This is a genomic window from Stenotrophomonas sp. LARHCG68, assembly GCF_052871705.1.
Genome location: NZ_JBIXJV010000007.1, coordinates 55,864 through 111,424 on the forward strand (window position 1 = coordinate 55,864; position 55,561 = coordinate 111,424).

A 55,561-nucleotide genomic window follows, 5' to 3' on the forward strand; every position below is an offset into this window, starting at 1 on the left:
CCCCGCCTCGCGGCGGGCGTGGGGGTGAACCGCAGCGTGTTGATGCCAGCCAGCATCACGCAAGCAAGCCCGACAGCCCGCTGCGGTTCACCCCTACTTTTCCGGCGCGTTGCCCAGGCAACCGCGTCCTCCCCCCGTTTTGCCTCGTTCAAGGAGTTGCGCCGTGCTTGACGACACCCTCAAGACCCAGTTGCAGCAGTACATGGGCCTGCTGCGCCAACCGTTGCGCCTGATCGCCTCGCTCGATGACAGCGCCGCCGCCCAGGAAATGCGTGGCCTGCTGGACGACATCGTCGCCGCCGGCAACGGCAAGATCACCCTGGACGCCTCCGGCACCGACGCCCGTCGCCCCTCGTTCGTGGTTGCCCGCGAAGGCCAGGACCATGGCGTGCGTTTCGCCGGCCTGCCGCTGGGCCACGAATTCGAATCGCTGGTGCTGACCCTGCTGTGGACCGGTGGCCATCCGCCGAAGGTCGCCGAGGAGGTGCTGGACAGCATCAAGGCGATCCATGGCACGTTCGACTTCGACGTCTACATGTCGCTGACCTGCCACAACTGCCCGGACGTGGTGCAGGCGCTGGCGCTGATGGCCATCGTCAACCCGAACATCCGCACCACCGTGATCGAAGGCGGCGCCTTCCAGCAGGAAGTGGAGCAGCGCCAGGTGATGGCCGTGCCGATGGTGTTCCAGGGTGGCCAGATGTTCGACTCCGGGCGCATGAGCCTGGAGCAGATCATCGCCAAGCTCGACACCGGCGCCGCCACCCGCGATGCCGAGAAGATCAACGCCAAGGACGCGTTCGACGTACTGGTGGTTGGCGGTGGCCCGGCCGGTTCGGCCGCGGCGATCTATGCCGCCCGCAAGGGCATCCGCACCGGCGTGGCCGCCGAGCGTTTCGGTGGCCAGGTGCTGGACACCATGGCCATCGAGAACTTCATCTCGGTGCAGCACACCGAGGGCCCGAAGCTGGCCAGCGCGCTGGAAGCCCACGTGCGTGAGTACGAGGTGGACATCATGAACCTCCAGCGCGCCACCGAACTGGTGCCGGCCGGTGCCGATGGCTTGGTCGAAGTGAAGCTGGAGAACGGTGCCTCGCTGAAGTCCAGGACGGTGATCCTGTCCACCGGCGCACGCTGGCGGCAGATGAACGTCCCGGGCGAGGACGCGTACCGCAACAAGGGCGTGGCCTACTGCCCGCACTGCGACGGCCCGCTGTTCAAGGGCAAGCGCGTGGCGGTGATCGGCGGCGGCAACTCCGGCGTCGAGGCGGCCATCGACCTGGCCGGCATCGTCAGCCACGTCACCGTGTTCGAGTTCGACAGCAAGCTGCGCGCTGACCAGGTGCTGCAGGCCAAGCTCAACAGCCTGCCCAACGTGAAGGTGGTGCTCAACGCACAGACCACCGAGGTGCTGGGCGACGGCCAGAAGGTCAACGGGCTGGTCTACACCGACCGCGTCGGTGGCGATTCGCACCGCGTCGAGCTGGAAGGCATCTTCGTGCAGATCGGCCTGCTGCCGAACACCGAGTGGCTGCGTGGCACGGTGGAACTGAGCAACCGCGGCGAGATCGTCATCGACGACCGCGGCCAGACCAACGTGCCGGGCGTGTTCGCTGCCGGTGACTGCACCACGGTGCCGTACAAGCAGATCATCATCGCCATGGGCGCCGGCTCGACCGCCGCGCTGAGCGCGTTCGACCACCTGATCCGTACCCCGGCCCCGGCGGTTGCCAAGGCCGAAGTGGCTGAAACCGCCTGATTTTCAGGCGTCTGCCCGAACAGGAGCGAGGGGAACACTGCCCTTCGCTCCTGTTGCCGTTGCGTCCATTGACCGGAGTCCGCCATGAACCTGCGTGACCTGAAGTACCTGGTGGCACTGGCCGAGCACAAGCACTTCGGCCGCGCGGCGGCGGCGTGTTTCGTCAGCCAGCCGACGCTGTCCACCCAGATCAAGAAGCTGGAAGAGGAGCTGGGCGTGCCGCTGGTCGAGCGTGCGCCGCGCAAGGTGATGCTGACCCCGGCCGGGCGCGAGGCCGCGATGCGCGCACGCGGCATCGTCGCCGAGGTCGAGCAGATGAAGGAGGCCGCGCGCCGCAGCCGCGACCCGGAAGCCGGCACGGTGCGGCTGGGCATCTTCCCCACGCTCGGCCCCTACCTGCTGCCGCACGTGGTGCCGGCGATCCGCCAGCGTTTCCCGCAGCTGGAGATGCTGCTGGTCGAGGAAAAGAGCGACGTGCTGATGGCACAGCTGCGCAATGGCCAGCTCGACGCCGCGCTGCTGGCGTTGCCGGTCAACGATGAGCAGCTGCACACCGAGTTCCTGTTCGAGGAACCGTTCGTGCTGGCCGCGCCGGAAGGCCACCCGCTGGCCGCGCACGACACGCTGCGGCTGGACGACCTGTCCGACCAGCGCCTGCTGCTGCTGCAGGACGGCCATTGCCTGCGCGACCAGGCGCTGGATGTCTGCCACCTGGCCGGCGCCCTGGAGAAGTCCGAATTCCAAGCCACCAGCCTGGAAACCCTGCGGCAGATGGTGGCCGCCAACGTCGGCGTCACGCTGTTGCCGATGCTCGCGGTCAAGCCGCCGGTGGCGCGCTCGGAGAACATCCAGCTGGTGCCCTTCCAGGGCGACCCCCAGCCCAACCGGCGCATCGCCATGGTCTGGCGGCGCAGCTCGGCGATGGGCGCCTTCCTGGAGCAGTTCGCGCAGTTGTTCAAGCAACTGCCGGCGGGGTTGTTGCGGTTGCACTGAGGGCTGGGGCTTTACCCCTCGCCCCCCCTCCCCTGCGCGATGCGCGAGGGAGGGGGCGGAAGCGGCGTTGGCTGCAATCTGAAGGACCCCGCGGAACCGCTCCCTCCCTTTGGCGCAGCCAAGGGGAGAGTTGGGGAGGGGTACAGCCCCAACCCGCAATCTGAACAGTCCCCCGCCCCACATTGCATCCCGGCCGTGGCGGCCCCATCATCCTGAAAGGGTCGCAAGCGACCCCTGACATCTGCACAATAGTGCCCGGGCGGCGCCGGCAAGGCGTCGCCTTTTGCTTGCATTTTTTCTTCATTAGATAAGGAACATCCCATGACCAGCCACAGCGGTCTCCCGCCATCGATCATCGTTTCCACCCGCGACATGGCCCGCCTCGAGGCCCTGCTCGACTCCCCGGCCCTGAGCCGGCACCCGGCCGCCGTCGCCCTCTCGCAGGAGCTTGAACGCGCCCAGGTGTTGCCGCCGGAGGAAATCCCGGCCGGTATCGTCACCATGCACTCCCGCGTGGACTGCGAAGACGAACTGCACGACGAAAAGCATTCCCTGACCCTGGTCTATCCGCACGAGGCGGATTTCGACAAGGGCCGCGTGTCCGTGCTGGCACCGGTTGGCAGCGCCCTGCTGGGCCTGTCGGTCGGCCAGACCATCGACTGGACCGCCCCCGGTGGCCGCCAGCTGCGCCTGCGCGTGATCGCCGTCCACTACCAGCCCGAAGCTGCGGGCGATTTCCACCGCTGAGCGCCTCGCGCCGGCCTGTACCAGGAACCTGCAATGACCCAGCCCCGCTCCAAGCTCGCCCAGCTGCGTGAACTGTCCGTCGTCGTCGCCGATACCGGTGACTACGAGGCCATCAAGCGCCTGCGTCCGGTGGACTGCACCACCAACCCGACCCTGGTGAAGAAAGCCCTCGACCTGCCGGTCTATGCCGCGTTGATCGAGCGCGAGCTGCAGTGGGGCCGCAACCAGCCCGGCGACGTGCAGGACGTGGCCAAGGCCGTGGTCGACCGCCTGACCGTGGGCGTGGGCACGATGCTGGCCGAGCTGGTGCCCGGCCGCGTCTCCACCGAAGTGGACGCCGACCAGGCGCATGACACCGCCGCCACCATCGCCAAGGCGCGCGAGTTCATCGCCATGTACGAAGCGGCCGGCGTGCCGCGTAGCAAGGTGCTGATCAAGATCGCCGCCACCTGGGCCGGCGTGGAGGCGGCGCGCGTGCTGCAGGCCGAAGGCATCGACTGCAACCTGACCCTGATCTTCAACCCGACCCAGGCGCTGGCCTGCTCGGAAGCCGGTGCGTTCCTGATCTCGCCGTTCGTCGGCCGCATCCTGGACTGGTACGTGGCCAACGGCCAGGCGCCGGCCAGCATCGACGAAGACCCGGGCGTGCAGTTCGTGCGCGGCGTGTACGCCGAGTTCAAGCGCCGTGGCTCGCCGACGGTGGTGATGGGTGCCTCGTTCCGCTCGACCGCGCAGATCGAAGCGCTGGCCGGCTGCGACCGCCTGACCATCTCGCCGGACCTGCTGGAGAAGCTGGACGCCGACAGCGGCGAGCTGCCGCGCAAGCTGGTGGCCGGTGCGGCCGAAGCCGTCAACGTGGCCGCCATCGACGAAGCCAAGTTCGACGCCGACCTGGCTGCCGACCCGATGGCCACCGAGAAGCTGGCCACCGGCATCGACGCGTTCGCCAAGGACCTGCAGACGCTGCGCCAGCGCATTGCCGACGAACTGGCGAAGTAAGCAGACCCACACGTAGTACCAGCAAACCTCCCTTCTCCCCTGCAGGGGAGAAGGTGCCCCGAAGGGGCGGATGAGGGCGTTCTTGCGTTGCCGTAACGCTGGCGTGCTTCAAAGCGCCCTCACCCCAACCCCTCTCCCGTATACGGGAGAGGGGCTTGAGCAGAAAGCCAGGGCACGCAATGCCCGAGAACCGCCCTTCTCCCGCCTGCGGGAGAAGGTGCCCCGAAGGGGCGGATGAGGGCGTTTTTGCGTTGCCGTAGCGTTTACGTGCTTTCAAAGCGCCCTCACCCCAACCCCTCTCCCGCCATGCGGGAGAGGGGCTTGAGCAAAGAAGCTAGAACACGCCCAGCTCCAGGCCCGCCGCCAGCAACGCACCGAGCTCGCGGCCACGCGCCAGCGCAGAGGCCGGCACCTGCTTGGCCGCCAGAATCGCCTCCGCCGTCTGTGCCTGCGTACACACCAGCACCGGCTCGGCCACTTCCTTCAGGCGCAGCCCCAGCGCTATCCGCCGCAACTGCGCGATCGTTGGCTGCCCGTCCGAACCGGCACACACCAGCAGCGCATACGGCTTGCCTTCGCAGCGCCCCAGCAACGGGTAATAGCTGCGGTCGAAGAAGTCCTTCATCGCCCCGCTCATCGAGGCCAGCGTCTCCGGCGTGGCGAACACCACCGCATCGGCCGCCAGCACATCCGCCGCGCCGGCTTCGGCCGCACGCACCGCACTCACGTCCACGGCATCATCCGTCGCCGCGCGTGCGCCTTCCAGCAACGCACCGACCATGGCCTCGGTCGCACCGGTGAAGCTGTGCCACACCACCAGCAGACGCCGCGGCGTGGCCCCCATCGCTCAGACGTCCAGCCCGATCGGGCAGCTCACGCCGGTGCCACCGATGCCGCAATAGCCGTTCGGGTTCTTGGCCAGGTATTGCTGGTGGTAGTCCTCGGCGTAGAAGAACGCCGGTGCCGGATAGGCGATCTCGGTGGTGATCGGCCCGTAGCCGGCCGCTTCCAGCTGCTGCTGGTAGGCCGCGCGGCTGGCGATGGCCGCGTCGTACTGCGCCTGCGTGTGGCAGTAGATCGCCGAGCGGTACTGGGTGCCGGTGTCGTTGCCCTGGCGCATGCCCTGGGTAGGGTCGTGGTTCTCCCAGAACGTGCGCAGCACGGTCTCCAGGGGCACCTGTGCGGGGTCGAACACGACACGCACGACCTCGGTGTGGCCCGTGAGCCCGGAGCAGACCTCCTCGTAGGTCGGGTTGGGGGTGAGCCCGCCCTGGTAGCCCACTGCGGTGGTCACCACGCCCGGCAGCTGCCAGAACTTGCGCTCGGCACCCCAGAAGCAGCCCAGGCCCACGTCCAGCACCTGCAACCCGGCCAGATCGCCCTGCAACGGCTGGCCGTTGACGAAATGCACGTTGTGCAGCGGCAGCGGGGCCTCACGCCCCGGCAACGCCTCTTCCGGGCGCGGCAGGCGCTGCTTGAATGCACCGATACCCAGCAAACCTTGGCCGATTCCCAACATGGTCAGTTCCTCAGGCCGGGAGCAGTCCCGGCGCCTCATCTGCATCGGAAATGGGGTCGCCCGGGCCCTCGTCCAAGGCCAGTGCGGCCACGATGTCCTCGGCCTGCGGCTGGGCCGAATCCGGCACGCAGACGCGCAGCAGGCCGAACAGCGGCAGTTCGCCGCCGGCGCCCAGCAGCGACTCGCCGAACACGAACGCCGGGATGCCGGCGTCCTCCAGCGCGTGCTTGACCAGATGGGCGTCGAACAGGTTGTTGGTCTGGTAGATCTGCTGCATCAGTGTTCTCCCTTCACAGCGGCACGCGCAGTGCATCGGTGGCGGCCAGTCGCTCGGTTTCCGCCGCGCCGGCCTGGCGCCATTCGCGCAGCGCAGGCAAGGCCAGCAACGCGCGATGGTACGGTTCCGCACCGCCATCCACGGGCACCCCGTAGCCATCGAAACGTACCGCCACCGGTGCAAACATCGCATCAACGATGCCGAACTGCCCGGACAGGAAGTCACCGCCGGTACCGTAGGTCCCACGCAGTTCGGCCCACAGCGCGCAGATCCGGCCGATGTCGGCCTGGGCCGCGGCATCCCAGCGGTAGCCGTCCGGCTGCCGCCGGCTGTTCATTGGCAACTGGGTGCGCAAGGCGGTGAAACCTGAATGCATCTCGGCCGCCGCCGCCCGCGCCACGGCCCGCTGGGCCCGGTCGGACGGCCAACCACGCCCGTCCAGCCAACGCTCGTTGGCGTACTCGCAGATGGCCAGCGAGTCCCACACGTGCAGGCCGCCGTCACGCAGGGCCGGTACCTTGCCGGTCGGCGAGTGATGCAGGGCCTGGCGGGTGAAATCCGGGCTGTCCAGCGCCAGCCGCACCTCGTCGAAGGCCACGCCGAAATGGCGCAGCAGCAGCCACGGGCGCAGCGACCAGGACGAGTAGTTCTTGTTGCCTATCACCAGAACGGGGCGGTCCATCGTTACGGTCCACGGGGCGGGAACCCCCAGCATAGCCCCGTCCCGGCAGCCGAGGCCGGGCTCGGCTAAACTTGCGGCTTATTTCAATACGTTGCGTCCCCCATGTCCGAGAACACGCCTGCCGCCGGTGCCACGCCGGAGAACGCTCCCGCCGAGAAGCGCGACTTCATCCGCCAGATCGTCCGCGAGGACCTGGCCAGCGGCAAGCACACGGCCATCAAGACCCGCTTCCCGCCCGAGCCCAACGGCTACCTGCACATCGGCCATGCCAAGTCGATCTGCCTGAACTTCGGCATCGCCGGCGAGTTCAGCGGCGTGTGCAACCTGCGCTTCGACGACACCAACCCGGCCAAGGAAGACCCCGAGTACGTCAACGCCATCCAGGACGACGTGCGCTGGCTGGGCTTCGAGTGGAACGAGCTGCGCCATGCCTCGGACTACTTCGATGCCTACTACCTGGCCGCGCAGAAGCTGATCCGCGACGGCAAGGCCTATGTCTGCGACCTGTCGGCCGAGGAAGTGCGCGCCTACCGTGGCAGCCTCACCGAACCGGGCCGCCCGTCGCCGTACCGCGAGCGCAGCGTCGAGGAGAACCTGGACCTGTTCGCGCGCATGCGTGCCGGCGAGTTCCCCGATGGCGCCCGCACCCTGCGCGCCAAGATCGACATGGCCAGCGGCAACATCAACCTGCGCGACCCGGCGATCTACCGCATCAAGCACGTCGAGCACCAGAACACCGGCGATGCCTGGCCGATCTACCCGATGTACGACTTCGCCCATGCGCTGGGCGATTCGCTGGAAGGCATCACCCATTCGCTGTGCACGCTGGAGTTCGAGGACCACCGCCCGCTGTACGACTGGTGCGTGGACAACGTCGACTTCGCCCACGACAACGCGCTGACCCAGCCGCTGGTCGACAAGGGCCTGCCGCGTGAAGCCGCCAAGCCGCGCCAGATCGAGTTCTCGCGCCTGAACATCAACTACACGGTGATGAGCAAGCGCAAGCTGATGGCGCTGGTCACCGAGCAACTGGTCGACGGCTGGGACGACCCGCGCATGCCGACCCTGCAGGGCCTGCGCCGCCGCGGCTACACCCCGGCGGCGATGCGCCTGTTCGCCGAACGCGTGGGCATCTCCAAGCAGAACTCGATGATCGACTTCAGCGTGCTGGAAGGCGCGCTGCGCGAGGACCTGGACAGTGCCGCCGCACGCCGCATGGCGGTGATCGATCCGGTCAAGCTGGTGCTCACCAACCTGCCCGAAGGCCATGAAGAAACCCTGACCTTCAGCAACCATCCGAAGGACGAAAGCTTCGGCACCCGCGAAGTACCGTTCGCACGCGAGCTGTGGATCGAACGCGAGGATTTCGCCGAAGTCCCGCCGAAGGGCTGGAAGCGGCTGGTACCGGGCGGCGAAGTGCGCCTGCGCGGCGCCGGCATCGCCCGCGTCGATGAGGTGGTGAAGAACGACGCCGGTCAGATCGTCGAGCTGCGCGGCTGGCTGGACCCGGAATCGCGTCCGGGCATGGAAGGCGCCAACCGCAAGGTCAAGGGCACCATCCACTGGGTCAGCGCCCGGCACGCGGTGGAAGCGGAAGTGCGCCTGTATGACCGCTTGTTCTCGGTCGCCGACCCGGACGATGAATCCGAAGGCAAGACCTACCGCGATTACCTCAACCCGGAATCGCGCAAGGTCGTCACCGGCTATGTCGAGCCGGCCGCCGCCACTGCCGCACCCGAGCAGGCCTTCCAGTTCGAGCGTACCGGCTACTTCGTCGCCGACCGCCGCGACCACACGGCCGGCAAGCCGGTGTTCAACCGCAGCGTGACCCTGCGCGATACCTGGGCGGGCTGATCCAACGCCGCTGCAATGAAAACGCCGGGCAATGCCCGGCGTTCTTGCTTTCCCCTCCTGGCCGTCGCTGGCTGCACGCTACCGCTGCACGTCGACAGCCTGCGGCTGACCTGCGGGTTCCACGCTGCTGCGCCAGGCATCCAGGAACTGCCGCCGCTTGAGCGCGTCCAGGTACACCAGCAGGCCCGGCCCCAACTGGATCGGCCGGCGGTTGCGGCCGGGCGTGCCATCGCGCCCGGCCGCACCCACGATCGGCATCAGCCGCGCCTCGCGTGAGAGCACCAGCTGTCCGCGCGGGGACAGCAGGTAATCCAGGAAGCTGCGTGCCTCGGCCGGGTTGCGGCTGCTGCGCGGGATCATCGCCGTGCGCAGCACCACCAGCGTGTAGTCCTCCGGCTCGACGATACCCAGCGGCGCACCGGCATCGATGCGTGCCTGCGCATACGACCCCAGCACGTTGTAGGCCAGCGACAATTCGCCGCTGCTGACCTTGTCCAGCAGCACGCCGGTGCGCTCCTCGCGGACCACCGCGTTGTCCCCCAGCGCCCCCAGCAAGGCGCCGGCGATGCTGCCGCGATGCGCGTCCTGGGTGGCCAGCAGGTACCCCACGCTGCTGCGTTCGATGTCATAGGTACCGACCTTGCCGCGCAACGGCGCGCCTTCACCGCGCAGCAGCGCCAGCAGCTGGCGGCGGGTATGCGGGATACGTGCCGGCGGCAGCGCGCGGGTGTTGTAGACGATGGTCACCGGCTCGTAGCTGATGCCATAGGCTTCGTGCCGCCACTGCGCCCAGGCCGGCACCGCGTCGGTCCACACCGACTGGTGCGGCAGCGCATGACCGTCATTGACCAGTTGCGTCTGCAGGTCCATGCCGCTGGAAATCAACAGGTCCGGCCCGTTCGGGCCCTTGCCGGTGCGCAGGAAACGCGCATGCAGGTCCTGGGTGATGATGTCCTCGTAGATCACCTCGGTGCCCGGATGCAGTCGCTGGTAGTCGGCGATCACCCGCGCGAACACCTCGATATCGGTGGTGCCGTGGATGCGCAGCTGTGCGGTGGCCGCGCCCTTGGCCGGGAAGCGTTGCACATCCCCCGGCGCGGCCCGGGCCGGCAGCACCAACAGGCAGCACAACATCATGATCAACAGGGACTTCATGCATTGCTCCTGGGCAGGCGCAGGGTGGCGACCAGGCCGCCTTCCGGCCGGTTGGCCAGATCGATCCTGCCGCCATGGCTGTCGATCACCCGCTTGACGATGGCCAGGCCCAGCCCGGCGCCGCCGGCCGGCGCGTGCTCGCCGCGGCCAAAGCGCTCGAACACCCGCTCGGCGTCGGCGGCCGCGATGCCCGGGCCGTGGTCGGCGATGGTCAGCACCGCATCGGTCGCCTCCACGGTCAACGCAATCTGCAGCGCGCCGGCACCGCCGTACTTCACCGCGTTGTCGATCAGGTTCTTGATGGCCTCGCGCAGCAGCAGGGCGTCACCGTTGACCGACACCGCCGCATTGGTCATCGCCAGCTGCACCCGCGGCACCGGGCCGGCCTGCGGCGAGGCCTCGTGCAGGGCCTGGTGCACGACGTCGGCCAGGTCCACCGTGGCGAAGCTGCGCAGGTGCGAACGGTGGATCACACTGGCATCGCTGAGCAGCTGGTTGAGCAGACGGCTCATGTGGGTGGCGTTGCGCTCGATCGCCTGCAGGCTGCGCCGCATCTCCTGCGGGTCGTCCTCGTCCAGCGCCAGCTGCGCCTGCGCGCGCAAGGCGGCCAAGGGCGTGCGCATCTGGTGCGCGGCGTCGGCCATGAACGCACGCAGGGTCTCGTTGCTGCTGGACAGGCGCTCCATGAAATGATTCAGCGCACCGACCATCTGGTCCATCTCGCGTGGCACCCGCGCGTCCAGCGGCTTCAGGTCCGACGGCTCGCGCCGCGACAACTCGCGCTCCACCCGCACCAGCGGGCGGAACGCACGGTGCACACCGAACGCGACCAGCGCCAGGGCAAGTGCCGACAGCACCCCGATCGCCAGCAGCGCGCGGTTGACCATCTCCTGTGCCAGCGCCTCGCGGGCACGGCGGGTCTGCCCCACCTGCACCTCCACTTCGCCCTGCGCCGAGGCGGCGGCAAAGCTGCGCGCGACCACCACGAAGCGCACCGTCTCGCCGCTGTAGGCGGCATCGAACAGCTGCGGCCGGCCATCGGCGAGCTGCGGCGATGCCGGCAGGTCCGGGTAGCCGGTGATCAGCGCGCCACGGCTATCGGCGATGCGATAGAACACGCGGTCCTCCTCGGCCATCGACAGCAGGTCCAGCGCTGCATACGGCAGGTCCACCTGCCATTGCCCGTCCACCAGCGCCACCGAATCGGCGATGGACAGCGCCGAGGACACCAACAGGTGGTCATAGGAGCGGTTGGCGGCGCGCTGCCCGTACTCGCGCGCGGCGAACAGCAACACCACCGCGAACACCGCCAGCAGGCCGCCGAGGTACAGCAGCAGCGTGCGCCGCAGCGAACCCGGCGCGCGCTCCTCAGTCATCGCCATCCACCGCGCCCTCGCCGGGCTCCAGCAGGTAGCCCACGCCACGCACGGTGGTGATGCGTAACGGCGCGCCGGCCAGCTTGCGGCGCAGGCGACCGATGTACAGCTCGATCGCATTGGGCCCGGCCTCGTCATCAAAACCGAACAGGCCATTGCCGATCTCGTCCTTGCTCACCACCTGCCCGAGCCGCCCGACCAGGATCTCCAGCAGGCGGTACTCGCGGTTCGGCAACTCGATCGGCTCGCCATCGACGCTGACGCGATGGGCCGCATTGTCGAACTGGAAGCTGCCCACCTGCACCACCTCGCTGGCATTGCCGCGGGCACGACGCAACAGCACCCGGCAGCGCGCCTCGAACTCGCGGAAATCAAACGGCTTGCCGAGGTAGTCATCGGCGCCCACGTCCAGGGCCTGCACGCGGTCCTCGATGCCATCGCGCGCGGTCAGCATCAGCACCGGGGTGCTGTCGCCGCGCTCGCGCATGCCGGCCAGCACGCGCAGGCCGTCGAGCTTGGGCAGGCCGATGTCCAGCACCACCAGGTCGAAACTCTGGTAGCGCAGCACGCTGGCCGCGCCCAGGCCGTCGGACTGCCAGTCCACCGCATGCCCGCTGCGGCGCATGCGACGGATGATCGCATCGGCCAGGTCCGGGTTGTCTTCGACCAGCAACAGGCGCATGGGCAGGAGCAGCAGGAAGGTGCGGGCATGCTAACGCGCCGCCCCCCGTCCACGCAGCAGGAATGCCACCGCGCTGCGCCGCACAAGGCGCTGACAGGCGGATGACAGCTTGGCCGCACCAGACTCTGGTCCAACGCACCATCCGGTGCCCACGCCGCGCGCCTGGCGCGCAACCTGGGAGGGTTTGTGGCAAACAACAACACGTGGCGGCAACGCGCCGCCGTGCTGGCGCTGGCTGCCTGCACGGCACCGGCCCTGGCCGCCGACGGCGAGGACGACGGCCCGGTCACCGCCACGCTCGGCGGCCGCCTGCACCTGGACTTCGCCAGCTTCGACAACGACGCGCGCGGCACCCCGAACAAGGACGACACCGAGGTCCGTCGCGCATGGGTCGACGTATCCGGCCGCTTCTTCGCGGTCGACTACAAGCTGGAAGCCGATTTCTCCGGCGACCGCGTCGAGGCCAAGGACGTCTACGTCAGCCGCGGCTTCGGCAATGCTGGCAAGCTCACCGTGGGCCAGTTCAAGCAGTACTACTCGCTGGACGACCGCACCAGTTCCAACTACGGACCGCTGCTGGAGCGTGGCAATGCCGCCACCACGCTGGCGCCGCTGTATCGACTGGGCGCGTCGTGGCAGGCCAACCCGGGCGATTTCACCTGGGCGGCCAGCATCTACAGCCTGGAGAGCATCGACGCCTGGCAGGTGAAGGGCCGTGCGGCCGGTGGCCGCGTCACCTGGGCCCCGGCGCCGCAGGCAGGCGATGTGTTGCACCTGGGCCTGTCGCTGGCGCGCGAAGCCTATGACAATCCCGGTGCCAACGGCGTGCCGGCGCTGCGCATCCGTCCGCGCCCGGCCGGCCACCTGTCCGATGAAAGCCGCTTGACCCTGGTCAGCTTCGCCGACGGCCGCGACACCGACGTCGACAAATGGTCGCTGGAGTATGCGCAGGTGCGCGGCTCCTGGTCGTGGCAGGGCGAATTCAGCGGCGCCACCTTCGATGACGGTGCGCAACGCGGCAACGTGATGGCCGGCTACGGCCTGGTCAGCTGGTTCGTCACCGGCGAGACCCGCGCGTATGACCGCAAGACCGGCCGTTTCGCGCGCATCAAGGACATCCACCACACCGCCGGCGCGTTCGAGCTGGCCCTGCGCTACGACCAGATGCGCGGCGCGCAGCATCTGGACGGCCAGCCCGACCTGCGCCGCGGCAGCACCGAGGCATGGACGCTGGGCGGCAACTGGTACCTGCGCGACAACCTGCGCTTCATGCTCAACCTGATCGAAAGCCGCAACCGCGACCGCCTGGCTGGCGCTACCGTCGACCGCACCCGCGCGGTCACCGGCCGGCTGCAGTTCGACTTCTGATCCCCTTTCCCACGTCCTGACCCTTAGGAGTCTGCAGATGATGCTGACCATCCTCGGCTTCGGCATGGTGCTCACGTTCATGTACCTCATCATGAGCAAGCGCCTGTCGCCGCTGGTAGCCCTGATCACCGTCCCCATCGTATTCGCCCTGATCGGCGGCTTCGGCCACGGGCTGGACGAGATGATGCTCGAGGGCATCAAGAAGATCGCGCCCACCGGCGTGATGCTGATGTTCGCCATCCTGTACTTCGGGGTGATGATCGATGCCGGCCTGTTCGACCCGCTGGTGCGGATCATCCTGCGCGTGGTCAAGGGCGACCCCTTGAAGATCGTGATGGGCACGGCGGTGCTGGCGATGCTGATCTCGCTCGACGGCGACGGCTCGACCACCTACATGATCACCGTCTCGGCGATGCTGCCGCTGTACCGGCGGCTGGGCATGAACGCGCTGAACATGACCTGCGTGACCATCCTCGCCGGCGGCGTGATGAACCTCACCCCCTGGGGCGGGCCGACCGCACGTGCGGCCACCGCCCTGCACGTGGACCCGGCCGACGTGTTCGTGCCGATGATCCCGTCGATGGTGCTGGCCTGCGCCGGCATCCTCGCGCTGGCCTGGTACCTGGGCATCAGCGAGCGTCGCCGCCTGGGCGTGATCAGCCTGCCGGAGGGCGGCAACTGGATGGACACCAGCGTCTCGGACGACGGCGATGCCCTGCCGACCGTGGAGGATGCCGAGGACACCAAGCGCCCGCGCCTGCTGTGGGTCAACTTCGCGCTGACGCTGGCGCTGATGGCCGCGCTGGTGATCGGGCTGTTGCCGATGCCGGTGTTGTTCATGGTCGGCTTCGCCATCGCGCTGGTGATCAACTACCCGAACCTGGCCGAGCAGCGCCGTCGCGTGGTCAACCATGCCGGCAACGTGCTGTCGGTGGTGTCGCTGATCTTCGCCGCGGGCATCTTCACCGGCATCCTCTCCAACACCGGCATGGTCGAGGCGATGTCACGCAGCTTCCTGGCGGTGATCCCCGACGCCTGGGGTCCGTACCTGGCGGTGATCACCGGGCTGGCATCGATGCCGTTCACCTTCTTCATGTCCAACGACGCCTTCTACTTCGGCGTGCTGCCGATCCTGTCCGAAGCGGCCGGCCACTACGGCATCACCCCGGTGGAGATGGCCCGTGCCTCGCTGGCCGGCCAGCCGGTGCACCTGCTCAGCCCGTTGGTGCCGTCCACCTACCTGCTGGTGGGCCTTGCCAAGGTCGATTTCGCCGACCACCAGAAGTTCACCCTGAAGTGGGCGGTGCTGATCTCGTTGGTGCTGATGATCGGCAGCCTGCTGCTGGGCCTGTACCCGCTGGCCGCCTGATCGGCCCCCTGCCCTCGAAACGGAGCTCACCATGACTCTTCGCATCGCCTACGTCACCAGCGGCATGGGCAGTGTCGGCACCGCCATCTGCCAGAGCCTGGCCCGTGCCGGCCATACCGTGGTCGCCGGTTGCGCGCCCAATTCCCCACGCAAGGCCAACTGGTTGCGCGAGCAACGCGAGCAGGGCTTCGACTTCATCGCCTCCGAGGGCAACGCCACCGACTGGGCTTCGACCAGCGCGGCGTTCGCCAAGGTGCGCGCCGAGGTCGGCGAGATCGACGTGCTGGTCAACAACGCCGGCGGCAGCCGCGACGTGCTGTTCCGGCAGATGAGCCCGGAAGACTGGAACGCGGTGATCGCCTCCAACGTCAACGCCCTGTTCAACATCACCAAGCAGGTGGTCGAAGGCATGAGCCAGCGTGGCTGGGGCCGCATCATCAACATCGGCTCGGTCAGCGCGCACAAGGGCCAGATCGGGCAGGTGAACTACGCCACCGCCAAGGCCGCGATGCACGGGTTCACCCGCGCCCTGGCCGCCGAAGTCGCCGCGCGCGGCGTCACCGTCAACACGCTCTCGCCGGGCTACATCGCCAGCCAGGCGATCAGCAGCTTCCCGCCGGACGTGCTCGACCGGCTGGCCGCCTCGGTGCCGGTGCGTCGCCTTGGCCGCCCGGAGGAAGTCGCCGCGCTGTGCACCTGGCTGGCATCGGATGACGCGGCTTACGTGACCGGTGCCGACTATGCGGTCAACGGCGGACTGCACATGGACTGATCCTGCTTCATTTCCCCCGGCACGCCGCGCTGCTCCTCAGCGCGGCTTTTTCCTGCGTGTTCATGGACTGCGGAAGTGGCGCATCGCGCGTTCACCGCGCTGCCGTAAACAAGCTTTCATGTTGGTTTTCCATAGTGGCCGCGCACCTGTTTCACCGCGCCCTCCCCCACGCCACGGACCGACATGCAGACCCGACACCTGAGCCTTGCCATCCTTGCCGCGCTGACTTCCGCGCCGCTGTACGCCGCCACCCCCGAGGACGTGGGCGAACGCACCGACGCCACCGCGGCAACCGCCGCCAGCGCCAGCGCGCAGACCCTGGACGCGGTCTCGGTGATCGGACGCGGCGAAACCCGCCAGGTGCAACGCATCAGCGAAGTCGACAAGCTGGTGCTGCCGCCCGGCAGCAGTGGCCAGAAGATCCTCGACCGCCTGCCCGGCGTCTCGGTGCAGTCCAACGACGCCTTCGGCGCCAACGAGGAATCACAGACCATCAGCCTGCGTGGCTTCGACAAGAACCGCCTGGGCTATACGCTGGACGGCATCCCGCTCGGCGACAACAGCTACGGCAACTACAACGGGCTGAGCATCGCTCGCGCCATCATCGGCGAGAACCTGGCCGGTGCCGAGCTGGCGCAGGGCATCGGCTCGCTGGGCGTTGCCTCCACCAGCAACCTGGGCGGCACCATCCAGTACTTCTCCAGCGACCCCTCCAGCGTGTTCGGTGGCCGCGCCAGCATCACCATGGGCGAGGACAACCAGCGCCGCGGCTACCTGCGCGTGGACACCGGTGAATACAACGGCTTTGCCGCCTACGTGTCCGGCGTGCACCAGGACGCGGACATGTGGGCCGCACCCTACCAGAACCAGACCACCCGACAGTTCAATGCCAAGGCGGTGTGGAATGTCGGCGACCATCGCTTCGGTGCATTCGTCGCCACCTCGCGGGTGAGCCAGGCCAACTACGCCTACCTGTCCAAGAGCATGCTCGAGCGCGGCCTGGGCTGGGACTGGAACATCTATGCCCCGGATTGGGACCGCGCGGTCGCCGCCGCCTACTGCGCCCCGGCCACCTTCAACGCCGACCGTTGTGCGTTCGTCGATGGCGTCAGGAGCATCGACGATGCGTACTACCAGAGCCGCGCCCTGCGCGATGACAACCTGTACGCGATCGACGCCGACCTGCGCGTGGCCGAGCAGGGCCGCCTGAAGCTGCTCGCCTACCACCACGAGAACCGTGGCCAGGGCCATTGGTGGGCACCGGGCCAGCCCTCCTATCCGGGCACCGACAAGATGCTGCCCATCTCCATCCGCAGCACCAACTACACCATCAACCGCCAGGGCGTGACCGCCGCACTGTCCTGGACGCTGGGTATCCACGAGCTGGAAGCCGGGCTGTGGTGGGAACAGAACGACCACAACGTCGAGCGCAACTTCTACTACATCAGCGGCCCGTTCCTGGACGACGTCTACCTCAACCACCCGGACCGCCGCCTGTTCGACCAGGACTACGACATCCGCACGCGCCAGTTCTACGTGCAGGACCGCATGCGCTTCATGGACGACCGCCTGGTCGTGGACCTGGGCATCAAGAGCCCGAACACGCGGATGCGCGCCGTCGCCAGGCCGGGCACCGAGACCAAGCTCGCCTCCGGCACCCTGACCGCCAAGGAATCGGTGCTGCCGCAGCTGGGCGTCGGCTTCAAGCTCACCCCGAACAACGAGCTGTTCGCCTCGTATGCGGAGAACATCGCCGCCTTCGTCGGTGGCGGCAGCGGCGGCCCGCTGCAGGTGTCGCCGGAATCGTTCGCCGCCAGCGCCGGGCTGGAGCCGGAGAAGTCCAGGACGCTGGAAGCCGGCTTCCGCACCTTCGGCGAGAGGTACCAGGCCTCGCTTGCCGCCTACGCGGTGAAGTTCGACAACCGCCTGCTCTCGCTCAACCCGTGTTCGAGCATCGAAGTCGGCACCCGCCCGGAATGCGTCACCCGTTTCATCAACGTCGGCTCGGTGAAGAGCCACGGCGCGGAGCTGACCTTCATCCTAAAGCCCGTCGATGGCCTGCAGTGGTACAACGCGCTGTCGTGGAACAAGTCCACCTACGAGGACGACTACCTCTCCGGCGGCCAGGTGGTGCCGGTGGCCGGCAAGATCACTGTCGATACGCCGCAGCGGATGGCCTCCAGCGAACTGAGCTGGAACCACGATGGCTGGTTCGCCAGCCTGCGCGGCAAGTACACCGGCAAGCGCTACTACACCTACACCAACGACCAGTCGGTGCCGGGCGTGACCACCTTCGACGCCGGCTTCGGCTACACCTTCGGCCCCGGACTCGGCCTGCAGGACCTGAAGGTGTCGATGAACGTGACCAACCTGACCAACAAGCGCTACGCCGGCCAGCTCAGCTCGTTCGCCCCGACCGACCCGACCGGCACCCGCTACGCCATCCACGCCAGCGCGCCGCGCCAGGTGTTCATGACGCTCAGCGCGGGGTTCTAGGCCAAACGACCAGCCGGCAGACGGCCCGGCCTGAACCCCCTCCCTTCTGCGTCGCAGAAGGGAGGGTTGCGGCGGGAACACGCCCGAGCCGCCACGCGGCAGCCCCGCTCCCCTCAGATGAACAGCCCCCGGTCCCGTCGATGAGCCCCCGGCCCCAGTCCTATACACTGGCCGCCGTTTTGCCTCTGGTTGGTCATCGTCATGCTTCACGCGCAGGTTCACCTCACCCTTCCCGTCTGGATCCACGACGCCGTCGATTGCGACCGCGCGTATACCGGCGACGAGGCCAAGGTGGCCCTGGCCGTGGAGCTGTCGCGGCTGAACGTCGAGCACGGCACCGGCGGCCCGTTCGGTGCGGTGGTGTTCGGCCCGGATGACAGGGTCATCGCCGCCGCGGTGAACCGCGTGGTGCCGCACGCCACCTCGCTGGCACACGCCGAGAACATGGCCTACATGCTGGCCCAGCAGAAGCTCAACACGCCGCGCCTGAACGCGCTGCTGGCCCCCATCACCCTGGCCACCTCCTCGCAGCCCTGCTGCCAGTGCTATGGCGCCACCGTGTGGGCCGGCATCGACCGCCTGTTGATCGGCGCCAGCGCCGCCGACGTGGAAGCGCTCACCCCGTTCGATGAAGGCCCGCTGCCGGCCAATTGGGTCGGCGAGCTGAACAAGCGCGGCATCGAGGTCGTGCAGGGCCTGCAGCGTGACGCCGCACGCGCGGTACTGGCCCACTACGGCCAGAACGAAGGCGCACGCTACTGATTCCCGACGCCCCGCTCCCACCGGAAGCGGGGCTGCGATGAACCGCTGACGCGACCTGCCAGCAGCGTCGCCAGTGCCTTCGCCCACCGCTGCACCACCGCCACTCCACCTGCCCTCCACCAAGGACTTCCATGACCGGCCTGCTGTGCTACTGCCGCCAGGGTTTTGAACCCGAACTCGCTGGCGAGTTGAACGAACGCGCCGGCGCGGCGGGCATCGCCGGCTATGCGCGCACGCAGCGCAACGACGGCTATGTGGTGTTCGTCACCGACCAGGCCGCCGAACTGGACCAGCGCCTGGCATGGCGCGAGCTGATCTTCGCGCGCCAGAAACTGCGCGTGCTGGCCGAGTTGCCGCAGCTGGACCCGTCCGACCGCATCACCCCGATCATCGCCGCGCTCGAAGGCCAGGCGCGTTTCGGTGACCTGTGGGTCGAGCACCCCGATTCGGATGCCGGCAAGCCGCTGGCCGGGCTGGCGCGCAGCTTCGGCAACGCGTTGCGCCCGGCGCTGCGCAAGGCCGGCCTGCTCACCGACAAGCCCAATCCCAAGCTGCCACGCCTGCACGTGGTGTTCGTCGATGGCACGCATGCCTTCGTCAGCGTCGCCGACACCCGCGACAGCGCACCGTGGCTGCTCGGCATCCCGCGCCTGAAGCTGCTGCCCGACGCGCCCTCGCGTTCGGCCCTGAAGCTGGAAGAGGCGCTGATGACCCTGCTCACCCCGGAAGAACGGGAGGCGCTGGTCAAGCCGGGCATGCGCGCGGCCGACCTCGGCGCGGCACCGGGCGGCTGGACCTGGGTGCTGACCCGCCAGCACGTCCAGGTGCTGAGCATCGACAACGGCCCGTTGCGCCAGCACGTGCTCGATACCGGGCTGGTCGAACACCTGCGCGCCGACGGCTTCCATTGGCAGCCGGAGACGCCGTTGGACTGGATGGTCTGCGACATGGTCGAACAACCCCGCCGCGTCGCCGAGCGCATGGCCACCTGGCTGCGCCAGGGCTGGTGCCGGCACGCCATCTTCAACCTCAAGCTGCCGATGAAGAAGCGCTGGGACGAAACCCGCCTGTGCCTGGACCTGTTCGCCGAGCAGGCCGGCAAGCCGCTGACCCTGCGCGCCAAGCAGCTGTACCACGACCGCGAGGAAATCACGGTCTTCGTCACGCCCGCCTCGCGCTGAGCGTCGCGGGCCCGGCCCGCCTGCCCCAACAGGCGGGCGAGCGCGCAGCGGCTACCATGACGGCGTGCCCTGAAACGGAGTCCGCCATGTTGCGTTCGTTCCTGTTGCTCGTCGCCCTGCTCGCCGGCAGCGCCTGCAGCGCCCCGGCCACCACCCATCCCCCTGTCGCGGCGCCCACGCCGGCCCCCCAGGCAACGGCGGTGATGATCGACCAGAGCTGCCGCACCGATGCAGACTGCACGGTGAAGGATGTCGGCAATTGCTGCGGCTATTACCCGGCCTGCGTCAACGTCAACAGCCCCACCGACCCGAAGGGCGTGCAGGCCAGCTGCCAGGCACGCGGCATGATGAGCGTCTGCGGCTTCAGGGAGATCAGCGGCTGCAGCTGCGTGCAGGGCAAGTGCGCCGCCCGGGAGGCCGAGGCCGGTTCACTGCGGCGGCCACTGCAGATGGATGGCCAACGCTGAGCGGGAATGCCGCGCGGTTGCCTCCGCAACCACCGCCCGCGTGCACGACGTGCTCTGGCACACTGCCCCGGACCGTGAACCCGAGGATGCCGCCATCGCCCGCCCTGCCCGCCTGTCCCGCGTCGTTGCTTCCCTGAGCCTGCTGCTGGCCGGCAGCGCCTGCGCCGCCGCGCCGTTCCTGGTGCGCGACCATGTGGGCGACGGCGTGTTCACCGCCGGCATCGAGGGCCCGGCCACCGGCCCGGACGGCGCGCTGTACGTGGTCAACATCGGCAAGGACGGCACCGTCGGCCGGGTGAACGCCGACGGCATCGCGGAGACCTTCCTCACCCTGCCCACGGGCAGCGTGGGCAACGGCATCCGCTTCGGCGCCGATGGCCGCATGTTCATCGCCGACTACGCCGGCCACAACGTGCTGCAGGTGGACCCGTCCACGCGCGCGGTCACGGTGTTCGCGCACCTGCCCGATGCCCACCAGCCCAACGACATCGCGCGGGCACCGGATGGCACGCTGTACGCCAGCGACCCGGACTGGGCACGCCCGGACAACGGCCAGCTGTGGCGGATCGACCGCGACGGCACCGTACACCTGCTCGAACGCGGCATGGGCACCACCAACGGCGTGGAAGTCAGCCCGGACGGCGCCCGGCTGTACGTCAACGAGAGCGTGCAACGCAACGTATGGGTCTACGACCGCGCCGCCGACGGCAGCATCGCCAACAAGCGCCTGCTGGTCCGCTTCGCCGACCATGGCATGGACGGCATGCGCTGCGACGTGGACGGCAACCTCTACATCGCCCGCTACGACGCCGGCGTGGTCGCGATCGTGTCCCCGGCCGGCGAGCTGCTGCGCGAGGTGCCACTCACCGGCCGCAAGCCGACCAACGTCGCCTTTGGCGGCACTGACGGCCGCCAGGTCTTCGTGACCCTGCAGGACCGTGGCGCGGTGGAAACCTTCCTTGCCGAGCGACCGGGGCGTGAATACGGCGGGGCACCGCTCCGGTCTCAGCCTGTGCCATCGCGATAAGGCATCCTGTAGTCCTTCCGGGAGGACCACGATGCAAGCAATCGAACTGAAGGATCCGGCGGCGTTCGGCAATGAGTTCCTGCGGCTGACGCTGCTGCAGGGCTTCCAGTCGCTGACCAAGCGTGACCTGGAACTGTTGATCTTCGTGCTGCTCGAACGCGACGGCAGCATCGACCGCAGCGAATCCAATGCCGCGGTGGCGCTGCGCCTGCGGGTCACCCCGGCCAAGGTCAAGGGACTGCGCCGCGACGGCTACGCCCGCTGGCGGGCGCTGGTGCCCGAGGAGGGCGAGGCCGCGCTGCAGCGCATCGTCGCCGGCGTGCTGACCGAAGCCAACCTGCGCTCGGGCGCCAAGCACGTCAGCGAACGCAGCCGCAAGGAAGGCTTCCTGGCCATCCGCATCGAGCACCCGGATGACGCGCAGCAGTTCGAGCAGGCGATCCTCGACGTCGGCGCGATCCCGGTCTACGAGCGCAACCGTGAGGTGGTGGCGGTGCGTTTCGACACGCTGGTGCAGATCGCCGAGCGCTGGAACTACCTGCAGCCCGATCCCCAGGCCACGCTGGCGGCATTGAAGAAGCTGGCGCCGGCCTCCGAAGAGGTCGCCGATCTGCTGAAGAAGGACGTCAAGCAGCTGCGCTGGGACGACGCACGCCGCGCACTCAACAGCCTCGGCGCAAAGGCGGTCAGCTCCACCGTCGAGGGCGGCCTGCGCGGGCTGCTGAAGCTGGTGTTCCCCTTCATTCCGGGCTGAGCGGCCGGCATCGGGTTCACCGGCCCGCACCTGCGGGCTACCATCACCGCGGCGGCGCGCGTCCCGCGCGTGCCGGCTGCCTCCCCTGGATCACGTGAGCCGTTTGATGACCTGCCCGTTTCCCGCCCGCCTTGCCCTGTCGCTGTTGCTGGGCGCTGGCACCTTCGCCGCGTTTGCCCAGCAGCGCCCTGCCCCGGCCGTCAGCACGCCGCTGACCGAGGTGCCGGTCAACGTGCGCGAACAGCCGCTGTCCAGTGGCCGCGTCACCCATGCCGTGCAGGTGCGTACCGAACCCGGCCAGGCCCCGGTGACGATCCGCTCGATCCAGCCGGACACCGTGGCCGGCAACTACCGCATTGATTTCACCGCGCTGGACCTCGATGCCGATGGCTTCATCAGCCGCGCCGAAGCACAGGCCAACCCGGCGCTGGCCGATGAGTTCAATGCGCTGGACACGGCCCGTCGCGGCAAGCTGTCACGCGAGCAGCTCGCCGGCTGGCTGAAGCCGTAGCCGCGCCCCTGAGCGTGAGGCGGGCCATCGGACCGTCCCCGGGGTTCGCGGCCGAGAGGAAATCCCTGCGCACTGCCTGTTGTCTATCGGCTTCGCGGCCGAGGCCGCGCCTACAGGCCCGAGGCGCGCTTCCAGAACAGTGACAACAACGGCGGCATCCTGCCGGCCATGCCCAGCAGGGCACCACGGGCCAACGTCAGGTGCATCTCGTCGTTGGAGAACACCTTGTTGATCGCATCGAAGCTGTAGGCGGCCACGGTGTTCTCGCTGCGCCGCGTGCGCACCCAGCGTTGCAGGCGGTGCGGCGTACTCCACTCCTGGCGACGTTGCCGGGCATCACGCACCAGCTCACGCAGGCCGGCCACGTCGCGCAGGCCCAGGTTCACGCCCTGCCCGGCCAGCGGGTGCACCACGTGCGCGGCATCACCCAACGTCAGCACGCGCCCGGCGACATAGCCCTTGGCCAACTGCCGGCGCAACGGGAACGCGGCGCGCGGTGAGGCCACCTTCATCTGCCCCAGCCGGCCGGCGAAGGCGTTGGTCAACTCCCGCTCGAACGCCGCATCCTCCAGCGCCAGCACCCGTTCTGCCTCGGCATCGGGCAAGGTCCATACGATCGAGCTGCGGTACTTGTCGTAGGGCAGCACCGCGAGCGGGCCGGTATCAAGGAAACGCTGCCAGGCCGTTGCTTCGTTCGGTCGCTCGCTGTCGATGTAGCCCACCACGCCGCGCTGGCCGTAGTCGTGCCGGCTCACGTCCAGCCCGGCCAGCGTGCGCAGGGTGGATTCGGCCCCGTCGGCGGCAATGGCAATGGCCGCCTCGATGCGGCGGCCATCGTCCAGGCGCAGGCGCACGCTGCCGGCGTCCTGTTCCATTTCCACCACCTTGGCCGGGCAGTACACCTGCACGCCGGCGGCCGGCAACGCCGCCCACAGGCGGTCGACCAGCAGGCCGTTCTCGACGATCCAGCCCAGCTCGCGCCGGCCCAGCGTGTCCGCATCGAAGGTCAGGTCACCGCCGCCGCCCGCGTCCCACACGCGCATGCGCCGGTAGGCGCAGACATGCCCACGCTCAACCTGCGACCAGACCCCCAGCGCATCCAGCAGCGCCGCGTTGTCGGCGGCGAAGGCGAACACGCGCAGGTCCGGCCGCTGCGCCGACCACGGCGGCGGCTCGCGACCTTCCACCAGCGCCACCTGCAGGCCTTCCTTCGCCAATGCCAGCGCACAGGCACCGCCCACCACGCCACCGCCGACCACCACTGCATCCCATTGCCCGCGACGGCTCATCGCGCTTCACTCCTGCACAACTCGGGCACCTGCCCACGGAATCCCATCGCACCGCCCACCAGGAACGATTGCAGCGGCGCGGCCTGCGCGGCGGCCACCAGGCCCAGACTGCGCAACGGCCGCATCAGCGGCGAGGCATTGCTGGTCAAGCGGGCCAGGCCGTCGGAGAAGGCCAGGGTCTGCTCGCGGTCCGGGCCGCGGCGCTGCACATAGGCCTGCAGCAGTGCATCAGCGCCCGGGTCCATTGCGCCATCGGCAATCAGTTCGGCCAGGGTCAGCGCATCGCGCAGGCCCAGGTTGAAGCCCTGCGCGCCCAGCGGATGGATGGTCTGCGCGGAATTGCCGAGCAGCAGCGCGCGTTCGCCTACCAGCTTCCTGGCCAGCACCTGGATCAACGGGTACGCACTGCGCGGCCCGCTCTCCAGCAGCCGCCCGGCGCGCCAACCCACCGCGTCCTGCAGGCGCGCCAGCCAGGCGCGCTCATCCAGGGCCAGCACCGCATCGGCCTGGTCGCGGGCCACGCCATGGACCACGCCGTAGTGGCGGTCCCCGCGCGGCAGCAGGGCGGTCGGGCCGGTATCGGTGAAGCGTTCGTAGGCACTGCCATCCGGCGCCTTGGCCGCGCGGACGCGGGCCACGAACAGGGTCTGCGCGTAGTCGTGCTCGGTCACCTCGATGCCCAGTGCGTCACGCACCGCGCTGCGGGTACCGTCGGCCCCGACCACCAGCCGGGCCCGCAGGCGACGTTCGCCGTCCGCCTCGGCGATGACCACCTCCCGGTAGCCATCGCTGCCGGCGCCCAGCCCGACGAACCTGGCCGGGCGATAGCGGGTCAGCTGCTGCAGCTCGCCCAGCCGGGCTTCCAGTGCATCGCCAAAATCACGCGCCACCACCACCTGGCCGAACGCCTCGCGGCCGTAATCCTCCGCGCGCATCACCACCCGGCCGAAATCCCCGGCGCGGCTGACATGGATGCGGCGGATCGGCCCGCCCGGGTTGCCCAGCCGCTGCATCACGCCCAGCGCGGTCAACGCGTTGACCGTGGCCGCGGCGAAACTGAGGTTGCGCTGGTCGAACACCGCCGGCAACGCCCCACCCGGCGTGGCTTCGACCAGGCCCACGTCCAGCCCCAGCCGGTCCAGCGCAATGGCCAGGCTGGCCCCGACCAGGCCACCACCCACAATCACTACGTCATGGTTCTTGCTCATCCCGCCATGATACGGGCTCGCCCGCCCGCTTCGACCCCGGCCCGTCCGCGGCCGGACGCCGGTTCACCCCCAGTCCGGCTAGAATGGCCTCCTGATTAACGGGAACCGACCATCCATGACCGCCAACGTCCAACGTGCCTTCATCCTGTCCCTGCTCGTGCTGCTGATGGCCGGCACCCGCATCAACCATTTCGCGCCGATCCCCGACGCCTCCTGGGCGGTGTTCTTCATCGGCGGCTTCTACCTGCGCGACTGGACCCGCTGGGCCTTCCCGCTGCTGATGGCACTGGCGGTGGTGGTCGACTGGGCGGTGATCAGCAACCAGGGCATGAGCTTCTGGCAGCACTACTGCGTCTCGGCCGCCTACTGGATGCTGGTGCCGGCCTACTTCGCGATGTGGGCCGGCGGCATGCTGTTGCGCCGCTTCCACAAGGCTGCCAGCTGGCAGTCGCTGGGCCTGCTGGTGGCCAGCCTGGTCGGCTCGGTCGCGCTGTGCCACCTGATCGCGCAGGGCAGCTTCTACTGGATCAGCGCCTCGGTCGCCGACCCGACCGTCGCCGGCTGGGCCAAGAACTACGCCGACTGGCTGCTGCCCTACCTGCGCACCGCCGCCCTGTACACCGGCGCCGCCGCCCTGGTCCACGTCGTCGTGGAAGCCGTTGCCAAGCAGCCGGCCACCGGCCGCGTCGCCCACTGAGGGCGGCGTCGGCATGGGCAACCGTCTCTCCAGGATCTATACCCGCACCGGTGACGATGGCAGCACCGGCCTTGGCGATGGCAGTCGCACCGGCAAGGATTCGCTGCGGGTCAACGCCTACGGCACCGTCGACGAGGCCAACTCGGCCATCGGCGTGCTGCTGGCGGTCTCCCTGCCCGACGACGTGCGGGCACTGCTGACCACCATCCAGCACCAGCTGTTCGACCTGGGCGGGGAGCTGTGCATCCCCGGCCACGCCGCCATCCACGCCGCCGACATCGACGCGCTGGAGCAGCATCTGGACCGCTACAACGACGACCTGCCGGCGCTGAAGGACTTCATCCTGCCGGCCGGCGGCGAAGCGGCTGCCCGCTGCCACCTGGCGCGCACCATCGTGCGCCGCGCCGAGCGCGAGACGGTGGCGCTGGCCCGCCAGGAAGACATCCGTGGCGAGGCGGTGCGTTACCTGAACCGCCTGTCCGACCTGCTGTTCGTGCTGGCCCGGGTGCTGGCCCGCGCCGACGGCCATGGTGAAGTGCTCTGGAACCACGAACGCCGGCGCGGCTGATCCCTCCTTCCCCCTCCCAGGACGCCGCGCAACGCGCGGCGCCGACGGTCCAGAGTGCGGCCATGCTGGTATTCACCCACCCCGCCTGCCTTGAACACGACCCCGGCATCGACCATCCGGAGTCCCCGGAGCGCCTGCACGCGGTGATCTCGGCGCTGCGCGCCGAATTCCCGGACCAGCTGGAATGGCGGCAGGCACCGGCGGCCAAGCTCGGCGAGCTGGCACGGGTGCACAGCCGCGAACTGATCGACGACATGCTGCGCGCCCAGGTCGCCCCGCTGCGCCGCATCGACCTGGACACCTTCACCTCGCCCGGCTCGGCCAGCGCCGCCCTGCACGCCGCCGGCGCCGGGGTCGCCGCCGTGGACGCGGTGATGCTGGAGGACGACCGCCGCCACGTGTTCTGCGCGGTGCGCCCGCCCGGCCACCATGCCACCGCCGATACCGCGATGGGCTTCTGCCTGTTCAACAACATCGCCGTGGCCGCGGCCTATGCCCGCGACAAGTACGGCCTGGAACGCATCGCCATCGTCGATTTCGACGTCCACCACGGCAACGGCACCCAGGCCATCTTCGAGGCCGACCCCAAGGTGGCCTACTACAGCACCCACCAGTCGGGCCTGTTCCCGTTCTCCGGCAGCATGCGCGAGCGCGGCGTGGGCAACGTGTGCAACATCCTGCTGCCGCCGGGCAGCGGCGGCTTCCGCTTCCGCAACACCTGGGCCGACGACATGCTGCCGCAGATCGAAGCGTTCCAGCCCCAGCTGTTGTTCATTTCCGCCGGCTTCGACGCCCACATGCGCGACCCGCAGGCCGACCTTATGGTCGAGACCGAGGATTTCGGCTGGCTGACCCGTGAGCTGGTCACCCTGGCCGAGCGCCACGGCAGCGGACGGGTGGTATCGATGCTGGAGGGCGGCTACGACCTGCAGGCCCTGCGCGAATGCAGCGTCGCCCATGTCCAGGCCCTGCTGCCATCGGCCTGATGGATGAACCCGACCCGGCTCCGCCGGGTGCCCTTCATTGCCCCCATGCAGGCGATGCGGCAAGCTAGCGGCCGTTTTCCCCCAGAATCCGAACCGCGTGCGCCGAGCCTTCCGCCTGCTTCCCCTGCCCCTGGGTATCGCCATCTGTCTGCCCGCGATGGCCGATGACAAGCCCGTGAACTGGGGGCTGTGCCCGGCCACCGAGTCCCTGCCCGCCTTCGAGGAGGCCCCCCAGGCCGACCCGAAAAGCGCGGCCAACCGCGAGCAGTTGCCGACTGACATCGAAGGCAACGAGCTGACCGGCACCACCGTGATCCCCGAATACCAGGGCAACGTGGTGCTCAAGCGCGGCGACCAGTTCATGGGCACCGACAGCCTGCGCCTGGACACCGAAAGCGGTAACTACATCGCCGAGGGCAACGTCCGCTATTCGGACTCCTCGATCCGCATGGTCGCCGAGCGGGCCGAAGGCAACCAGGAAACCGACACCCACAAGATCAGCAACATCCAGTACCAGCTGGTCTCGCGGCGCGGCAACGGTGGTGCCGAGTCGATCGACCTGCAGGGCTCGGTCGGCCAGATGCACCATTCCACCTACACCACCTGCGACCCCTCGCAGCCGGTGTGGAAGCTGGTGGCCCCGCAGATCGAAGTGGACAACGAGGAAGGCTTCGGCACCGCCCGCAATGCCGTGCTGCGCATCGGCAAGGTGCCGGTGCTGTACGCGCCGTGGTTCAAGTTCCCGATCGACGACCGCCGCCAGACCGGCCTGCTGTATCCCAAGCTGAGCATGTCCGGCCGCAATGGCTTCGACTACGAGCAGCCGATCTACTTCAACCTGGCACCGAACTACGACGACACGCTGAGCCCGCGCTACATGAGCAAGCGCGGTCTGATGCTGGAGAACGAGTTCCGTTACCTGTACAGCGGCGGCAAGGGCCAGCTGGAGACGGCCTACCTGCCCAACGACTCGCTGCGCGACAAGGACCGCGGGCGCATCCAGTACAGCGGGTACCACAACATCGACAGCCACTGGCAGGCCCGTGCCAACCTGGGCTGGGTCAGCGACGAGCGCTACGTGGAGGACTTCTCCAACCGCCTGCTCGGCATCACCTCGTCCAACCTGCAGAGCACCATCGGCCTATACGGCTCCGGCCGCAGCTGGACCGCCGGGGTGATGGCCGACCACTGGCAGCTGACCGACTACACCCTGACCGAGAGCTCCTTGGCCTACAACCGTGAGCCGCGCTTCTTCGGCACCTGGGACGAGAGTTTCGGCCGCTGGTTCGAAGCTGGCGTCTACGCCGAGGCGGTGCGCTTCACCCACGACGACGTCCACCTCAAGACCCAGAACGCCGATGGCGAGTACGAACGCACCGGTGTCGTAAGGCCGATGTACGGCGGCTCCCGCCTGGACATCAAGCCCTACGTGTCGATGCCGCTGGCCGGTGCCTCCTGGTACATCACCCCGACCCTGGCCTGGCGCTACACCGCCTACCAGCTGGACCGCGGGATGGTCGCCAACGGCGCGGACCGCACCCCGACCCGCAGCCTGCCGATCACCACCGTGGACGCCGGCCTGTTCTTCGACCGCGAGACCTCGCTCGGGGGCAAGTCCTACCTGAACACGCTGGAGCCGCGGATCTTCTACCTGAACACCCCGTACCGCGAGCAGAGCAACCTGCCGTTGTTCGATACCCGTGCATTCACCTTCAGCTGGGGCCAGCTGTTCCGCGACAGCCGCTACACCGGCGCCGACCGACAGAACGACGCCAACCAGCTGACCACCGCCCTGACCACGCGCCTGATCCGCCAGGAGGATGGCCGCGAGAAGCTGTCGGCGAGCATTGGCCAGATCACCTACTTCGACGACTCCCGCGTCACCCTGAACAGTGGCGAGGCGCCGGTCGAGCAGGGCAACTCGGCGTGGGTGGCCGACGTCAACTGGGCGCTCACCGACCGCTGGACGCTGGGCAGCACCTACCAGTGGAACCCGAAATACGGCAAGGAAGACCTGGCCAGCATCCGCGCCCGCTACCTGATGCCGGGCGACGGCGTGGTCAACCTGAGCTACCGCTACCGCCGCAACCCGAACAACGGTACCGACCAGCTCGAACAGGCCGACCTGTCCTTCCTGTACCCGATCAACCCCACCTGGAGCGTGGTCGGCCGCTATTACTACTCCCTGCTGGACAACAAGCCGCTGGAAATCATCGGCGGCGTGCAGTGGGACAGCTGCTGCCTGACGGTCCGCGCCCTGGCCCGTCGCTACGTCCGCAACCGCGACGGCGACCTGGACAACTCCTTCCAGATCGAGTTCGTGCTCAAGGGCCTGAGCTCGGTCGGGCAGGACACAGACCGCACCTTGCGCCGTGCTATTCTCGGCTACAACCGAGACGACCTGTACCTCGTTCCGCCGAGCAACATCGAGGCGAACGATGACGACTACGATCCGAACCAGATTCCATGACCAAGACCCTTTCTGCAGTCCTCGCCAGCGTGCTGGCGCTTTCCGGCGTGTCCGCCCCGGCCGTTGCCCAGCAGCAGCCGCTGGATCGCATCGCCGCCATCGTTGATGAGGACGTGATCCTGCAGAGTGAGCTGCAGCGGGCGGTCAACAACATCAAGGGCCAGTACGCCGGCCGCGAAGCCCAGCTGCCGCCCGAAGCGGTGCTGGAGCGTCAGGTGCTGGAGCGGCTGGTGCTGGTCAAGCTGCAGGTCGCCCGTGCCGAGGGCAGCGGCATCCGCGTCGGTGACGAGGAGCTCAACCACGCCATCGGCAGCATCGCCCAGCAGAACGGCACCACCGTGGACGGCCTGCGCCAGCGCCTGGCCCAGGACGGCATCGGCTTCACCGACTTCCGCAACTCGGTGCGCGAGGAAATCATCACCCAGCGCCTGCGCCAGAGCTTCGCGCAGAGCCGCATCAGCGTCAGCGAAGGCGAAGTGGACGCGGCCCTGGCACAGCAGAACGCCGGCGGCGCGCAGTACCACCTGGCGCACATCCTGGTCGCCCTGCCCGAAGGCGCCAACGCCGAGCAGATCGCCACCGGCCAGAGCAAGGTGGACGGCATCAAGAACCTGCTGGACAAGGGCGAGCTGGACTTCGCCGCGGCGGCAGTGCGCTACTCCGACAGCCCCAACGCGCTGGAAAGCGGCGACCTGGGCTGGCGCAGCCTGGATGAAATCCCCAGCGCATTCTCCAACCAGATCAAGAACATGAAGGCCGGCGACGTGCTCGGCCCGATCCGCGGCCCCAGCGGCTTCCAGTTGCTCAAGCTGGTGGAAGTGCGTGAAGCCGGGGCCGGCGGCGGCTCCGCCGCGCAGGTCACCGAGTTCCACGCCCGCCACATCCTGGTGCGCATCACCGACCAGGTGGACGAGGCGGCAGCCAAGGCCAGGATCGACACCCTGCGCGCCCGCATCGCCGGCGGCGCCGACTTCCAGGCCGTGGCCAAGGAGTCCTCCGACGATGCCAACAGCCGTGGCCAGGGCGGTGACCTGGGCTGGTTCCCGGCCGATGCCTTTGGCCCGGACTTCGGCAAGCAGATCGAAGGCGTCAGCGATGGTGGCGTGACCGCACCGTTCCGCACCGATGCCGGCTGGCACATCGTGCAGCGCGTGGGTACGCGCCAGACCGATGTCACCGACGACAACAAGCGCGCGCAGATCCGTGACCAGATCGGTCGCCGCAAGCTCGACGATGAGTACAACCGCTTCCTGCAGGAACTGCGTGGCGATGCCTACGTCAGCTTCCGCAGCGGCGACCGCGCCGAAGGCACCGCCGAGCCGGCCGCCGAACCGGCCAAGCCGTAAGCCATGATTCCCCAGCTCGCTCTGGTCCCGGGCGAGCCCTCCGGGATCGGCCCGGAACTGTGTATCCGTCTTGCCCAACAGCCGCGCAGTGATTGCCGGCTGTTGGCGTTTGCGGACCCGCAAACCCTGCGCGACGCCGCTGCCGCGCTGCAGCTGCCGCTGCAACTGCTGCCCGAACACGCCCGGGCCCAACAGCCCGGTGACCTGCGCCTGCGCCCGGTCGCCAATGCCGTCCCCAGCCGCTTTGGACACGCCGACCCACGCAACGCGCGCGCGGTGATCGATGCCTTGCACGGGGCCGGGCAAGCCTGCCTGGACGGCACGCTTGATGGCGTGGTGACCGGCCCGGTGCACAAGGCCGTCATCAACGACGGCGGCATCGCCTACAGCGGCACCACCGAGTTGCTGGCCCAGCAGGCCGGGGTCGAGGTGGTGATGATGCTGGCCAACGACATCGTCCGCGTCGCGCTGGCCACCACCCACCTGCCACTGCGCGAGGTCGCCGACGCGATCACCGCAGACGGCCTGCGCAAGGTCATCCTCACCACCCATCGCGCGCTGCGCCGTGACTTCGGCCTGACCGAGCCCCGCATCGCGGTGCTCGGGCTGAACCCACACGCCGGCGAGGATGGCCATCTGGGCCGCGAGGAGCTGGACGTGATGATCCCGCTGCTGGACCAGCTGCGCGCCGAGGGCATCGCCCTGATCGGCCCGCTGCCGGCCGATACCGCCTTCCTGCCGGCCAAGCTGGCCGGCTTCGACGCCGTGCTGGCCATGTACCACGACCAGGGCTTGCCGGTGCTCAAGTACAGCGGCTTCGAACAGGCCACCAACATCACCCTCGGCCTGCCCTACCCGCGCGTGGCGGTGGACCACGGCACCGCGCTGGACCTGGCCGGCAAGGGCATCGCCGACCCCTCCAGCCTGTTCGCCGCCACGGAACTGTGCGCCAGGCTGGCCGCACAACGTAAAATCACCGCATGAATTCCTCCCATTCCCCGCGCACCGGCGCAGGTTTCACCGCGCCGGCGAAGAAGCAGCTGGGCCAGCACTTCCTGGCCGACACGCATTACGTCGAAAAGATCGTGATGGCGGTCAACCCGAAGGACGGCGACCGCCTGGTCGAGATCGGCCCGGGCCAGGGTGCCATCACCTTCCCGCTGCTGCGCCGCCACCCGAAGCTGACCGTCATCGAGTTCGACCGCGACCTGATCGCGCCGTTGACCGAGGCCGCCGCCCCCCTGGGTGAACTGACCATCGTCCACCGCGACGTGCTGCAGGTCGATTTCACCGCGCTGGCCGCTGGCGGAAAGATCCGCCTGGTCGGCAACCTGCCCTACAACATTTCCTCGCCGATCCTGTTCCATGCACTGGAGCACGCCGCGGCGATCTCGGACATGACCTTCATGCTGCAGAAGGAAGTGGTCGACCGCATGGCCGCCGGCCCGGGCAGCAAGGTCTATGGCCGCCTGAGCGTGATGCTGCAGGCCTGGTGCGAGGTGACGTCGCTGTTCGTGGTGCCGCCAGGCGCGTTCCGGCCACCGCCGAAGGTGGACTCTGCCGTGGCCCGGCTAGTGCCGCGCGACCCCGCCACAATCGGCATCGATGACCCCGGACGCTTCGCCGAAGTGGTCAAGGCCGCCTTCGGGCAACGCCGCAAGACGCTGCGCAACGCCCTCAACGGCGTCATCGACGAAGCCGGCTTCGCCGCCGCCGGGGTCCGCAGCGACGCCCGCGCCGAACAGCTGGAAGTGGCCGATTTCATCCGACTGGCGAACGTACCGCACGCCTGAGTGCGACATCTGCGCAAACCGATCACCTGCTTTTGCTTACACTCCCCCCATGGAAGAATCCCGCCACTACGCGATCGAGATCGAGGTTTCCCCTCGTTTCATCGACGACCAGTCGGCCCCTGAAGACGGGCGCTTCGCGTTCGCCTACACGATCCGCATCCAGAACCGCGGCAGCGTCCCCGCGCGGCTGATCAGCCGCCATTGGCGCATCACCGACGGCGAGGGCCGGGTCGAGCACGTCGACGGCGACGGCGTGGTCGGCGAACAGCCACGGCTGCGCCCGGGCGAGGAGTTCAGCTATACCTCCGGCGTCATGATCGGCACCGAGTACGGCACCATGCAGGGCCACTACGACATGCTCGCCGACGACGGCACCGAGTTCGCCGCGCCGATCGCACCGTTCGTGCTGTCCATTCCCAGGACGCTGCACTGATGGCGACCTGGGCAATCGGCGACCTGCAGGGCTGTTACGACGTCACCCAGTCGCTGCTGGAGAAGATCAACTTCGACCCCGCCGCAGACCGGCTCTGGTTCTGCGGCGACCTGGTCAACCGTGGCGGGCAATCGCTGGAGACCCTGCGCCTGGTGCATTCGCTGCGCGAGCAGAGCGTGGTGGTGCTGGGCAACCATGACCTGTCGCTGCTGGCCATCGGCGCCCGCAGCGAAGAGGAGCAGCGCAAGGTCAACCCGGACCTGCAGCGCATCGTGCTGGCCGAGGACCGCGACACCCTGCTCGACTGGCTGCGCCTGCAGAAGCTGGTGCACGCCGACCGCGAACTGGGCTGGATGATGTTCCATGCCGGGCTGGCGCCGAAGTGGACCGTCGCCCTGGCCGAGAAGCATGCCCGCGAGGTCGAGCAGCAACTGCACGGCAACGGCTACCGCAAGCTGTTCCGCAACATGTACGGCGACAAGCCGGCCTGGTCGCCGGGGCTGAGCGGCTATGACCGCTCGCGCGCGATCATCAACATCTTCACCCGCATGCGCTACTGCACCCCCAGTGGCCGCATCGGCATGGAGGACAAGGGCACGCCCGGCACCCAACCGCAGGGCATGTACCCCTGGTTCGAAGTACCCGGCCGCGTGGAGCGCGAGCTGAAGATGGTCTGCGGCCACTGGTCGGCGCTGGGCCTGACCATCACCCAGGGCGTGCACGCCATCGACACCGGTGCGGTCTGGGGCGGCAAGCTCACCGCGCTGCAGCTGGACAGCGAGGACCTGCGCGTGGTGCAGGTGCCGGGCCGTGACGTGCCCGCGCCGGTCCCCGGTGCGCATCCGCCGCGCAAACCCAAGCCGGAGCGCCCGGCCGAGCCCCGCGGCGAGCAGCCCGCGCGCGGCGAACCGCGCCGTCGCCCGCGCCGTCGGCGACCGGGTGCGGGTAATGGCGGTGGCAACAATGCCGGCACCCACGGCGCTCCGCCCACCGTCGGGCCGGGTGAATGATCCGCGGGCCATCAGCCCTGCTGCTGATGGCCTCCGTCCTGCTCGGCGCCTGCCGGCAGGAAGTTCCCCACTCCACTGAACTGCCGCCTGCGCGTGCCCAGGCACCGGCGCTCACGTCCGTACCGCTGGTGGCCGCGGCACGCGCGCAGGTCGGCGTGACCGTGCGTTACGACCCGGCCTACTTCGCATTGGCCTATCCCGAAGGCGATCCTCCACGGGACCGCGGGGTCTGCACCGACGTGGTGGTACGCGCATTGCGCGGGGTCGGCATCGACCTGCAGGCGCGCATCCATGAGGACATGCGCGCGCACTTTTCCGAGTACCCCCCGCTATGGGGCCTGTCGCGCACGGACCGCAACATCGACCACCGGCGCGTACCCAACCAGATGCGCTGGATGCAGCGCCAGGGTTGGGAATTGCCGATCAGCGCGCAACCGGGCGACTACGCTCCCGGCGACATCGTCGCGTGGAAGCTCAACGGCAATGGCCTGCTGCACGTGGGCATCGTGTCCGATCGCCTGCTGGACGATGGCACGCCGCTGGTGCTGCACAACATCGCGCGCGGCACGCAGGAGGAAGACCTGTTGTTCCGGCACACGATCATTGGGCATTACCGGATGCCGGGTTAAGGCAAAGGCTTACCCCTCCCCTTGGCTGCGCCAAAGGGAGGGGGCGTATCCTGCGAGCGTTCAGATCATCGCCGTGCGAGCGTCGTTCGGATCACCGCCCTGCGAGCGCTCAGATCATCGCGCAGCCGCTGTTGCCCCCTCCCTTTGGCGCAGCCAAGGGGAGGGCTGGGGAGGGGTGTTTGTTCCGGCAACCTGAAACGGCGCCGGCTTCGCGGCCGAGGCTGCGCCTACCGACGGATGTAATGGGCGAAGCGGAAGGCGTAGGCGTGCCGTGCATCGGCCGCGTGCGGCTGGCTGTCCACTTCCTGCCACTGGGCCGGGTCCACGGCCGGGAAATGCGTATCGGCCACCACCTCGGCGTCCACCCAGGTCAGGTACAGGTCGGTGGCCTGCTCGATCAGCAATCGGTAGATCTCACCCCCACCGATCACGCACAGTTCGGACGCGCCTTGCGCCAGCGCGATGGCCTGCGCCTGCTGCAGCGATGCCACCGCCCGCATGCCCTCGAACGGCACCTGGCCGCTGCGGGTCAGCACCAGGTTGGTCCGTCCCGGCAGCGCGCGACCGAGCGACTGCGCGGTCCTGCGCCCCATCAGGATCGGCTTGCCCAGCGTGAGCGCCTTGAAGTGCCTGAAATCATCCGGCAGGTGCCACGGCATGCCGTTGTCCTGGCCGATGCCGCGATTGCGGTCCAGCGCGGCAATCATCGACAGCCGCAGCTGCACCGGGGTTGCCGCTTCGCCGTTCGCCGTTCCCATCCCCTGGCTCACACCGCCACCGGTGCCTTGATCGCCGGGTGCGGGTCGTAGCCGTCGATGCGGATGTCCTCGAAACGGAAACCGAACAGGTCGGTGACCTCCGGGTTCAACCACAGCGTCGGCAGCGCGCGCGGCGCACGCGACAACTGTTCGCGCGCCTGCTCGTAGTGATTGGAATACAGGTGCGCATCGCCCAGCGTGTGCACGAAATCGCCCACGCCCAGGCCGGTGGCCTGCGCCACCATGTGGGTCAGCAACGCGTAGCTGGCGATGTTGAACGGCACGCCGAGGAAGATGTCGCCGCTGCGCTGGTACAACTGGCAGCTGAGCTTGCCGTCGACCACGTAGAACTGGAACAGGTTGTGGCAGGGCATCAGCGCCATCTGCGACAACTCGCCCACGTTCCATGCGCTGACCACCAGCCGGCGCGAATCCGGGTTGCGCTTGATCTCCTCGACCAACCACTGCATCTGGTCGATCTCGCGCCCGTCGGCGGTGGCCCAGCTGCGCCACTGCTTGCCGTAGACCGGGCCGAGGTCGCCGTTGGCATCGGCCCACTCGTCCCAGATCCGCACGTTGTTGTCCTTCAGGTAGGCGATGTTGGTATCGCCCTTCAGGAACCACAGCAGCTCGTGGATGATCGAGCGCAGGTGCAGCTTCTTGGTGGTGACCAGCGGGAAGCCTTCGTTGAGGTCGAAGCGCATCTGCCAGCCGAACACGCTGCGCGTGCCGGTGCCGGTGCGGTCGGACTTCTCGCTGCCGTGCTCGAGCACGTGCCGCAGCAGATCCAGGTAGGGCTTCACGCTTTTTCCTCCAGCGGCAGGGCCGGCTGCAGCACCGGGGCACGGCGCGACATCACCAGCAGGATCACGCCCAGCGCGACCAGCGGCAGGCTCAGGATCTGGCCACGGGTCAGCCAGTCAAACGCCACGTAGGCGCCGTTGTCGGGCATGCGCACGAACTCGACCAGGAAGCGGAAGGCGCCGTACATCAACGCGAACAGGCCGGACACGGCGTAACGCGGGCGCGGCTTCATCGAGTACAGCCACAGCACCACGAACATCACCAGCCCTTCCAGCACCGCTTCATACAACTGCGAGGGATGGCGCGCGTACTGGGTGAGCAGCCCGGCGGCGAAGTCCTGCTTGATCTGCGCGGCCGACATCAGCTGCTCCATCGTCGGCAGGCCCGCCGGCACGTCCTTCAACGGCGAATGCGGGAACACCACGCCCCAGCCGGAATGGGTGAACTTGCCCCACAACTCACCGCCGACGAAATTGCCCAGCCGGCCGAAGCCCAGGCCCAGCGGCACCAGCGGCGCGACGAAATCAATGGTGTCGAAGAAGTGCTGGCGCTGCTTGCGCGTCCACCACCAGCCGGCGATCAGCACGCCGAGCAGGCCGCCATGGAAGCTCATGCCGCCTTCCCATACGCGCAGCAGCAGCAACGGGTTATGCAGGAACTCGGCGGTGGCATAGAACAGCATGTAGCCGATGCGCCCGCCCAGCACCACGCCGAGCATGGCGTAGAACAGCAGGTCCGAAAAACCGTTCATGCTCACGCCCGGCAGGCGCCCGGCGAGGATCCGCTGCCGGCCCAGCCACCAGGCGGCGCCGAAGCCCAGCAGATACATGATGCCGTACCAGTGCACCGAGATCGGCCCCAGGCTGAAGGCGATGGGGTCTATGTCATGGAGATAGATCATGAAGGCACTGTCTGGCGAACGAAGTCCTATTCTCGGGGCTGCATTCCCTGCGTCAACCGCCCACTCAGCCAAGCAGCTGCGGGCGGTCAGGCAACTCGTTGCCACGTGGTCGGTCCGGGTCGGCGGGAAAGTGCCGGGCCAGCAGCTGCGAGACCTCGGCCACGGCGGCCAACACGGCCGCCTCGCGGTCGCCACTGCCCAGTTGCACGCGCAGGTGCTCGCAGACCTGCTGCCACTGCCCGGCCTCGATGCGGCCCGAAAGGCCGCGGTCGGGCACGATCTCGATGGCGTGGTCGGCCAGCAGCAGGTAGATCAGCACTCCGTTGTTGGCCTCGGTGTCCCAGGTGCGCAGCACCGCGAAGGCATGCTCGGCGCGCTGCCGGGCATCCACGCCCCGCCACAGCATCGGCAAGGACAGGTCCGACTCCACGGCGAACATCACCTGGCCGCCGTGCTGGCGCTCACCGTCGGCGATGGCCCGGGCGATCCGCTCCAGGCTGGCTTCCGGGAAAACCGCATGGGCCGAGGGCGAAAACACATGGCGCAACCAGCGCATCACCAGCTCCCCGAGGCGCCACCGCCTCCCGATCGCCCGCCGCCGCCGGACCAGCCACCGCCGCCGCCGAAGCCTCCGCCACCGCCAAAGCCCCCGCTCCCCCAGCCCCCGCCCCCGCCGCGGGCGAAGCCGCCCGAAGCCCTGCCGAAGGAGAAGAACAGCGCGGCGAAGGCCGCCATCACGCCATTGGCCAGCGTCAGCAGCAGCGCACCGGCAAGCCCGGCCAGCACCGCGGCAAGCAAGCCGCGCACGGCCTTGGGCTGCCGCGCCAACAGCAGGCGCATCAGCACCGCGGCAACCACGCCGATGCCGATCGCGAACAGGAAGCTGTCCTCGCCGCCGTCCCTGCGCCCGCGGTTGCTGCTGACCTGGGCCGGCAGCTGCTCGCCATCAATCAGCTTGACCAGCACCCCTGTGGCGGCGGTGATGCCGCCGGCATAGTCGTCCTGGCGGAAATGCGGCACCAGGTACTCCTGGATCACCCGGTTGGCGATGGCATCGGGGATCGCCCCTTCCAGCCCGTAGCCGGGCTCGATGCGTACCCGCCGGTCGTCCTTGGCCACCACCAGCAACACCGCGTCATCCACGCCCTTGCGCCCGACCTTCCATTCGTCGAAGACACGGGAGGTGTACTGGGCGATGTCCTCGGGCTGGGTGGTGGGCACGATCAACACCTGCAGCTGGCTGCCCTTGCGCTGCTGCAGGGCCAGCGCCTGCTGCTCGAGTGCCTGCTTCTGCGCTGTGTCCAGGGTGCCGGTGGCGTCCACCACCGGCGAGTCCAGCGGCGGGATCGGGGCCCGTTGCTGGGCCACCGCCACGCCTGCCCAGCCCACGCCAAGCAGGCACAGCAACAGCCACAGCCGCGGCAGCAGGCCGGTCATCGGCACGAACTCACTGCGCCGGCGCAGGCGCAGGCGCCGGTTGCGGTGCCGGCGGCTGCGGCTGCTGGTTGCCGAAGTTGACCGCCGGCGGCTGGGCGATCTGTGCCTCGTTCTCCACGCTGAAATTCGGCTTGGCCGCATAGCCGAACATCTTGGCGGTGATCACCTGCGGGAACGAGCGGATATAGGTGTTGTAGTCCTGCACCAGCTGGATGTAGCGGCCGCGGGCCACGGTGATGCGGTTCTCGGTGCCTTCCAGCTGCGCCTGCAGGTCACGGAAGTTCTGGTCCGACTTCAGCGTCGGGTAGTTCTCGCTGACCACCAGCAGCCTCGACAGCGCGCTGCCCAGCTCGCCCTGGGCCTGCTGGAACTGGGCCAGCGAGTCGGCATCGTCGGCGTTGACCTGGATCTGGCCGACCTTGGCGCGGGCGTTGGTGACCTCGGTCAGCACCTGGCGCTCCTGCTGGGCGTAACCCTGCACGGTGTTGACCAGGTTGGGGATCAGGTCGGCGCGGCGCTTGTACTGGTTCAGCACCTCGGACCAGCCGGCCTTGACCGCCTCGTCCTTCTGCTGGATGGCGTTGTAGCCACACCCGGAAATGGAGATTGCCGCCACGACGAGCAGCATCAAGCGGAGGAACTGGCGCATGGTCGGGTCCTTGGACGTCGGAGTGCCGAGCATGCCACGGCCGGGGTGCAGCGTGTGCCAAAGCAAAGGGCCGGCAATGCCGGCCCTTTGTGATTCGTTTACCAGTCTTCCGAACCCGGTACGTGGTGCTGCTTGGCGTTGCGCCGCATCAGCAGGTTCAGCCACTCGACCAGGACCGAGAAGCCCATCGCCGCGTAGATGTAGGGCTTGGGCACGTGGACATCGAAGCCGTCCAGCACCAGCACCGTGCCGACCATCAGGATAAAGGCCAGCGCCAGCAGCTTCACGGTCGGGTTGGCGTCGATGAAGCGGCCCAGCGGGTTGGCCGCCAGCAGCATCACCGCCACCGACAGCAGCACCGCGCAGACCATCACCGGCACGTGGTCGGCGATGCCGACGGCGGTGATCACCGAGTCCAGCGAGAACACGATGTCGATCACCGCGATCTGCGCGATCACCATGCCGAACGCGGCCGAGGCCTTGGTGGTGGTCGGGTCGGCGTCTTCACCGCCACTGACCAGCTCGCGGATTTCCTTGATGCCCTTGTAGAGCAGGAACAGGCCACCGACGATCAGCACCAGGTCGCGGATGGAGATGCCCATCCCGGCGATGGTGAACAGGTTGTTCTCCATGTGCGCCAGGTAGGCCAGCGAGATCAGCAGCAGGATGCGGGTGATGCAGGCCACCGCGATGCCGACGCGACGCGCCAGCGGGCGCTTGTGCTCGGGCAGGCGCCCCACCGCGATGGAGATGAACACCAGGTTGTCGATGCCCAGCACGATTTCCAGCGCACTGAGCATGAACAGCGTGACCCATACGTTCGGGTCGGCAAGAAACTCAAAAGACATGCACGCAATCCTTCAATAGAACCCAACTACCCCGCGCCACCCGACGCGTGGTTTCAGAAAAGACGGGGAACCAGCAACAGGCCCCAGCACACCAGCACGTTCATCATCAGCACGAATACCGCCGCCGAGCCCATGTCCTTGGCGCGGCCGGCCAGCACGTGGTACTCCGGGCCATAGCGCTCGATCACGGCCTCGATGGCCGAATTGGCCAGCTCCATGGCCAGCACCAGCAGCATCGAGCCGATCATCAGGACCTGCTCGACCGGGGTCTGCCCCAGCCACAGCGCCACCGGGGTGAGGACCACGAACAGGTAGACCTCCAGGCGGAACGAGGACTCGTGCAGCCAGGCCGCGCGCAGGCCCTGCCAGGACCACTGGGCCGCCTTGAAGATGCGGCCCGGGCCGCGCGGCATGTGGCCGGTCTGGTCAGCCATGGCACACCTTGCCAGTCGTCGCGCCACGGCGCGGCGGGTACAGATCAAACAGGGGAGCTGCCATGAACGATGACACCGGTTGCGGATAGGCAATAGGCAATTTTGCCACATCTGCCCGTTCACTTCCCGGAACCGGCCGCCGCTCAGCTGAAGCGCACCACCGCCACGGTGCCCTGCCCCTCCCGGCTGTCCAGGCTGATCTGCCAGCCGCAGCGTTCGCACAGCCGCCGGACGATGCTCAGGCCCAGTCCCAGCGAATTGCCGTGCTCGCCGCGGACGAACGGCTCGAAGGCCCGTGACAGGGCATCGGGCGACATCCCGACGCCGGTGTCGCGCACCGTCAACTGGCCATGGGACACCGTGATCTCGACCAGGCCGACGTCGGTATAGGTACAGGCGTTGCGCAGCAGGTTGCCGACCACCACGTGCATCACCCGCGGTGGCGCCAGCAGCGGGTGGCGGCCGTCGATGGACACCCGCAGCTCCACCGGCTTGCCGCGCAGCAGCTCCTCGGCCAACCCGGCCTCGTAGCGGACCAGGTCGCCGACATCGAACCATTCCGATTGCGGCTCCACGTCCACTTCCCGGGCCAGCAGCAGGAAGGCATCGATCACCGCCTCCATGTCGCGCCCGGCGCGCTGTATCCGCTGCAGGCTGCGCTGCAGGCGCGGGGTCAGCTCGGGGTCGGCCAGGGCCATGTCGCTGGCCATGCGGATCACCGTCAACGGGGTCCGCAGTTCATGGCTGGCATCGCGGGTGAAGTTGCGTTCGCGGGCCACGTGCGCGGCGACGCGCCCGGCCATCGCATGCAGTGCCAACGCCAGCTGCAGGCTTTCGCCCTTGACCTCGGCCGGCAAGCGCTCCGGTGCCAGCTCCCCGGCATCGGGACGGCGCGGGTCCCACTGCGACACCCTCCGTGCCAGCCAGTTCACCGGCCAGACCAGGCGCCGCGAGACCCGGTAGGTCCGCCATGACACCGCGTAGATCACGATCAGTACCAGCAGTACCGGCACCACCCCGAACCAGAACGCATTGCGCTCGGTCTGCGAGCGCTCCAGCACCAGGTACAGCCGCCCGGCCGGCTGCGGGTCGACCAGCACCCGCTGGCTGCTGGCCTTGAGTTCATGGAACCCCGGGGAAAGCATGCGCAGGGCGACCGGAATGCCATCGGGTGGCTGCCCTTGCAGCCACAGGTAGCCCTGCAGGGTGTGGGTGTCGGGAGGTGGCTTGCCCGGGTGTTTGGCCCGCGCCTGCCAGTAGTGGGCCGCCTCTTCCTGCAGCTTCACTTCTTCCAGCCCGTGCCGGATCACCTGCGTCACCAGGTAGCCGCCCACCAGGACCGCCAGGCTCACCAGCAGCGCCTGAAGGATGAATGCGATCCTGATTTTGCGCGACAACCCGTAAGGCATCTGCCTCCCCCCGAAGCACGCGTGATTATAAGGACGCCCGCCCACCGGCCGACGCGCGTCCTGGTACGACAAGGCCGTCGCGCCCCCAAAGGCGCGACGGCCTGCTCATTGTCCGGTCACCGCATGTGCCTCAGCCCATCGGCTGGCCGATGTCCGCGATGCGGTAACCGGCGCTTTGTACGGTATGCAGCAGCGGGCGATCAAACGGCTTGTCGATGATCTTGCGCAGGTTGTACAGGTGGCTGCGCAGGGTGTCGGAGTCCGGCAGGCCATTGCCCCAGATCTCCCGCTCGATCTCCTGGCGGGTCACCACGCGCGGCGATTCGCGCATCAGGATGGTCAGCAGGCGCAGGCCGATCGGGGAGAGCTGCAGTTCGCTGCCGGCGCGGGTGGCGCGCATGCTGACCGGGTCCAGCACCAGGTCGGCCACTTTCAGCACCTCGGCACCCACCTGGCGACGCTCGCGGCGGATCAACGCACGCAGGCGCGCTTCCAGTTCCTGGATCGCGAAGGGTTTGGTCAGGTAGTCGTCGGCGCCGTATCCCAGCCCGGTGAGCTTGTCGTCCAGCGTGTCGCGTGCGGTCAGCATGAGCACCGGCGTGGACTTGCGTGCCTCGTTGCGCAACCGGCGGCAGACCTCGATGCCGTCCAGCCGTGGCAGCATCAGGTCCAGCACCACCACGTCGTAGCTGTTCTCGGCCGCCAGGCGGTAGCCGTCCAGACCATCGACTGCGTAATCAACCTCAAACCCCTTGCCTTCCAGGTACTCACCGATCATTTCGGAGATGTTGCGGTTGTCTTCGACAACCAGTACCAGGCCGGACGATTCCTTTGTCTGTCGCATGGAGCCTCCTCAGTCTTCAGCTTTGTGAAACATGACGTACCCCGGGTAGATACCGCGTGAAGACGGCATGTGCCAATTGGTTGCTTCGGAAACCATTAGAGCCCGCCGATGAAGGCCGGCTCACGGCCTTCGGCCCTAAGCTATCGGCCCCTCACGACGAATCTGCACATGGCCGCGATGCCTTTCACCGCCTACCTGTACCCGGTGCTGCTGTTGATCGCCAGCAACGTATTCATGACCGTCGCCTGGTACGGCCACCTGAAGTTCAAGACCGCGCCGCTGATGACGGTGATCCTGGTCAGCTGGGGCATCGCCTTCTTCGAGTACTGCCTGCAGGTGCCGGGCAACCGGCTTGGCAGCGCGGTGTATTCCGCGCCGCAGCTCAAGGGCATGCAGGAAGTAATCACCCTGGTGGTGTTCGCGGTGTTCTCGGCCGTGTACCTGGGCCAGCCGCTGAAGTGGAACCATTGGGCCGCGTTCGGCCTGATCGTGGTCGCGGCGCTGTTGATGTTCAAGGAGTAAGGCGCCCCGGACAGCAGGAGCGCCTTCAAGCACGAAGCCGGTACCGCATTGGCCGAGGCGATTCCTGCGAGTGCAGGCCTTGCCGGCTTCGCGGCCAGGTCCGCTCCTACGGGGCGGGCTCGACGAACTGCACGAACACCGCGTCGATCTTCGCGGTATCCACGGCCGCACCGCCCTGCACGGCCTCGGCCTGCTCGAACAGCGGGATGATCATCGCCATGCCGTCCAGCTTGGTCTTCAGATGCACGCCCGGCGCCTTGTCCAGATGGGCCGCCCAGCGCTGGCGCACCTGCGCCCAGAAGCCGGCGGTTGCCTTCCAGTAGTCCAGCGCCGGGGTGAAGTCGACCTCGGTGGTCCTGATGTAATCGTTGAAGCCGAACTCGCGGGCGATCTCCACCTGGCTGCCGTCGGCGTTGCGCTGCACCTTGGTGTTGAACTGCTCGTGGGTCCAGCCATTGGGCGTGAGCGTGTGCCGGTTCACCACCGCCAGCGCGTTGTAGTCGCTGCGCCGGGTGTACTCGCGGCGCGGCAGCGGCCGCCAGCTGGTGTCGCTGGTCCAGGTCGGCACGTTGTTGTCATAGGTCCACTTGCCGGTGCCGCAGTAGCGCGGGGCGTCGCTGACTTCGTAGACGCACTGCGTCCAGGCGCCCTGATTCAACGTGGCATCGACCGGCCGCACCTGCCAGGTCTGGTCGGCGCTGAACTCGAAGCGGCTCGGTGCCTGGTACACCCAGTCCTGGCGCCAGTGCTTGGTCACGTGCCCGCTCTTGGCATCGACCAGCAGATGCTGCAGCACGATGCGGGTCGGGCTGTCCTCGACCACCACCACCACCTCATCCCCGCCACTGCGCATGGCCGGCGCGCGTTCATAGCCGGGCTTGAGCAGCACGGTCTCGTCGAAGGCGAAATCCACGGTGTACTGGCCCTGCATGGCCAGGATGCTGTCGTGGTCACGGGTGATGCTGGCGGGCGCTGCGCTGGCCAGACCGCTCACGGCGGTCAACAGCAGCAGGCTGGCGGGATGAAGCGTCATGAGGCATTCCTCGTACGTGGCGAAGTGGGTGACACGATGAAAGGCGCCTTCCCTGGCCCGGTCGCGTTCCCTCGCACCGGCCCCTGGAGGAACCGGCCTGAAGCGGGAGGGTTACCAGGACACGGCAAGGCTTGCCGACACCGTGCGCCCCGGGTTGCTGAAGCGGTCGACCACCGTGCTGCCGGTGGCCAGCGTGGAGGTGATGCCGGACCAGTCGATGTAGTTGCGGTCGCCCAGGTTGAACACGCCGACGTTGAACGTGGCCCCCGGTGCAAACTGCCAATGCGCCATCAGGTCGAGCACACCGTAGCCGGCCGGGCGGTAGGTGGCGTCACTGGCAACGCGGTCCTTGCGGCGCGCGAACGTGCCGGCCAGCTCCACGCCCCATGCCTGGCGGTCGTACATCAGGCCCAGCGTGCCGCGCAGCGGGTCGACCGAATCCAGCGGCACGTCCTCTGTACGGTTCTGGCCGTGCGACCAGGCCACCGCGCTGCGCAGCGACCAGCCATCCAGCGCGGTGCTGAGCTGGCCGAAGTCCACGCCGGCCTTGAGTTCGGCGCCGTAGATGCGCGCCTCGGAAATGTTCTGCGACTGGAACACCATCAGCCCCTGTGCATTGGTGCCGACGAAGCGCTGCGACTCGATGAAGTCCTTGTAGTCGTTCCAGTAGCCGCTGACGCTGACGTAGGCCACCGGTGCGATGTAGCGCAGGCCCAACTCGACGCCATTGCTGGTTTCCGGCTTGAGGTCCGGGTTGGGGATGGCCGTGTAACCGAACATCACGTTGGTGAAGCCCAGGTTGACGTCGTTGTACGGCGGCGAACGGAAACCGTGCGAATAGCCGGCGAACAGCGACCACTGCTCATCGAAGCGCCACACCATGCCCAGCTTCGGCGAGACGCTGGTCTTGGTGAGCGAAGCCACCGCCATGTCCGGGTTGTCCTCGCGGAAGATGCTGTCCAGCTCCGGCGTGAGCCGATAGTGGTCCACGCGCAGGCCCGGGACCAGCGACAGGCGACCGTCGGCCATGCGCATTTCATCCTGCACGTACAGGCCGAGCTCGGTGGTCTTGCTGACCGGGAAATCACGCACCGGGAACACGTCCGGCAGGATCGTGCTGCTGACCGCGCCGGTCGCCGACACCTGGTAGCCATCGCGCTTCTGGCGGATTTCGGTCCATGCGCCATCGAAGCCCCAGGTCAACGCGTGCTCGATGCCGTTGCCTTGCAGCGTCTTGTTGAACTGTGCCTGTGCGCCGTAGACGCGCTGGTCGAAGTTGAACTGGCGGTGTCGACGGCTGCCGTTGGTGCGGCCCTCATCGGTGACCTGGGTGGTCTCGCTGTCCTGGCGGTACACCTGCCAGCTCAGGCTGTCGGCGAATGCCGCGTCCACCGCATCCATCTCGTGCGCGAACGACACGCGGGCGCGCGTCTGCTTGTCATGCGCGGTCATGCCGGTGGTGGTGCGCGCCGACGGCGTCGGGTGGGTGTCGTTGACCGCCGAGAAGACATCGGTATCGGTGATGTCCTCGTTGCCCTCCACGGTCAACCGGAAACGCCGGCCCTGATCCGGCGCGTAGACCAGCTTGGACAGCACGCTGCGGCCATCGCGCTCCTGCGGATTGGCGGCGGTGCGCGTGTAGTCCTGGCTGCGCACGGTGCCCTTGTTGTCGGTTTCCTGGCCCTGGCGGTGGTTGACGTTGACCATGCCACTCCAGTGCTCGCCACCGAAGGCGGTGGTCACGCTGCCGAGCAGGCCTTTCCAGTCCCCGTCGTAACCGAACTTCAGGCCGACGTAACTGTCCTTGCCGTCCTTCAGGTAGTCCGCCGGGTCCTTGGTGACGAAGGCAACCACGCCACCGAGCGCATCGGAGCCATACAGCGAACTGGCCGGGCCACGCACGATCTCGACCCGCTTGAGGGTCTCCAGGTCGGTGAAGTCGCGGTTGGCACTGGCGAAGCTGCCGATCAGGAAGCTCTTGGGCATGCTGATGCCATCGGTCTGGATCAGCACGCGGTTGCCGTCCAGGCCGCGGATGCGGAAGCCGCCCAGGCCGAAGCGGGTCGCGCTGCGGGTCACCGAGATGCCCGGCTCGTAGCGGACCAGGTCACCGATGTCATGCACCAGTTGCCGGTCCAGCTGCTCGCGGTCGATCACGTCCACCGTGGCCGCCACGTCGCTGACCACGCGCTCGGTGCGGGTCGCGGTGACCTGGACGCGGTCGAAGTCGCGGGTGTCGGCGGGCGCGCTCGCACTTTCGGCATGCGCGGAAGGCAACACCGCCCACAGGGCGGCGCTCAACAGGGTTGGACGGATCATGGGAACCTGGAGGCGTTCGGGAAACAGAACCTTGGCGATGCGACCGGATTGCCAGGCAATCCGGTCGCGGCCAAGGGGGAGAGAGAGGTGGATCGGGCCTGCCGGGCGTGGGAGGGAAACGCCGCCGGCAGGCGGGCGGCGGCAGGCCGCCGCGACCAAGGCTTACTTGGTGAGGATCAACTTGTCGTTGCTGGTATGGCGCAGGCGATAGAACTTGTCGCCGTGCTGGATGACGATTTCACGCTGGCCCTTGAGCAGGGCGCCGCTGTCGATGACGCCCTCGGGCGACAACAGCTGCACCGGGCGCTGCGGCAGGTGGAGGGTGCGGGGACGGAGCAGGACAGGCTGGGCGGACATCATCGTGGTTCCGTGCTGGGGACGGAGTTGATGATAATGATTCTCAATACCAATGCAAGACCCATTCTCAAAAACTTTCCAGAGAATGGCAGCGACGGATACCTCGCCCTTCCCGCGACGCCCCGGCCGCAACCGGGACGCCTTGCGTTTCATTGAAGGTCTACGGCGGCACCAGACCCACCAGGGTCAGGCGAAGATCGCCTCGATACGCTGCCAGGCGGCCTCGTCCACGCGTTCCAGCACGTCCAGCGCGCGCAGGTTCTCCTCCAGCTGCGACACCCGGCTGGCGCCCAGGATCACGCTCGATACCTGCCGGTTGCGCAGGCACCAGGCGATGGCCAGCTGCGCGGGCGACTCGCCCAGCTCCGCCGCCACGGCGCTGAAGCGGCGCACCTTGCCCAGCCGGTCGTCGGCCGGCTCGCCCAGCACCGCATCCTGCAGCCAGCCCAGCGACGGCTGGCCGAGCCGCGAATCGGCGGCGACGCCGTCGTTGTACTTGCCGGTCAGCAGGCCGGAGGCCAGCGGCGACCAGATGGTGGTACCCAACCCGGCATCGGCGTACAGCGGCGCGTACTCGCGCTCGACCCGCTCACGGTGCAACAGGTTGTACTGCGGCTGTTCCATGCTCGGCGCATACAGGTGGTTGGCGCGGGCGAAGGCCACCGCCTCGGCGATCTGCGCGCCCGACCATTCGGAGGTACCCCAGTACAGCACCTTGCCCTGCCGGACCAGCGTGTCCATGGCCAGCACGGTCTCGCTGATCGGGGTCTCCGGGTCCGGGCGGTGGCAGTAGTACAGGTCCAGGTAGTCCACCCGCAGGCGCTTGAGCGCGGCGTGGCAGGCGTCGGTGACGTGCTTGCGCGACAGCCCGCGCTGGGTGGGCGCCGGCTCCTCGGCCGAACCGAAGAACACCTTGCTGGACACGCAATAGCCATCACGCGGCAGGCGCAGGTCGGCGATCACGTCCCCCATCACCTGTTCGGCGCGGCCCTTGGCATAGCCCTCGGCGTTGTCGAAGAAGTTGACGCCGTTGTCCCAGGCCGCGGCGATCAGGTTGCGGGACTCATCCCGGCCGATCTGGCTGCCGAAGGTCACCCACGCACCGAAGGACAGTGCGGAAAGCTGCAGGCCGGATGACCCGAGGCGACGGTAATGCATGGCTGGCTCCTGGTTTGCGGTCCGCGGCTGGCGCGGACGGGGGGCCAGTGTAACCGCCGGCCCCGGCCCGGCAGGGCCCCGGACCTTGCCGATACCGGCGCAATCGCGGCCGTTGGGCGCATATGGGCCAGTGATTCTTGCTCGGCATAGGCCGCTGCACTAGGCTTGCGTCTTTTGCGGGCATGCCCGGGGATTCATCATGGTCGAAGGTTTGGGCAGGATCGGCTTCGGCCTGTTCGGCTTGGCGGTGCTGCTCGGCATCGCCTGGCTGTTTTCCAACAACAAGAAGGCGGTGGACTGGAAGCTGATCGGCACGGGCATCACCCTGCAGGTCGCCTTCGCCGCGCTGGTGCTGCTGGTCCCCGGCGGCCGTGACGTGTTCGACTGGCTGGGCCAGGGCTTCGTCAAGATCCTGAGCTTCGTCAATGAAGGCTCCAACTTCATTTTCGGCAGCCTGATGGACGTGCCCAAGTACGGCTTCATCTTCGCCTTCCAGGTGCTGCCGACCATCATCTTCTTCTCGGCGCTGATGGGCGTGATGTACCACCTGGGCGTGATGCAGGCCATCGTCAAGGTCATGGCCTGGGCCATCACCAAGGTGATGCGCGTGTCCGGCGCCGAGACCACCAGCGTCTGCGCCAGCGTGTTCATCGGCCAGACCGAGGCGCCGCTGACCGTGCGCCCGTACATCTCCAAGATGACCCAGTCCGAGCTGATCACCATGATGATCGGCGGCATGGCCCACATCGCCGGCGGCGTGCTGGCGGCCTACGTGGGCATGCTCGGCGGCGGCGACCCGGTCGCCCAGGCCTTCTACGCCAAGCACCTGCTGGCCGCCTCGATCATGGCCGCCCCGGCCACGCTGGTGATCGCCAAGCTGCTGGTGCCGGAAACCGGCACCCCGCTGACCCGTGGCACGGTGAAGATGGAAGTGGAGAAGACCTCCTCCAACATCATCGATGCCGCCGCCGGCGGCGCGGCCGACGGCCTCAAGCTGGCCCTGAACATCGGCGCCATGCTGCTGGCCTTCATCGCCCTGATCGCCCTGCTCAATGCCCCGCTGACCTGGCTGGGCGAGGTCACCGGCCTGGCCGGCGCACTCGGCAAGCCGACCAACCTGGCCACCATCTTCGGCTACGTGCTGGCCCCGATCGCCTGGGTCATCGGCACCCCATGGGCCGACGCCACCACGGTCGGCTCGCTGATCGGCCAGAAGCTGGTGATCAACGAGTTCGTGGCCTACATGGACCTGTCCAAGATCATCAACGGCCAGGTGCCGGGCGTGTCGCTGAGCGCCGAAGGCAGCCTGATCGCCACCTATGCACTGTGCGGCTTCGCCAACTTCAGCTCGATTGCCATCCAGCTGGGCGGCATTGGCGGCCTGGCCCCGGACCGCCGCCAGGATCTGGCCAAGTTTGGCCTGCGTGCCGTGCTGGGCGGCACCATCGCCACCCTGATGACCGCTACCATCGCCGGCGTGCTGACCCATTTCGGCTGATCCATCAGCCACCTTAGAGACGTAGATTCCATGAGTTCTGTTGTCGTTGCCGGTTCCTTCAATGTCGACCACGTCTGGCGCTGCGATGCCCTGCCCGCGCCGGGGGCGACCATTGCCGGTCGTTACAGCACCGGTCCCGGTGGCAAGGGCTTCAACCAGGCCGTCGCCGCGCGCCGTGCCGGCGCCGCCACCCACTTCCTCTGCGCGCTCGGCGATGACGCAGGCGGCGCCCTGGCCCGCCAGCTGGCCGGCGCCGATGGCATCGAACTGGTGGCCGAGGCCAGCAGCGAACCGACCGGCACCGCGGGCATCTACGTCGACGCCCGCGGTCGCAACTCGATCGTGATCGGCGCTGGCGCCAACGCTTCGCTGAGCCAGACGTTCATGGAGGCCAACGCCGCCCTGATCGGTGGCGCCAAGGTGTTGCTGGCGCAGCTGGAATCGCCGGTGGAGTCGATCGAGAAGGCGCTGGGCCTGGCCCGCGAGGCCGGCGTGCTGACCATGCTCAACGCCGCCCCGGCCAATGCGCATTCGACCATCGGCCTGCTCAAGCTGGCCGACGTGCTGACCCCGAATGAAACCGAGTTCGCCGCCCTGCTCGGCCGCCATGTCGGCGAGCGCGTGGAGGCCGACGACGTGGCCGCGCTGGACGGTGCCAGCCTGCACGCGCTGTGCCGCAAGCTGTCCGGCAACACCGTGGTGGTGACACTCGGCGCGGTGGGCGTGTTCGTCTCGCACGACGAGGACCGCCTGCGTGGCGACGCCCAGCCGTACTACCGCGTGGCCGCCGAGTCGGTGCAGGTGGTGGACACCACCGGTGCCGGCGATGCCTTCAACGGTGCCCTGGCCGCCTCGCTGGCCCATGCCCCGGAAGCGGCCTTCATCAAGCACGTACGCTTCGCCAACCAGTACGCCGCCCGTTCCACCGAGCACGAGGGCGCCGCCCTGTCGATGCCGCGCATGACCCCGGCCGACGCGGCCTGAGTCATCGCTCCCCGCTGGACCCGCTGACGGCCCGGTAACGGGCCGTCATGCCGTTCAGGCACCGCCCCGCAGCCGGGCAACTAGAATACGCAGATGCAGATCGGCCCCTACACCATCGCCCCGAACGTGGTGCTCGCCCCCATGGCGGGCGTCACCGACAAACCGTTCCGCCAGCTGTGCAAGCGGCTGGGCGCAGGCCTGGCCGCATCGGAAATGACCATCAGCGACCCACGCTTCTGGAACACCCGCAAGTCCATCCACCGCATGGACCATGCCGGCGAGCCGGCACCGATCAGCGTGCAGATCGCCGGCACCGAGCCGCAACAGCTGGCCGAGGCGGCCCGCTACAACGTCGACCACGGCGCGCAGATCATCGACATCAACATGGGCTGCCCGGCCAAGAAGGTCTGCAACGCCTGGGCCGGTTCGGCGTTGATGCGCGACGAGGCGCTGGTGGCGCGCATCCTCGACGCGGTGGTCAAGGCCGTCGAGGTGCCGGTGACGCTGAAGATCCGTACCGGCTGGTGCGCAGAGGTGCGCAACGCGCCGACCATCGCGCGCATCGCCGAGGACAGCGGCATCGCCGCGCTGGCCGTGCACGGCCGCACCCGCGACCAGCATTACACCGGCGTGGCCGAGTACGACACCATCGCCGGCATCAAGGCGATGCTGCGCATCCCGGTGCTGGCCAACGGCGACATCGATTCACCCCGGAAGGCCGAGCAGGTGCTCAGGCACACCGGCGCCGACGCGGTGATGGTCGGTCGCGCCGCGCAGGGCCGGCCCTGGATCTTCCGCGAGATCGCGCATTACCTGGCGACCGGCGAGCAGTTGCCGCCGCCGTCGCTGCAGGAAGTACGCGACATCCTGATCGGCCACCTCAACGACCTGCACGCCTTCTACGGCGAGCCGCAGGGGGTGCGCATCGCGCGCAAGCACCTGGGCTGGTACGCCAAGGACCGCCCCGAGAACGCCGCGTTCCGCGCCGTGGTCAATGCCGCCGAAAGCGCCGAGGCGCAGCTGCGGCTCACCGGCGACTATTTCGACGCCCTGATCGCCGGTGAAGTGCCGGCGCTTTCACCGGCTGCCTGAGCGCCAGGCGGCAAACCCGAAGCACGATCCCGGTAGCGGTTCCATAGGCGGCACCAGGAACGCAACGCCCGCCGTAATGGCGGGCGTTGTGGTTCAGGACGTCACACCAGATCCGGATGCCGGTCCACCAGCACCTGCTTGCGTTGCTGCAGGTCCTCGATCTTCGCCTGCAACCCCTCGATCTGTACATCCAGGTCGCCGACGCTGGCCTCGATGTGATCGTAGGCCTGCTGCAGCAGCTCGCGCGCCTCGCGGCGGCTGGAGGCATTGGGCGTATCCCCGCGCAACGGGCGGTTGGCGGTCTCGCGCATCAGCCAGGCCGTGAGCAGCCCCACCAGCGCCACCGCCATCAGGTAGTAGGCCGGCATCATCAGGTCGCCGGTGACCTCCACCAGCCAGGCGGCCGCGGTCGGGGTCACGCCGCAGATGATCACCGAGATGTTGAACGCCGTGGCCAGCGCGCTGTAACGCACGCGGGTCGGGAACATCGCCGGCAAGGTTGAAGCCATCACGCCGATCAGGCAGTTCAGCAGCACCGCCAGCAACAACAGGCCCACGAAGATCAGGCCGATGTTGCCGCTGGTGATCAGGTGGAAGGCCGGCACCGCACCCACCAGCAGGCCGAGGCTGCCGGCGGCGATGAACGGACGACGGCCGACACGGTCGCTGGCCCACCCCACCACCGGCTGCACGAACAGCATGCCGATCATCACCACGATGATGATCAGCACGCCGTGGTCCTCGGAGTAATGCAGGTTGTGCGACAGGTAGGTCGGCATGTACGTCAGCAGCATGTAGTAGGTGACGTTGGTGACCAGCACGATGCCCACGCAGGCCAGCAACGAGCGCCAGTACCTGCCCACGATCTCCTTGAAGGAAATGCGCGGGGCGCTGCCCACCGCATCCTGGTCTTCCTTCTCCATGCGCTCCAGCTGCTCGGTGAAGGCCGGCGTTTCCTCGGCGGCGTGACGCAGGTACAGGCCGATCAGGCCCAGCGGCGCGGCCAGGAAGAACGGCACGCGCCAGCCCCATTCCAGGAAGCGCGCTTCGCCGAGGATGCTGCTCAGCACCACCACCACGCCGGCGCCGAGCACGAAGCCGGCGATCGAGCCGAAGTCCAGCCAGCTGCTGAGGAAGCCGCGCTTGCGGTCCGGCGCGAACTCGGCGACGAACACCGCCGCGCCGGTGTACTCGCCACCCACCGAAAAGCCCTGCGCCAGCTTGCACAGCAACAGCAGGATCGGCGCGAGCAGGCCGATGCTGTCGTACGAGGGGATCAGGCCAATGCAGAACGTGCTGACCGCCATCAGGATGATGGTGGCCGACAGCACCTTCTGCCGCCCGAACCGGTCACCCATCACGCCGAAGAACACGCCGCCCAGCGGACGCACCAGGAATGGCACCGAGAACGTCGCCAGCGCGGCGATGGTCTGCACGCTGGGCGAGGCTTCCGGGAAGAACACCTTGCCAAGTGCAAAGGCGACAAAACCGTAGACACCGAAATCAAACCACTCCATCGCGTTGCCCAACGCGGCGGCGGTGACGGCTTTCTTGACTTTGCCCTTGTCGATGACGGTGATGTCGTCGATCTGGAGCGGTTCATTGCGAATAGTGGAATCACCTGCAGACATACAGGACCAGTCCTCCCGTTACTGAGTGGGATACGTGCAGGCCCGGGCACGGAACGTCCGGCGCAGGCCGTGATGCGCACGAGTGAATGACCCGCGGCATGCGGCCACGGGAACGGTCGGGGACAGAAAGAACCGGGAACCAGGCCCGGAAAGGCGGAATGCCAGCTGTCCGGATGGCCGGGAGACAATTCCCCTGCGCGGTGCGCGCCGGCCATCAAGCTGGACTACTTTACGCCAGTGCCCGTTAAGCGCATCTAAAGGTCGCCCCGACGCGCATTCATGCAATACAGGGACGCGAAACTGCGGCGATCAGCGCCGAAACAACACCACCACCCCGGCCGTTGCAAGGCAGCCGACCGCATAACAGGCCACGTCTGCCCACGAGAACGTATTGCCGATCACCGTGTACATCAGGTCACCGCGCACGAATCCCAGCCGCTCGGCGACGGTGAAGTACTGCGCGAACTCGATGCTGCAGGCGAAGGCGAACACCGCCAGCAGCAGTGCCAGGTCGTTGACCCGCACCACGCTGCGCACCGCCGCGTAGATCAGCACCACGACCAGCACGTCCCCCAGGTAGGCACGGATCCACGACACATGCGGCAGGCGCGTGGCGATGATCACTTCCAGCGCGAACAGCAGCAACGCCAGCAGGAAGAAGCCCGCGCTGAAACGCAACGACGACGCCCGACGCGCCCGCGGCAGGCCGGTACTCATCGCCAGTTCGCGTTGTCTTCCCAGAACGCGACGGCGCGCTGGTACGCGGCGCGGTCGATCGGCACGCCCGAGCCACCCTCCTCCACGCCCAATGCGTTGCGCATCATCGTGATCGGCGCCATCGGGATCTCTTCCGGCGTGGCCGTGTACAGGCAACCGACCACGCCCCAGTCGGCTTCGATCGGCGAGCCTTCCTTCTGCAACTGCTCGCGGCTGTACAGGATCACCACCAGGTACTCGGCCACTGGCGGTTCGACGCCCTCGAACCAGCGCACCAGCACCGGCAGTTCCTCGCGCGTGCGTGCTTCATAGCCCGAACGCAGCAGGTGGCGGTTGTCGTCGGTGACCGGCACCGTCAGGCAGCGCGTGCCGGTCCAGTTGCGGTACACGTGCAGCTTGCAGAACGGCGCATAGCCGTCCAGCACGCGTTCGGCCGCGTGCGTGTTCAGGTGCTGCTCGAATTCCTCGGCGGTGCAGTCACGGATGGTATTGGGGCGCGGCGTGCGCGGGAACAGGCGGGTACGGGCGAACGGCGTGAGGAAGATCGACATGGGCGAACCTGTGGAAAGCTGCGCCCATTGTCGGTGATACGACCACGCCGCGGGGACACCCGCCAGCTCAACCGTGTGCGCGTGCCTCGTGCTCGGCGACTTCCACCGAGGGCGTGCGCCAGCCCGACTTCACGCCCCACACGTAGAACACGATGCCGATCGCGGCCACCAGCACCAGGTCCCAGCCGTACGGCAGCAGGCCCCGCCCACCGAAGGTGGTGCTGCCCAGCCATGACACCAGCGCCAGCATCGGCAGGTAGCAGACCAGCCACAGCGCGCCCTTGAACTGGCGGCCGAAGTCATGCCACCCGATCTTGCGCTGGTAATGGAAGTACACCGGCAGCGCCACCACCATCAGCAGGATGATCTGCCCGGTCAGCGGCCAGCGCGCCCAGTACAGCAGCTCGGTGGCCATCACGAATGCCACCCCGGCCAG

56 protein-coding genes (1 of these 56 cut by a window edge) are annotated in these 55,561 nt (G+C 68.1%); 29 read left to right on the plus strand and 27 right to left on the minus strand.

Annotated elements, in window-relative coordinates; translation table 11 throughout:
• The first annotated feature begins 163 nt into the window (after positions 1-163).
• The 4 genes from ahpF (at position 164) to ACIPR8_RS17835 (ending at position 4,498) form a co-directional block, all read left to right on the plus strand.
• On the plus strand, positions 164-1,759 hold the full coding sequence (gene ahpF, locus ACIPR8_RS17820) for an alkyl hydroperoxide reductase subunit F (protein ID WP_446541885.1): 1,596 nt from the start codon (positions 164-166) through the stop codon (positions 1,757-1,759).
• Between the two features lie 84 nt (positions 1,760-1,843).
• The gene (locus ACIPR8_RS17825) at positions 1,844-2,752 is read left to right on the plus strand and encodes a LysR substrate-binding domain-containing protein (protein ID WP_132864924.1); all 909 of its coding nucleotides are present in this window, start codon (positions 1,844-1,846) and stop codon (positions 2,750-2,752) included.
• Between the two features lie 321 nt (positions 2,753-3,073).
• Positions 3,074-3,499: a nucleoside diphosphate kinase regulator gene (rnk, locus tag ACIPR8_RS17830; protein WP_132864925.1), complete on the plus strand. Its 426-nt coding sequence runs from the start codon at positions 3,074-3,076 to the stop codon at positions 3,497-3,499.
• Between the two features lie 33 nt (positions 3,500-3,532).
• Complete coding sequence (locus ACIPR8_RS17835; RefSeq protein ID WP_446541886.1) at positions 3,533-4,498, plus strand: transaldolase; 966 nt, start codon at positions 3,533-3,535, stop codon at positions 4,496-4,498.
• A gap of 334 nt (positions 4,499-4,832) precedes the next feature.
• Here ACIPR8_RS17835 and ACIPR8_RS17840 read toward each other — a convergent pair whose 3' ends face one another.
• Genes ACIPR8_RS17840 through ACIPR8_RS17855 form a run of 4 tightly spaced genes read right to left on the minus strand, consistent with a single transcriptional unit; the run spans position 4,833 to position 6,976 of the window.
• Positions 4,833-5,342, minus strand: coding sequence for a flavodoxin family protein (locus ACIPR8_RS17840; protein WP_446541887.1), 510 nt, complete (start codon positions 5,340-5,342; stop codon positions 4,833-4,835).
• A gap of 3 nt (positions 5,343-5,345) precedes the next feature.
• The gene (gene msrA / locus ACIPR8_RS17845; protein ID WP_446541958.1) at positions 5,346-5,996 is read right to left on the minus strand and encodes a peptide-methionine (S)-S-oxide reductase MsrA; all 651 of its coding nucleotides are present in this window, start codon (positions 5,994-5,996) and stop codon (positions 5,346-5,348) included.
• Between the two features lie 31 nt (positions 5,997-6,027).
• Entirely contained in the window at positions 6,028-6,294 is a 267-nt protein-coding gene (locus tag ACIPR8_RS17850; RefSeq protein ID WP_192286636.1) for a putative signal transducing protein, read from the minus strand.
• A gap of 13 nt (positions 6,295-6,307) precedes the next feature.
• Positions 6,308-6,976, minus strand: a complete 669-nt coding sequence (locus ACIPR8_RS17855; RefSeq protein ID WP_446541888.1) for a glutathione S-transferase family protein — start codon at positions 6,974-6,976, stop codon at positions 6,308-6,310.
• Between the two features lie 102 nt (positions 6,977-7,078).
• Here ACIPR8_RS17855 and ACIPR8_RS17860 point away from each other — a divergent pair, with 102 nt between their 5' ends.
• The gene (locus tag ACIPR8_RS17860; protein WP_446541889.1) at positions 7,079-8,830 is read left to right on the plus strand and encodes a glutamine--tRNA ligase/YqeY domain fusion protein; all 1,752 of its coding nucleotides are present in this window, start codon (positions 7,079-7,081) and stop codon (positions 8,828-8,830) included.
• Positions 8,831-8,908: 78 nt separating this feature from the next.
• Here ACIPR8_RS17860 and ACIPR8_RS17865 read toward each other — a convergent pair whose 3' ends face one another.
• The 3 genes from ACIPR8_RS17865 to ACIPR8_RS17875 are packed head-to-tail and all read right to left on the minus strand — an operon-like array spanning position 8,909 to position 12,043.
• Entirely contained in the window at positions 8,909-9,985 is a 1,077-nt protein-coding gene (locus tag ACIPR8_RS17865; RefSeq protein WP_446541890.1) for an ABC transporter substrate-binding protein, read from the minus strand.
• Positions 9,982-11,367, minus strand: a complete 1,386-nt coding sequence (locus tag ACIPR8_RS17870) for a sensor histidine kinase N-terminal domain-containing protein (RefSeq protein WP_446541891.1) — start codon at positions 11,365-11,367, stop codon at positions 9,982-9,984. The genes ACIPR8_RS17865 and ACIPR8_RS17870 overlap by 4 nt, the downstream gene beginning before the upstream one ends.
• Positions 11,354-12,043 carry a response regulator transcription factor gene (locus ACIPR8_RS17875; RefSeq protein ID WP_132864932.1) on the minus strand — a complete coding sequence of 230 codons (690 nt, stop codon included), beginning with the start codon at positions 12,041-12,043 and terminating at the stop codon, positions 11,354-11,356. The genes ACIPR8_RS17870 and ACIPR8_RS17875 overlap by 14 nt, the downstream gene beginning before the upstream one ends.
• Positions 12,044-12,265: 222 nt before the next feature.
• Here ACIPR8_RS17875 and ACIPR8_RS17880 point away from each other — a divergent pair, with 222 nt between their 5' ends.
• The 10 genes from ACIPR8_RS17880 (at position 12,266) to ACIPR8_RS17925 (ending at position 22,750) form a co-directional block, all read left to right on the plus strand.
• On the plus strand, positions 12,266-13,411 hold the full coding sequence (locus ACIPR8_RS17880; protein WP_446541959.1) for an OprO/OprP family phosphate-selective porin: 1,146 nt from the start codon (positions 12,266-12,268) through the stop codon (positions 13,409-13,411).
• Positions 13,412-13,442: 31 nt separating this feature from the next.
• A complete protein-coding gene (locus tag ACIPR8_RS17885) occupies positions 13,443-14,780 on the plus strand; it encodes a CitMHS family transporter (RefSeq protein ID WP_446541960.1) in 1,338 nt (445 codons plus the stop codon).
• A gap of 31 nt (positions 14,781-14,811) precedes the next feature.
• The gene (gene phbB, locus ACIPR8_RS17890) at positions 14,812-15,552 is read left to right on the plus strand and encodes an acetoacetyl-CoA reductase (RefSeq protein ID WP_192286640.1); all 741 of its coding nucleotides are present in this window, start codon (positions 14,812-14,814) and stop codon (positions 15,550-15,552) included.
• A 183-nt stretch (positions 15,553-15,735) separates the two neighbouring features.
• Positions 15,736-18,048 (plus strand): TonB-dependent receptor, encoded by a 2,313-nt coding sequence (locus ACIPR8_RS17895; protein ID WP_446541892.1) that lies wholly within the window; start codon positions 15,736-15,738, stop codon positions 18,046-18,048.
• 201 nt (positions 18,049-18,249) lie between these two features.
• Positions 18,250-18,810 (plus strand): nucleoside deaminase, encoded by a 561-nt coding sequence (locus tag ACIPR8_RS17900; RefSeq protein WP_313252633.1) that lies wholly within the window; start codon positions 18,250-18,252, stop codon positions 18,808-18,810.
• A gap of 131 nt (positions 18,811-18,941) precedes the next feature.
• Positions 18,942-19,991 carry a 23S rRNA (cytidine(2498)-2'-O)-methyltransferase RlmM gene (gene rlmM, locus ACIPR8_RS17905; protein WP_132864937.1) on the plus strand — a complete coding sequence of 350 codons (1,050 nt, stop codon included), beginning with the start codon at positions 18,942-18,944 and terminating at the stop codon, positions 19,989-19,991.
• A gap of 86 nt (positions 19,992-20,077) precedes the next feature.
• Positions 20,078-20,458 carry a hypothetical protein gene (locus tag ACIPR8_RS17910; RefSeq protein ID WP_446541893.1) on the plus strand — a complete coding sequence of 127 codons (381 nt, stop codon included), beginning with the start codon at positions 20,078-20,080 and terminating at the stop codon, positions 20,456-20,458.
• Positions 20,445-21,485 (plus strand): SMP-30/gluconolactonase/LRE family protein, encoded by a 1,041-nt coding sequence (locus ACIPR8_RS17915; RefSeq protein WP_446541894.1) that lies wholly within the window; start codon positions 20,445-20,447, stop codon positions 21,483-21,485. The genes ACIPR8_RS17910 and ACIPR8_RS17915 overlap by 14 nt, the downstream gene beginning before the upstream one ends.
• Before the next feature lie 31 nt (positions 21,486-21,516).
• A complete protein-coding gene (locus ACIPR8_RS17920; protein ID WP_192286645.1) occupies positions 21,517-22,239 on the plus strand; it encodes a hypothetical protein in 723 nt (240 codons plus the stop codon).
• 106 nt (positions 22,240-22,345) lie between these two features.
• Positions 22,346-22,750: an EF-hand domain-containing protein gene (locus tag ACIPR8_RS17925; RefSeq protein WP_446541895.1), complete on the plus strand. Its 405-nt coding sequence runs from the start codon at positions 22,346-22,348 to the stop codon at positions 22,748-22,750.
• Positions 22,751-22,860: 110 nt separating this feature from the next.
• On the opposite strand, the gene ACIPR8_RS17930 is transcribed toward ACIPR8_RS17925, so the two are convergent.
• Entirely contained in the window at positions 22,861-24,039 is a 1,179-nt protein-coding gene (locus ACIPR8_RS17930) for a UbiH/UbiF family hydroxylase (RefSeq protein ID WP_446541896.1), read from the minus strand.
• Positions 24,036-25,247, minus strand: coding sequence for a 2-octaprenyl-6-methoxyphenyl hydroxylase (gene ubiH, locus ACIPR8_RS17935; RefSeq protein WP_446541897.1), 1,212 nt, complete (start codon positions 25,245-25,247; stop codon positions 24,036-24,038). Before ubiH ends, ACIPR8_RS17930 begins: the two co-directional genes overlap by 4 nt.
• A gap of 115 nt (positions 25,248-25,362) precedes the next feature.
• Between ubiH and ACIPR8_RS17940 the strand changes: the two genes are divergently transcribed.
• From ACIPR8_RS17940 to ACIPR8_RS17985, 10 genes are all read left to right on the plus strand, one after another.
• Positions 25,363-25,944, plus strand: a complete 582-nt coding sequence (locus tag ACIPR8_RS17940) for a hypothetical protein (protein ID WP_132864943.1) — start codon at positions 25,363-25,365, stop codon at positions 25,942-25,944.
• A gap of 13 nt (positions 25,945-25,957) precedes the next feature.
• Positions 25,958-26,512: a cob(I)yrinic acid a,c-diamide adenosyltransferase gene (locus ACIPR8_RS17945; RefSeq protein WP_446541898.1), complete on the plus strand. Its 555-nt coding sequence runs from the start codon at positions 25,958-25,960 to the stop codon at positions 26,510-26,512.
• Positions 26,513-26,574: 62 nt separating this feature from the next.
• Entirely contained in the window at positions 26,575-27,498 is a 924-nt protein-coding gene (locus ACIPR8_RS17950) for a histone deacetylase family protein (protein WP_132864945.1), read from the plus strand.
• Positions 27,499-27,595: 97 nt separating this feature from the next.
• The gene (gene lptD / locus ACIPR8_RS17955) at positions 27,596-29,968 is read left to right on the plus strand and encodes an LPS-assembly protein LptD (RefSeq protein ID WP_446541899.1); all 2,373 of its coding nucleotides are present in this window, start codon (positions 27,596-27,598) and stop codon (positions 29,966-29,968) included.
• Complete coding sequence (locus ACIPR8_RS17960; RefSeq protein ID WP_192286652.1) at positions 29,965-31,314, plus strand: peptidylprolyl isomerase; 1,350 nt, start codon at positions 29,965-29,967, stop codon at positions 31,312-31,314. The genes lptD and ACIPR8_RS17960 overlap by 4 nt, the downstream gene beginning before the upstream one ends.
• 3 nt (positions 31,315-31,317) lie before the next feature.
• Positions 31,318-32,298 (plus strand): 4-hydroxythreonine-4-phosphate dehydrogenase PdxA, encoded by a 981-nt coding sequence (pdxA, locus tag ACIPR8_RS17965; RefSeq protein WP_446541900.1) that lies wholly within the window; start codon positions 31,318-31,320, stop codon positions 32,296-32,298.
• Complete coding sequence (rsmA, locus tag ACIPR8_RS17970; protein ID WP_446541901.1) at positions 32,295-33,107, plus strand: 16S rRNA (adenine(1518)-N(6)/adenine(1519)-N(6))-dimethyltransferase RsmA; 813 nt, start codon at positions 32,295-32,297, stop codon at positions 33,105-33,107. The genes pdxA and rsmA overlap by 4 nt, the downstream gene beginning before the upstream one ends.
• A gap of 49 nt (positions 33,108-33,156) precedes the next feature.
• Positions 33,157-33,540, plus strand: coding sequence for a Co2+/Mg2+ efflux protein ApaG (apaG, locus tag ACIPR8_RS17975; RefSeq protein ID WP_132864950.1), 384 nt, complete (start codon positions 33,157-33,159; stop codon positions 33,538-33,540).
• Positions 33,540-34,550 (plus strand): symmetrical bis(5'-nucleosyl)-tetraphosphatase, encoded by a 1,011-nt coding sequence (locus ACIPR8_RS17980; RefSeq protein WP_446541902.1) that lies wholly within the window; start codon positions 33,540-33,542, stop codon positions 34,548-34,550. The genes apaG and ACIPR8_RS17980 overlap by 1 nt, the downstream gene beginning before the upstream one ends.
• Positions 34,551-34,576: 26 nt before the next feature.
• Entirely contained in the window at positions 34,577-35,179 is a 603-nt protein-coding gene (locus ACIPR8_RS17985) for a DUF1287 domain-containing protein (protein ID WP_446541903.1), read from the plus strand.
• A gap of 227 nt (positions 35,180-35,406) precedes the next feature.
• Here ACIPR8_RS17985 and ACIPR8_RS17990 read toward each other — a convergent pair whose 3' ends face one another.
• The 10 genes from ACIPR8_RS17990 to ACIPR8_RS18035 form a co-directional block, all read right to left on the minus strand.
• Positions 35,407-35,898, minus strand: coding sequence for a dihydrofolate reductase (locus ACIPR8_RS17990; RefSeq protein WP_446541961.1), 492 nt, complete (start codon positions 35,896-35,898; stop codon positions 35,407-35,409).
• A 47-nt stretch (positions 35,899-35,945) separates the two neighbouring features.
• A complete protein-coding gene (locus tag ACIPR8_RS17995) occupies positions 35,946-36,740 on the minus strand; it encodes a thymidylate synthase (RefSeq protein ID WP_192286656.1) in 795 nt (264 codons plus the stop codon).
• A complete protein-coding gene (lgt, locus tag ACIPR8_RS18000; protein ID WP_446541904.1) occupies positions 36,737-37,642 on the minus strand; it encodes a prolipoprotein diacylglyceryl transferase in 906 nt (301 codons plus the stop codon). Before lgt ends, ACIPR8_RS17995 begins: the two co-directional genes overlap by 4 nt.
• A gap of 64 nt (positions 37,643-37,706) precedes the next feature.
• Complete coding sequence (locus ACIPR8_RS18005; protein ID WP_132864955.1) at positions 37,707-38,198, minus strand: TPM domain-containing protein; 492 nt, start codon at positions 38,196-38,198, stop codon at positions 37,707-37,709.
• Entirely contained in the window at positions 38,198-39,079 is an 882-nt protein-coding gene (locus ACIPR8_RS18010; protein ID WP_446541905.1) for a TPM domain-containing protein, read from the minus strand. The genes ACIPR8_RS18005 and ACIPR8_RS18010 overlap by 1 nt, the downstream gene beginning before the upstream one ends.
• A 10-nt stretch (positions 39,080-39,089) precedes the next feature.
• Positions 39,090-39,728, minus strand: a complete 639-nt coding sequence (locus tag ACIPR8_RS18015) for a LemA family protein (RefSeq protein WP_446541906.1) — start codon at positions 39,726-39,728, stop codon at positions 39,090-39,092.
• A gap of 98 nt (positions 39,729-39,826) precedes the next feature.
• On the minus strand, positions 39,827-40,576 hold the full coding sequence (locus ACIPR8_RS18020; protein WP_132864958.1) for a TerC family protein: 750 nt from the start codon (positions 40,574-40,576) through the stop codon (positions 39,827-39,829).
• 53 nt (positions 40,577-40,629) lie between these two features.
• On the minus strand, positions 40,630-41,010 hold the full coding sequence (locus ACIPR8_RS18025) for a diacylglycerol kinase (RefSeq protein WP_313252657.1): 381 nt from the start codon (positions 41,008-41,010) through the stop codon (positions 40,630-40,632).
• Between the two features lie 143 nt (positions 41,011-41,153).
• Positions 41,154-42,419 (minus strand): sensor histidine kinase, encoded by a 1,266-nt coding sequence (locus tag ACIPR8_RS18030; protein ID WP_446541907.1) that lies wholly within the window; start codon positions 42,417-42,419, stop codon positions 41,154-41,156.
• 130 nt (positions 42,420-42,549) lie between these two features.
• Complete coding sequence (locus ACIPR8_RS18035; RefSeq protein WP_057633435.1) at positions 42,550-43,263, minus strand: response regulator transcription factor; 714 nt, start codon at positions 43,261-43,263, stop codon at positions 42,550-42,552.
• 168 nt (positions 43,264-43,431) lie between these two features.
• Between ACIPR8_RS18035 and ACIPR8_RS18040 the strand changes: the two genes are divergently transcribed.
• Positions 43,432-43,785, plus strand: a complete 354-nt coding sequence (locus tag ACIPR8_RS18040) for a DMT family protein (RefSeq protein ID WP_132864961.1) — start codon at positions 43,432-43,434, stop codon at positions 43,783-43,785.
• Between the two features lie 106 nt (positions 43,786-43,891).
• On the opposite strand, the gene ACIPR8_RS18045 is transcribed toward ACIPR8_RS18040, so the two are convergent.
• The 4 genes from ACIPR8_RS18045 to ACIPR8_RS18060 all read right to left on the minus strand — a co-directional run bounded on the left by ACIPR8_RS18045 (position 43,892) and on the right by ACIPR8_RS18060 (position 48,652).
• Positions 43,892-44,818, minus strand: a complete 927-nt coding sequence (locus tag ACIPR8_RS18045; protein WP_446541908.1) for a DUF6607 family protein — start codon at positions 44,816-44,818, stop codon at positions 43,892-43,894.
• A gap of 111 nt (positions 44,819-44,929) precedes the next feature.
• Positions 44,930-47,137: a TonB-dependent hemoglobin/transferrin/lactoferrin family receptor gene (locus ACIPR8_RS18050; RefSeq protein ID WP_446541909.1), complete on the minus strand. Its 2,208-nt coding sequence runs from the start codon at positions 47,135-47,137 to the stop codon at positions 44,930-44,932.
• Between the two features lie 162 nt (positions 47,138-47,299).
• Positions 47,300-47,494 (minus strand): hemin uptake protein HemP, encoded by a 195-nt coding sequence (hemP, locus tag ACIPR8_RS18055; protein WP_132864964.1) that lies wholly within the window; start codon positions 47,492-47,494, stop codon positions 47,300-47,302.
• Positions 47,495-47,680: 186 nt separating this feature from the next.
• Entirely contained in the window at positions 47,681-48,652 is a 972-nt protein-coding gene (locus ACIPR8_RS18060; protein ID WP_446541910.1) for a potassium channel beta subunit family protein, read from the minus strand.
• A gap of 199 nt (positions 48,653-48,851) precedes the next feature.
• Between ACIPR8_RS18060 and ACIPR8_RS18065 the strand changes: the two genes are divergently transcribed.
• The 3 genes from ACIPR8_RS18065 (at position 48,852) to dusB (ending at position 52,226) form a co-directional block, all read left to right on the plus strand.
• Positions 48,852-50,150: a NupC/NupG family nucleoside CNT transporter gene (locus ACIPR8_RS18065; protein ID WP_132864966.1), complete on the plus strand. Its 1,299-nt coding sequence runs from the start codon at positions 48,852-48,854 to the stop codon at positions 50,148-50,150.
• A 30-nt stretch (positions 50,151-50,180) separates the two neighbouring features.
• Complete coding sequence (locus ACIPR8_RS18070) at positions 50,181-51,134, plus strand: ribokinase (protein ID WP_132864967.1); 954 nt, start codon at positions 50,181-50,183, stop codon at positions 51,132-51,134.
• Between the two features lie 93 nt (positions 51,135-51,227).
• On the plus strand, positions 51,228-52,226 hold the full coding sequence (gene dusB / locus ACIPR8_RS18075) for a tRNA dihydrouridine synthase DusB (RefSeq protein ID WP_323438227.1): 999 nt from the start codon (positions 51,228-51,230) through the stop codon (positions 52,224-52,226).
• Positions 52,227-52,327: 101 nt separating this feature from the next.
• Here dusB and proP read toward each other — a convergent pair whose 3' ends face one another.
• The 4 genes from proP to ACIPR8_RS18095 form a co-directional block, all read right to left on the minus strand.
• Positions 52,328-53,857, minus strand: coding sequence for a glycine betaine/L-proline transporter ProP (gene proP, locus ACIPR8_RS18080; RefSeq protein WP_446541911.1), 1,530 nt, complete (start codon positions 53,855-53,857; stop codon positions 52,328-52,330).
• Positions 53,858-54,166: 309 nt separating this feature from the next.
• Positions 54,167-54,574 (minus strand): ribosomal maturation YjgA family protein, encoded by a 408-nt coding sequence (locus ACIPR8_RS18085; protein ID WP_132864970.1) that lies wholly within the window; start codon positions 54,572-54,574, stop codon positions 54,167-54,169.
• A complete protein-coding gene (locus tag ACIPR8_RS18090) occupies positions 54,571-55,125 on the minus strand; it encodes a DUF3228 family protein (RefSeq protein ID WP_313252674.1) in 555 nt (184 codons plus the stop codon). Before ACIPR8_RS18090 ends, ACIPR8_RS18085 begins: the two co-directional genes overlap by 4 nt.
• A gap of 67 nt (positions 55,126-55,192) precedes the next feature.
• Positions 55,193-55,561 carry the 3' end of an APC family permease gene (locus ACIPR8_RS18095; RefSeq protein WP_313252676.1) on the minus strand. The gene runs 1,245 nt beyond the window's last position, so only the last 369 of its 1,614 coding nucleotides appear in the window; its start codon lies beyond the right edge, outside the window; its stop codon occupies positions 55,193-55,195.

Excerpts from the sequence above, each read along its gene's own strand:
- ACIPR8_RS17825 (WP_132864924.1), top strand. The coding sequence starts at position 1,844 with ATGAACCTGCGTGACCTGAAGTACCTGGTGGCACTGGCCGAGCACAAG.
- rnk (WP_132864925.1), top strand. The coding sequence starts at position 3,074 with ATGACCAGCCACAGCGGTCTCCCGCCATCGATCATCGTTTCCACCCGC.
- ACIPR8_RS17835 (WP_446541886.1), top strand. The coding sequence starts at position 3,533 with ATGACCCAGCCCCGCTCCAAGCTCGCCCAGCTGCGTGAACTGTCCGTC.
- ACIPR8_RS17840 (WP_446541887.1), bottom strand. The coding sequence starts at position 5,342 with ATGGGGGCCACGCCGCGGCGTCTGCTGGTGGTGTGGCACAGCTTCACC.
- ACIPR8_RS17850 (WP_192286636.1), bottom strand. The coding sequence starts at position 6,294 with ATGCAGCAGATCTACCAGACCAACAACCTGTTCGACGCCCATCTGGTC.
- ACIPR8_RS17855 (WP_446541888.1), bottom strand. The coding sequence starts at position 6,976 with ATGGACCGCCCCGTTCTGGTGATAGGCAACAAGAACTACTCGTCCTGG.
- ACIPR8_RS17860 (WP_446541889.1), top strand. The coding sequence starts at position 7,079 with ATGTCCGAGAACACGCCTGCCGCCGGTGCCACGCCGGAGAACGCTCCC.
- ACIPR8_RS17865 (WP_446541890.1), bottom strand. The coding sequence starts at position 9,985 with ATGAAGTCCCTGTTGATCATGATGTTGTGCTGCCTGTTGGTGCTGCCG.
- ACIPR8_RS17870 (WP_446541891.1), bottom strand. The coding sequence starts at position 11,367 with ATGGCGATGACTGAGGAGCGCGCGCCGGGTTCGCTGCGGCGCACGCTG.
- ACIPR8_RS17875 (WP_132864932.1), bottom strand. The coding sequence starts at position 12,043 with ATGCGCCTGTTGCTGGTCGAAGACAACCCGGACCTGGCCGATGCGATC.
- phbB (WP_192286640.1), top strand. The coding sequence starts at position 14,812 with ATGACTCTTCGCATCGCCTACGTCACCAGCGGCATGGGCAGTGTCGGC.
- ACIPR8_RS17895 (WP_446541892.1), top strand. The coding sequence starts at position 15,736 with ATGCAGACCCGACACCTGAGCCTTGCCATCCTTGCCGCGCTGACTTCC.
- ACIPR8_RS17900 (WP_313252633.1), top strand. The coding sequence starts at position 18,250 with ATGCTTCACGCGCAGGTTCACCTCACCCTTCCCGTCTGGATCCACGAC.
- rlmM (WP_132864937.1), top strand. The coding sequence starts at position 18,942 with ATGACCGGCCTGCTGTGCTACTGCCGCCAGGGTTTTGAACCCGAACTC.
- ACIPR8_RS17910 (WP_446541893.1), top strand. The coding sequence starts at position 20,078 with ATGTTGCGTTCGTTCCTGTTGCTCGTCGCCCTGCTCGCCGGCAGCGCC.
- ACIPR8_RS17915 (WP_446541894.1), top strand. The coding sequence starts at position 20,445 with ATGGCCAACGCTGAGCGGGAATGCCGCGCGGTTGCCTCCGCAACCACC.
- ACIPR8_RS17920 (WP_192286645.1), top strand. The coding sequence starts at position 21,517 with ATGCAAGCAATCGAACTGAAGGATCCGGCGGCGTTCGGCAATGAGTTC.
- ACIPR8_RS17925 (WP_446541895.1), top strand. The coding sequence starts at position 22,346 with ATGACCTGCCCGTTTCCCGCCCGCCTTGCCCTGTCGCTGTTGCTGGGC.
- ACIPR8_RS17930 (WP_446541896.1), bottom strand. The coding sequence starts at position 24,039 with ATGAGCCGTCGCGGGCAATGGGATGCAGTGGTGGTCGGCGGTGGCGTG.
- ubiH (WP_446541897.1), bottom strand. The coding sequence starts at position 25,247 with ATGAGCAAGAACCATGACGTAGTGATTGTGGGTGGTGGCCTGGTCGGG.
- ACIPR8_RS17940 (WP_132864943.1), top strand. The coding sequence starts at position 25,363 with ATGACCGCCAACGTCCAACGTGCCTTCATCCTGTCCCTGCTCGTGCTG.
- ACIPR8_RS17945 (WP_446541898.1), top strand. The coding sequence starts at position 25,958 with ATGGGCAACCGTCTCTCCAGGATCTATACCCGCACCGGTGACGATGGC.
- ACIPR8_RS17950 (WP_132864945.1), top strand. The coding sequence starts at position 26,575 with ATGCTGGTATTCACCCACCCCGCCTGCCTTGAACACGACCCCGGCATC.
- ACIPR8_RS17960 (WP_192286652.1), top strand. The coding sequence starts at position 29,965 with ATGACCAAGACCCTTTCTGCAGTCCTCGCCAGCGTGCTGGCGCTTTCC.
- pdxA (WP_446541900.1), top strand. The coding sequence starts at position 31,318 with ATGATTCCCCAGCTCGCTCTGGTCCCGGGCGAGCCCTCCGGGATCGGC.
- rsmA (WP_446541901.1), top strand. The coding sequence starts at position 32,295 with ATGAATTCCTCCCATTCCCCGCGCACCGGCGCAGGTTTCACCGCGCCG.
- apaG (WP_132864950.1), top strand. The coding sequence starts at position 33,157 with ATGGAAGAATCCCGCCACTACGCGATCGAGATCGAGGTTTCCCCTCGT.
- ACIPR8_RS17980 (WP_446541902.1), top strand. The coding sequence starts at position 33,540 with ATGGCGACCTGGGCAATCGGCGACCTGCAGGGCTGTTACGACGTCACC.
- ACIPR8_RS17985 (WP_446541903.1), top strand. The coding sequence starts at position 34,577 with ATGGCCTCCGTCCTGCTCGGCGCCTGCCGGCAGGAAGTTCCCCACTCC.
- lgt (WP_446541904.1), bottom strand. The coding sequence starts at position 37,642 with ATGATCTATCTCCATGACATAGACCCCATCGCCTTCAGCCTGGGGCCG.
- ACIPR8_RS18005 (WP_132864955.1), bottom strand. The coding sequence starts at position 38,198 with ATGCGCTGGTTGCGCCATGTGTTTTCGCCCTCGGCCCATGCGGTTTTC.
- ACIPR8_RS18010 (WP_446541905.1), bottom strand. The coding sequence starts at position 39,079 with ATGACCGGCCTGCTGCCGCGGCTGTGGCTGTTGCTGTGCCTGCTTGGC.
- ACIPR8_RS18015 (WP_446541906.1), bottom strand. The coding sequence starts at position 39,728 with ATGCGCCAGTTCCTCCGCTTGATGCTGCTCGTCGTGGCGGCAATCTCC.
- ACIPR8_RS18020 (WP_132864958.1), bottom strand. The coding sequence starts at position 40,576 with ATGTCTTTTGAGTTTCTTGCCGACCCGAACGTATGGGTCACGCTGTTC.
- ACIPR8_RS18025 (WP_313252657.1), bottom strand. The coding sequence starts at position 41,010 with ATGGCTGACCAGACCGGCCACATGCCGCGCGGCCCGGGCCGCATCTTC.
- ACIPR8_RS18030 (WP_446541907.1), bottom strand. The coding sequence starts at position 42,419 with ATGCCTTACGGGTTGTCGCGCAAAATCAGGATCGCATTCATCCTTCAG.
- ACIPR8_RS18035 (WP_057633435.1), bottom strand. The coding sequence starts at position 43,263 with ATGCGACAGACAAAGGAATCGTCCGGCCTGGTACTGGTTGTCGAAGAC.
- ACIPR8_RS18040 (WP_132864961.1), top strand. The coding sequence starts at position 43,432 with ATGGCCGCGATGCCTTTCACCGCCTACCTGTACCCGGTGCTGCTGTTG.
- ACIPR8_RS18045 (WP_446541908.1), bottom strand. The coding sequence starts at position 44,818 with ATGACGCTTCATCCCGCCAGCCTGCTGCTGTTGACCGCCGTGAGCGGT.
- ACIPR8_RS18050 (WP_446541909.1), bottom strand. The coding sequence starts at position 47,137 with ATGATCCGTCCAACCCTGTTGAGCGCCGCCCTGTGGGCGGTGTTGCCT.
- hemP (WP_132864964.1), bottom strand. The coding sequence starts at position 47,494 with ATGTCCGCCCAGCCTGTCCTGCTCCGTCCCCGCACCCTCCACCTGCCG.
- ACIPR8_RS18060 (WP_446541910.1), bottom strand. The coding sequence starts at position 48,652 with ATGCATTACCGTCGCCTCGGGTCATCCGGCCTGCAGCTTTCCGCACTG.
- ACIPR8_RS18065 (WP_132864966.1), top strand. The coding sequence starts at position 48,852 with ATGGTCGAAGGTTTGGGCAGGATCGGCTTCGGCCTGTTCGGCTTGGCG.
- ACIPR8_RS18070 (WP_132864967.1), top strand. The coding sequence starts at position 50,181 with ATGAGTTCTGTTGTCGTTGCCGGTTCCTTCAATGTCGACCACGTCTGG.
- dusB (WP_323438227.1), top strand. The coding sequence starts at position 51,228 with ATGCAGATCGGCCCCTACACCATCGCCCCGAACGTGGTGCTCGCCCCC.
- proP (WP_446541911.1), bottom strand. The coding sequence starts at position 53,857 with ATGTCTGCAGGTGATTCCACTATTCGCAATGAACCGCTCCAGATCGAC.
- ACIPR8_RS18085 (WP_132864970.1), bottom strand. The coding sequence starts at position 54,574 with ATGAGTACCGGCCTGCCGCGGGCGCGTCGGGCGTCGTCGTTGCGTTTC.
- ACIPR8_RS18090 (WP_313252674.1), bottom strand. The coding sequence starts at position 55,125 with ATGTCGATCTTCCTCACGCCGTTCGCCCGTACCCGCCTGTTCCCGCGC.